The sequence below is a fragment of the Sphingomonas mollis genome, from assembly GCF_016427505.1.
In the GTDB taxonomy this organism is placed as follows: Bacteria; Pseudomonadota; Alphaproteobacteria; order Sphingomonadales; family Sphingomonadaceae; genus Sphingomonas; species Sphingomonas mollis.
Window position 1 is genome coordinate 1 of sequence record NZ_JAELXS010000006.1, and the last position, 54,307, is coordinate 54,307.

62 protein-coding genes and 1 pseudogene (1 of these 63 cut by a window edge) are annotated in these 54,307 nt (G+C 66.6%); 35 read left to right on the forward strand and 28 right to left on the reverse strand.

The annotated features are described in order from the left end of the window. Positions 1-230: electron transfer flavoprotein subunit beta/FixA family protein (locus JAO74_RS11300; RefSeq protein WP_416194308.1), on the reverse strand; the 230-nt coding region annotated here is incomplete at its 3' end. Between the two features lie 197 nt (positions 231-427). After that, entirely contained in the window at positions 428-1,639 is a 1,212-nt protein-coding gene (gene sucC, locus JAO74_RS11305; protein WP_199038008.1) for an ADP-forming succinate--CoA ligase subunit beta, read from the reverse strand. Positions 1,640-1,822: 183 nt separating this feature from the next. Between sucC and JAO74_RS11310 the strand changes: the two genes are divergently transcribed. Then, positions 1,823-2,167: a pilus assembly protein PilZ gene (locus JAO74_RS11310; RefSeq protein ID WP_199038010.1), complete on the forward strand. Its 345-nt coding sequence runs from the start codon at positions 1,823-1,825 to the stop codon at positions 2,165-2,167. Positions 2,168-2,295: 128 nt separating this feature from the next. On the opposite strand, the gene JAO74_RS11315 is transcribed toward JAO74_RS11310, so the two are convergent. Further along, positions 2,296-3,231, reverse strand: a complete 936-nt coding sequence (locus JAO74_RS11315; protein WP_199038012.1) for a ribose-phosphate pyrophosphokinase — start codon at positions 3,229-3,231, stop codon at positions 2,296-2,298. Between the two features lie 122 nt (positions 3,232-3,353). On the opposite strand from JAO74_RS11315, the gene gltX reads away from it, so the two are divergent. The 8 genes and pseudogenes from gltX to JAO74_RS11355 all read left to right on the forward strand — a co-directional run bounded on the left by gltX (position 3,354) and on the right by JAO74_RS11355 (position 9,901). Beyond that, positions 3,354-4,676 carry a glutamate--tRNA ligase gene (gene gltX, locus JAO74_RS11320; protein ID WP_199038014.1) on the forward strand — a complete coding sequence of 441 codons (1,323 nt, stop codon included), beginning with the start codon at positions 3,354-3,356 and terminating at the stop codon, positions 4,674-4,676. 355 nt (positions 4,677-5,031) lie between these two features. Further along, a complete protein-coding gene (locus tag JAO74_RS11325) occupies positions 5,032-5,700 on the forward strand; it encodes an energy transducer TonB (protein ID WP_199038016.1) in 669 nt (222 codons plus the stop codon). After that, positions 5,661-6,113 (forward strand): hypothetical protein, encoded by a 453-nt coding sequence (locus tag JAO74_RS11330; RefSeq protein WP_233150923.1) that lies wholly within the window; start codon positions 5,661-5,663, stop codon positions 6,111-6,113. The genes JAO74_RS11325 and JAO74_RS11330 overlap by 40 nt, the downstream gene beginning before the upstream one ends. A gap of 20 nt (positions 6,114-6,133) precedes the next feature. Next, the gene (gene ribD, locus JAO74_RS11335; protein WP_199038509.1) at positions 6,134-7,105 is read left to right on the forward strand and encodes a bifunctional diaminohydroxyphosphoribosylaminopyrimidine deaminase/5-amino-6-(5-phosphoribosylamino)uracil reductase RibD; all 972 of its coding nucleotides are present in this window, start codon (positions 6,134-6,136) and stop codon (positions 7,103-7,105) included. After that, positions 7,078-7,683, forward strand: a complete 606-nt coding sequence (locus JAO74_RS11340) for a riboflavin synthase (RefSeq protein ID WP_199038018.1) — start codon at positions 7,078-7,080, stop codon at positions 7,681-7,683. The genes ribD and JAO74_RS11340 overlap by 28 nt, the downstream gene beginning before the upstream one ends. Further along, positions 7,673-8,806, forward strand: a complete 1,134-nt coding sequence (gene ribB, locus JAO74_RS11345) for a 3,4-dihydroxy-2-butanone-4-phosphate synthase (RefSeq protein WP_199038019.1) — start codon at positions 7,673-7,675, stop codon at positions 8,804-8,806. The genes JAO74_RS11340 and ribB overlap by 11 nt, the downstream gene beginning before the upstream one ends. Positions 8,807-8,944: 138 nt before the next feature. After that, positions 8,945-9,358 carry a 6,7-dimethyl-8-ribityllumazine synthase gene (gene ribH, locus JAO74_RS11350; RefSeq protein WP_199038020.1) on the forward strand — a complete coding sequence of 138 codons (414 nt, stop codon included), beginning with the start codon at positions 8,945-8,947 and terminating at the stop codon, positions 9,356-9,358. Between the two features lies 1 nt (position 9,359). Continuing rightward, positions 9,360-9,901: pseudogene (locus JAO74_RS11355) on the forward strand (GNAT family N-acetyltransferase). 134 nt (positions 9,902-10,035) lie between these two features. Here the strand turns inward: JAO74_RS11355 and JAO74_RS11360 are convergent. Next, the gene (locus tag JAO74_RS11360) at positions 10,036-11,124 is read right to left on the reverse strand and encodes an alkene reductase (RefSeq protein WP_199038021.1); all 1,089 of its coding nucleotides are present in this window, start codon (positions 11,122-11,124) and stop codon (positions 10,036-10,038) included. Positions 11,125-11,193: 69 nt separating this feature from the next. On the opposite strand from JAO74_RS11360, the gene JAO74_RS11365 reads away from it, so the two are divergent. The 6 genes from JAO74_RS11365 (at position 11,194) to JAO74_RS11390 (ending at position 17,349) form a co-directional block, all read left to right on the forward strand. Next, the gene (locus JAO74_RS11365) at positions 11,194-12,129 is read left to right on the forward strand and encodes a DMT family transporter (protein WP_199038022.1); all 936 of its coding nucleotides are present in this window, start codon (positions 11,194-11,196) and stop codon (positions 12,127-12,129) included. 23 nt (positions 12,130-12,152) lie between these two features. Continuing rightward, entirely contained in the window at positions 12,153-12,818 is a 666-nt protein-coding gene (locus JAO74_RS11370; protein ID WP_332908791.1) for a COQ9 family protein, read from the forward strand. A 155-nt stretch (positions 12,819-12,973) separates the two neighbouring features. Then, entirely contained in the window at positions 12,974-13,225 is a 252-nt protein-coding gene (locus tag JAO74_RS11375) for a FeoA family protein (RefSeq protein WP_199038024.1), read from the forward strand. 1 nt (position 13,226) lies between these two features. Then, positions 13,227-15,089, forward strand: coding sequence for a ferrous iron transporter B (gene feoB, locus JAO74_RS11380; protein ID WP_199038026.1), 1,863 nt, complete (start codon positions 13,227-13,229; stop codon positions 15,087-15,089). A gap of 170 nt (positions 15,090-15,259) precedes the next feature. Next, positions 15,260-15,817, forward strand: coding sequence for a single-stranded DNA-binding protein (gene ssb, locus JAO74_RS11385; RefSeq protein ID WP_332908792.1), 558 nt, complete (start codon positions 15,260-15,262; stop codon positions 15,815-15,817). Next, positions 15,817-17,349, forward strand: coding sequence for a sensor histidine kinase (locus JAO74_RS11390; RefSeq protein WP_199038030.1), 1,533 nt, complete (start codon positions 15,817-15,819; stop codon positions 17,347-17,349). The genes ssb and JAO74_RS11390 overlap by 1 nt, the downstream gene beginning before the upstream one ends. A gap of 3 nt (positions 17,350-17,352) precedes the next feature. Here the strand turns inward: JAO74_RS11390 and JAO74_RS11395 are convergent, their stop codons facing one another. Genes JAO74_RS11395 through metX form a run of 4 tightly spaced genes read right to left on the reverse strand, consistent with a single transcriptional unit; the run spans position 17,353 to position 19,967 of the window. After that, on the reverse strand, positions 17,353-17,754 hold the full coding sequence (locus tag JAO74_RS11395; RefSeq protein WP_199038032.1) for a response regulator: 402 nt from the start codon (positions 17,752-17,754) through the stop codon (positions 17,353-17,355). A 58-nt stretch (positions 17,755-17,812) separates the two neighbouring features. Continuing rightward, positions 17,813-18,400 carry a methionine biosynthesis protein MetW gene (gene metW / locus JAO74_RS11400; protein ID WP_199038034.1) on the reverse strand — a complete coding sequence of 196 codons (588 nt, stop codon included), beginning with the start codon at positions 18,398-18,400 and terminating at the stop codon, positions 17,813-17,815. Further along, positions 18,397-18,846, reverse strand: a complete 450-nt coding sequence (locus JAO74_RS11405) for a GNAT family N-acetyltransferase (protein WP_233150924.1) — start codon at positions 18,844-18,846, stop codon at positions 18,397-18,399. The genes metW and JAO74_RS11405 overlap by 4 nt, the downstream gene beginning before the upstream one ends. Continuing rightward, the gene (metX, locus tag JAO74_RS11410) at positions 18,843-19,967 is read right to left on the reverse strand and encodes a homoserine O-acetyltransferase MetX (RefSeq protein WP_199038036.1); all 1,125 of its coding nucleotides are present in this window, start codon (positions 19,965-19,967) and stop codon (positions 18,843-18,845) included. The genes JAO74_RS11405 and metX overlap by 4 nt, the downstream gene beginning before the upstream one ends. 145 nt (positions 19,968-20,112) lie before the next feature. Here metX and hisC point away from each other — a divergent pair, with 145 nt between their 5' ends. Together hisC and JAO74_RS11420 are read left to right on the forward strand one after the other, a co-directional pair. Next, positions 20,113-21,183, forward strand: a complete 1,071-nt coding sequence (gene hisC / locus JAO74_RS11415) for a histidinol-phosphate transaminase (protein WP_233150953.1) — start codon at positions 20,113-20,115, stop codon at positions 21,181-21,183. Beyond that, positions 21,183-22,100: a prephenate/arogenate dehydrogenase family protein gene (locus JAO74_RS11420; RefSeq protein WP_199038040.1), complete on the forward strand. Its 918-nt coding sequence runs from the start codon at positions 21,183-21,185 to the stop codon at positions 22,098-22,100. Before hisC ends, JAO74_RS11420 begins: the two co-directional genes overlap by 1 nt. Positions 22,101-22,111: 11 nt before the next feature. Here JAO74_RS11420 and JAO74_RS11425 read toward each other — a convergent pair whose 3' ends face one another. Next, positions 22,112-22,567, reverse strand: coding sequence for a hypothetical protein (locus tag JAO74_RS11425; protein WP_199038041.1), 456 nt, complete (start codon positions 22,565-22,567; stop codon positions 22,112-22,114). A 317-nt stretch (positions 22,568-22,884) separates the two neighbouring features. Between JAO74_RS11425 and JAO74_RS11430 the strand changes: the two genes are divergently transcribed. From JAO74_RS11430 to JAO74_RS11455, 6 genes are all read left to right on the forward strand, one after another. Continuing rightward, a complete protein-coding gene (locus tag JAO74_RS11430; protein ID WP_199038042.1) occupies positions 22,885-23,043 on the forward strand; it encodes a hypothetical protein in 159 nt (52 codons plus the stop codon). 56 nt (positions 23,044-23,099) lie between these two features. Next, positions 23,100-24,161, forward strand: coding sequence for a type III polyketide synthase (locus tag JAO74_RS11435; protein WP_199038043.1), 1,062 nt, complete (start codon positions 23,100-23,102; stop codon positions 24,159-24,161). Beyond that, on the forward strand, positions 24,158-24,841 hold the full coding sequence (locus JAO74_RS11440) for a methyltransferase domain-containing protein (protein WP_199038044.1): 684 nt from the start codon (positions 24,158-24,160) through the stop codon (positions 24,839-24,841). The genes JAO74_RS11435 and JAO74_RS11440 overlap by 4 nt, the downstream gene beginning before the upstream one ends. After that, positions 24,820-25,923: an NAD(P)/FAD-dependent oxidoreductase gene (locus JAO74_RS11445; RefSeq protein ID WP_199038045.1), complete on the forward strand. Its 1,104-nt coding sequence runs from the start codon at positions 24,820-24,822 to the stop codon at positions 25,921-25,923. Before JAO74_RS11440 ends, JAO74_RS11445 begins: the two co-directional genes overlap by 22 nt. Positions 25,924-25,929: 6 nt before the next feature. Further along, entirely contained in the window at positions 25,930-26,331 is a 402-nt protein-coding gene (gene msrB, locus JAO74_RS11450) for a peptide-methionine (R)-S-oxide reductase MsrB (RefSeq protein WP_199038046.1), read from the forward strand. Positions 26,332-26,411: 80 nt separating this feature from the next. Continuing rightward, positions 26,412-28,553, forward strand: coding sequence for a transglycosylase domain-containing protein (locus tag JAO74_RS11455; protein ID WP_199038048.1), 2,142 nt, complete (start codon positions 26,412-26,414; stop codon positions 28,551-28,553). Here JAO74_RS11455 and JAO74_RS11460 read toward each other — a convergent pair. The 3 genes from JAO74_RS11460 to JAO74_RS11470 are packed head-to-tail and all read right to left on the reverse strand — an operon-like array spanning position 28,523 to position 30,248. Continuing rightward, positions 28,523-29,236 (reverse strand): M48 family metallopeptidase, encoded by a 714-nt coding sequence (locus tag JAO74_RS11460; RefSeq protein WP_332908793.1) that lies wholly within the window; start codon positions 29,234-29,236, stop codon positions 28,523-28,525. The genes JAO74_RS11455 and JAO74_RS11460 overlap by 31 nt on opposite strands. Then, entirely contained in the window at positions 29,233-29,667 is a 435-nt protein-coding gene (locus JAO74_RS11465) for a YcgN family cysteine cluster protein (RefSeq protein ID WP_416194306.1), read from the reverse strand. The genes JAO74_RS11460 and JAO74_RS11465 overlap by 4 nt, the downstream gene beginning before the upstream one ends. Further along, a complete protein-coding gene (locus tag JAO74_RS11470; protein ID WP_199038052.1) occupies positions 29,664-30,248 on the reverse strand; it encodes an SCO family protein in 585 nt (194 codons plus the stop codon). The genes JAO74_RS11465 and JAO74_RS11470 overlap by 4 nt, the downstream gene beginning before the upstream one ends. Before the next feature lie 67 nt (positions 30,249-30,315). On the opposite strand from JAO74_RS11470, the gene JAO74_RS11475 reads away from it, so the two are divergent. Further along, positions 30,316-30,918, forward strand: coding sequence for an ankyrin repeat domain-containing protein (locus JAO74_RS11475; RefSeq protein ID WP_199038054.1), 603 nt, complete (start codon positions 30,316-30,318; stop codon positions 30,916-30,918). A gap of 244 nt (positions 30,919-31,162) precedes the next feature. Here the strand turns inward: JAO74_RS11475 and JAO74_RS11480 are convergent, their stop codons facing one another. The 11 genes from JAO74_RS11480 to JAO74_RS11530 all read right to left on the reverse strand — a co-directional run bounded on the left by JAO74_RS11480 (position 31,163) and on the right by JAO74_RS11530 (position 38,151). Then, positions 31,163-31,657: an MmcB family DNA repair protein gene (locus tag JAO74_RS11480; RefSeq protein WP_199038056.1), complete on the reverse strand. Its 495-nt coding sequence runs from the start codon at positions 31,655-31,657 to the stop codon at positions 31,163-31,165. Between the two features lie 63 nt (positions 31,658-31,720). Further along, on the reverse strand, positions 31,721-32,383 hold the full coding sequence (locus JAO74_RS11485; RefSeq protein ID WP_199038058.1) for a cell wall hydrolase: 663 nt from the start codon (positions 32,381-32,383) through the stop codon (positions 31,721-31,723). Positions 32,384-32,535: 152 nt separating this feature from the next. Continuing rightward, a complete protein-coding gene (locus JAO74_RS11490; protein ID WP_199038060.1) occupies positions 32,536-32,862 on the reverse strand; it encodes a DUF1491 family protein in 327 nt (108 codons plus the stop codon). Then, positions 32,859-33,341, reverse strand: a complete 483-nt coding sequence (locus JAO74_RS11495; protein ID WP_199038062.1) for a PaaI family thioesterase — start codon at positions 33,339-33,341, stop codon at positions 32,859-32,861. Before JAO74_RS11495 ends, JAO74_RS11490 begins: the two co-directional genes overlap by 4 nt. Beyond that, positions 33,331-33,798 carry a PTS sugar transporter subunit IIA gene (locus tag JAO74_RS11500; RefSeq protein ID WP_199038064.1) on the reverse strand — a complete coding sequence of 156 codons (468 nt, stop codon included), beginning with the start codon at positions 33,796-33,798 and terminating at the stop codon, positions 33,331-33,333. Before JAO74_RS11500 ends, JAO74_RS11495 begins: the two co-directional genes overlap by 11 nt. 62 nt (positions 33,799-33,860) lie before the next feature. After that, the gene (hpf, locus tag JAO74_RS11505) at positions 33,861-34,472 is read right to left on the reverse strand and encodes a ribosome hibernation-promoting factor, HPF/YfiA family (RefSeq protein WP_199038066.1); all 612 of its coding nucleotides are present in this window, start codon (positions 34,470-34,472) and stop codon (positions 33,861-33,863) included. 50 nt (positions 34,473-34,522) lie between these two features. Next, entirely contained in the window at positions 34,523-35,230 is a 708-nt protein-coding gene (gene dnaQ, locus JAO74_RS11510) for a DNA polymerase III subunit epsilon (protein WP_199038068.1), read from the reverse strand. Between the two features lie 16 nt (positions 35,231-35,246). Beyond that, on the reverse strand, positions 35,247-35,831 hold the full coding sequence (gene coaE / locus JAO74_RS11515; protein ID WP_199038070.1) for a dephospho-CoA kinase: 585 nt from the start codon (positions 35,829-35,831) through the stop codon (positions 35,247-35,249). Continuing rightward, positions 35,828-36,664, reverse strand: a complete 837-nt coding sequence (locus tag JAO74_RS11520) for a shikimate dehydrogenase family protein (RefSeq protein ID WP_199038072.1) — start codon at positions 36,662-36,664, stop codon at positions 35,828-35,830. Before JAO74_RS11520 ends, coaE begins: the two co-directional genes overlap by 4 nt. A 21-nt stretch (positions 36,665-36,685) precedes the next feature. Then, positions 36,686-37,309 (reverse strand): Maf family protein, encoded by a 624-nt coding sequence (locus tag JAO74_RS11525; protein ID WP_199038073.1) that lies wholly within the window; start codon positions 37,307-37,309, stop codon positions 36,686-36,688. After that, entirely contained in the window at positions 37,306-38,151 is an 846-nt protein-coding gene (locus tag JAO74_RS11530) for a pyruvate, water dikinase regulatory protein (RefSeq protein ID WP_199038074.1), read from the reverse strand. Before JAO74_RS11530 ends, JAO74_RS11525 begins: the two co-directional genes overlap by 4 nt. Positions 38,152-38,465: 314 nt before the next feature. Here JAO74_RS11530 and hemE point away from each other — a divergent pair, with 314 nt between their 5' ends. From hemE to JAO74_RS11550, 4 genes are all read left to right on the forward strand, one after another. After that, the gene (gene hemE, locus JAO74_RS11535) at positions 38,466-39,539 is read left to right on the forward strand and encodes a uroporphyrinogen decarboxylase (protein ID WP_199038522.1); all 1,074 of its coding nucleotides are present in this window, start codon (positions 38,466-38,468) and stop codon (positions 39,537-39,539) included. Then, complete coding sequence (locus tag JAO74_RS11540; protein ID WP_199038075.1) at positions 39,536-39,994, forward strand: CopD family protein; 459 nt, start codon at positions 39,536-39,538, stop codon at positions 39,992-39,994. The genes hemE and JAO74_RS11540 overlap by 4 nt, the downstream gene beginning before the upstream one ends. 399 nt (positions 39,995-40,393) lie before the next feature. Continuing rightward, positions 40,394-41,650 carry a transcription termination factor Rho gene (gene rho, locus JAO74_RS11545; protein ID WP_056529704.1) on the forward strand — a complete coding sequence of 419 codons (1,257 nt, stop codon included), beginning with the start codon at positions 40,394-40,396 and terminating at the stop codon, positions 41,648-41,650. A gap of 187 nt (positions 41,651-41,837) precedes the next feature. Beyond that, positions 41,838-42,533: a TerC family protein gene (locus JAO74_RS11550; RefSeq protein WP_199038525.1), complete on the forward strand. Its 696-nt coding sequence runs from the start codon at positions 41,838-41,840 to the stop codon at positions 42,531-42,533. 39 nt (positions 42,534-42,572) lie between these two features. Here JAO74_RS11550 and JAO74_RS11555 read toward each other — a convergent pair whose 3' ends face one another. Next, on the reverse strand, positions 42,573-43,268 hold the full coding sequence (locus tag JAO74_RS11555; protein ID WP_199038076.1) for a dienelactone hydrolase family protein: 696 nt from the start codon (positions 43,266-43,268) through the stop codon (positions 42,573-42,575). Between the two features lie 96 nt (positions 43,269-43,364). Between JAO74_RS11555 and JAO74_RS11560 the strand changes: the two genes are divergently transcribed. Genes JAO74_RS11560 through JAO74_RS11585 form a run of 6 tightly spaced genes read left to right on the forward strand, consistent with a single transcriptional unit; the run spans position 43,365 to position 49,052 of the window. Next, complete coding sequence (locus tag JAO74_RS11560; RefSeq protein ID WP_056529698.1) at positions 43,365-43,601, forward strand: DUF6489 family protein; 237 nt, start codon at positions 43,365-43,367, stop codon at positions 43,599-43,601. Further along, positions 43,598-44,878: a tRNA uridine-5-carboxymethylaminomethyl(34) synthesis GTPase MnmE gene (mnmE, locus tag JAO74_RS11565; protein WP_199038077.1), complete on the forward strand. Its 1,281-nt coding sequence runs from the start codon at positions 43,598-43,600 to the stop codon at positions 44,876-44,878. Before JAO74_RS11560 ends, mnmE begins: the two co-directional genes overlap by 4 nt. A gap of 55 nt (positions 44,879-44,933) precedes the next feature. Continuing rightward, a complete protein-coding gene (mnmG, locus tag JAO74_RS11570) occupies positions 44,934-46,769 on the forward strand; it encodes a tRNA uridine-5-carboxymethylaminomethyl(34) synthesis enzyme MnmG (protein ID WP_199038079.1) in 1,836 nt (611 codons plus the stop codon). After that, the gene (rsmG, locus tag JAO74_RS11575; RefSeq protein ID WP_332908794.1) at positions 46,766-47,371 is read left to right on the forward strand and encodes a 16S rRNA (guanine(527)-N(7))-methyltransferase RsmG; all 606 of its coding nucleotides are present in this window, start codon (positions 46,766-46,768) and stop codon (positions 47,369-47,371) included. The genes mnmG and rsmG overlap by 4 nt, the downstream gene beginning before the upstream one ends. Continuing rightward, positions 47,368-48,150, forward strand: a complete 783-nt coding sequence (locus JAO74_RS11580; RefSeq protein ID WP_199038081.1) for a ParA family protein — start codon at positions 47,368-47,370, stop codon at positions 48,148-48,150. Before rsmG ends, JAO74_RS11580 begins: the two co-directional genes overlap by 4 nt. Further along, positions 48,147-49,052, forward strand: coding sequence for a ParB/RepB/Spo0J family partition protein (locus JAO74_RS11585; RefSeq protein ID WP_199038083.1), 906 nt, complete (start codon positions 48,147-48,149; stop codon positions 49,050-49,052). The genes JAO74_RS11580 and JAO74_RS11585 overlap by 4 nt, the downstream gene beginning before the upstream one ends. Here the strand turns inward: JAO74_RS11585 and holA are convergent. The 4 genes from holA to JAO74_RS11605 form a co-directional block, all read right to left on the reverse strand. Then, on the reverse strand, positions 49,049-50,062 hold the full coding sequence (gene holA / locus JAO74_RS11590) for a DNA polymerase III subunit delta (RefSeq protein ID WP_199038085.1): 1,014 nt from the start codon (positions 50,060-50,062) through the stop codon (positions 49,049-49,051). The two genes, JAO74_RS11585 and holA, sit on opposite strands and share 4 nt — an antisense overlap. Then, the gene (gene lptE, locus JAO74_RS11595; protein ID WP_199038087.1) at positions 50,059-50,601 is read right to left on the reverse strand and encodes an LPS assembly lipoprotein LptE; all 543 of its coding nucleotides are present in this window, start codon (positions 50,599-50,601) and stop codon (positions 50,059-50,061) included. Before lptE ends, holA begins: the two co-directional genes overlap by 4 nt. Beyond that, a complete protein-coding gene (gene leuS, locus JAO74_RS11600) occupies positions 50,601-53,189 on the reverse strand; it encodes a leucine--tRNA ligase (protein ID WP_199038089.1) in 2,589 nt (862 codons plus the stop codon). Before leuS ends, lptE begins: the two co-directional genes overlap by 1 nt. Positions 53,190-53,253: 64 nt before the next feature. After that, complete coding sequence (locus tag JAO74_RS11605; protein WP_056529673.1) at positions 53,254-53,688, reverse strand: DUF3576 domain-containing protein; 435 nt, start codon at positions 53,686-53,688, stop codon at positions 53,254-53,256. Between the two features lie 181 nt (positions 53,689-53,869). Here JAO74_RS11605 and JAO74_RS11610 point away from each other — a divergent pair, with 181 nt between their 5' ends. Continuing rightward, on the forward strand, positions 53,870-54,307 hold the 5' portion of the coding sequence (locus tag JAO74_RS11610) for a hypothetical protein (RefSeq protein WP_199038091.1). Its footprint extends 264 nt past the window's final position; only the first 438 of its 702 coding nucleotides appear in the window; the start codon lies at positions 53,870-53,872; the stop codon falls past the right edge of the window.

The following is a 54,307-nucleotide window of genomic DNA, read 5'->3' on the forward strand; positions in this document are numbered from 1 at the left end:
GCGAGCGCGGTGCGCAGCGTTTCCTGCGACTTCTGCTCACCGATCGACACGACGACGATCTCGGTGACCGCGCCCTTTTCCTTTAGCCGGATCGCCTCTTCGACGGCGATCTCGTCGAACGGATTCATGCTCATCTTGACGTTCGCCAGATCGACGCCCGATCCGTCCGCCTTCACGCGGGGCTTCACATTATAGTCAAGCACACGCTTGACCGGCACCAGCACCTTCATCGGGGCGTCCTCCAGATTCGATCGTTCTTGCACGGTTTCATCGGCATGGCATTTGGCGGTTTTGCGTCGTTTTCGCAAGTCGGGTATGGAAATCCACGCCTGCCGCTACGGCACGGGGACTCCTCACCGACCCTTAACGAAGAAGGGCCCGGACGTTTCCGTCCGAGCCCCTTTCCATGGCCGTGAAAGGCAGCGGATCAGGCCGCCTTCTGCACCTCGGCGACGATCTTGCGGGCGGCGTCGCCCAGATCGTTGGCGGGGACGATGGCGAGACCGGAGTTGGCCAGGATTTCCTTGCCCTTCTCGACGTTGGTGCCTTCCAGACGCACGACCAGCGGCACCTGCAAATTCACTTCCTTCGCCGCCGCGACGATGCCGTCGGCGATGATGTCGCAGCGCATGATGCCGCCGAAGATGTTGACGAGGATGCCCTTCACGGCCGGATCGCTCAGGATGATCTTGAACGCCGCCGTCACCTTCTCCTTGTTGGCGCCGCCGCCGACGTCGAGGAAGTTGGCCGGGAACATGCCGTTCAGCTTGATGATGTCCATCGTCGCCATGGCGAGGCCGGCGCCGTTGACCATGCAGCCGATGTCACCGTCGAGCTTGATGTAGGCGAGGTCGTATTTCGACGCTTCCAGTTCGGCCGGGTCTTCCTCGGTCTCGTCACGCAGTTCGAAAAGGTCCTTGTGACGGAACAGCGCGTTGCCGTCGAACGCGACCTTGGCGTCGAGGACCATCAGCTTTGCCCCAGAACCGGTGTCCTCGGTCACGGCGAGCGGGTTGATCTCGATCTGCTCGGCATCGGTGCCCAGGAACGTGTCGTACAGCTTCGACGCGACATTGGCGGCCTGCTTGGCGAGGTCGCCGGTCAGTTCCAGCGCGGCGGCGACGGCGCGGCCGTGATGCGGCTGGAAGCCCGTAGCGGCGTCGATGTCGATCGAGTGGATCTTCTCGGGCGTGTCATGCGCCACGGTCTCGATGTCCATGCCACCCTCGGTCGAGGCGACCATCGAGACGCGGCCGGTCGCCCGGTTGACGAGCAGCGCGAGGTAGAATTCCTTGGCGATGTCGACGCCGTCGGTCACGTACAGACGATTGACCTGCTTGCCCGCATCACCCGTCTGGATGGTGACGAGCGTGTTGCCGAGCATGTCGGTCGCCGCCGCGCGAACCTCGTCCTCGGTCTTGGCGAGGCGGACGCCGCCCTTGGCCTCGGGGCTCAGTTCCTTGAACTTGCCCTTGCCGCGGCCGCCGGCGTGGATCTGCGCCTTCACGACGAACAGCGGTCCGGGCAGCTTCCTGGACGCCTCCACGGCTTCCTCGACGGTCAGCGCCGCAAAGCCGGCGGGTACGGGGACGCCGAACTTGGCCAGCAATTCCTTGGCCTGATATTCGTGGATGTTCATGGAGGACGCCCTCGCTCGCTATGAGAAAACCCGTCGCCTTAAGCACAGGGGGCCGGCAGAATCCAGTGCGGGCGGGTTAAATCGCATGACGATCGATAACGCATCGCAATATCGAGAAGATGATGAACGCCGGATTGATCGACGCTTAACGTCGCAGCAACCACGATTCGCTAGGGCCGCGGCATGGAACAGCCGCACTTCGCCCCGCCATTCGCACCCGCCACCGATCCGTTTGCCGCTATCGACGCGCGCGGCACGACCCGATGCCGCGTCCGCACCCGCGCCCATCTGCGCGATGACCGGCAGGGGCGCTTCGACATCGACCTGATCGAGGTATCGCCGACCGGCTTTCGTGCCGAAACCACTTTTGCGCTGTCGCCGGGGACGCCCGTGTGGCTGACGCTGCCGGGACTGGCGCCGCTGGAGGCGGTCGTCACGTGGCGCGATCCGACGCGCTATGGCTGCGAGTTCAGCCGGCCGCTGGATGCGGTGGTGTTCGACCATCTGGTGGCGTTGGGTGGCCGGTGATCGTTCCCTGCCCCGTCATTCCGGCGAAAGCCGGGATGACGGGGCAGCAGGTTAGATCAAGGCGGAACGACGGCAAAGCCACCGTCGGACGGGTTCGGCCAGCCGACCCGCCGGCCGGTCCAGTTTGTTTAGTCGAACAAACTGGACACGCTCGTCTCATCCGCGATCCGCTTGATCGCCTCGCCCAGCAGCGGTGCGATCGGCAGGTGGCGGATGCGGCTGGTGGTCGAGATCGACTCGTGGTTGCCGATCGAATCGGTGATGACCAGTTCGCGCAGTTCCGATCCGTCGACCCGCGCCACCGCGCCGCCCGACAGCACACCGTGCGTGACATAGGCGACGACATCCTCCGCCCCCGCCTCGCGCAGCGCCGCCGCCGCGTTGCACAGCGTGCCGGCCGAATCGACGATATCGTCGATCAGCACGCAGAAGCGTCCCTCGACATCGCCGATGATGTTCATCACCTCGGATTCACCCGCACGCTCGCGACGCTTGTCGACGATGGCAAGGGGGGCGTTGTCGAGCCGCTTGGCCAGTTGCCGCGCGCGCACCACGCCGCCGACGTCGGGCGACACGACCATCAGGTTCTTCGAGCTGAACCGGGCGAGGATGTCCGCCGACATCACCGGCGCGGCATAGAGATTGTCGGTCGGTATATCGAAGAAGCCCTGGATCTGCCCGGCGTGCAGATCGACCGACAGCACCCGGTCCGCACCCGCCACGGTAATCAGGTTGGCGACCAGCTTGGCCGAGATCGGCGTGCGCGGCCCCGGCTTCCGGTCCTGCCGGGCATAGCCCATATACGGGATCACCGCCGTGATGCGCCGCGCCGACGCGCGCTTCAGCGCGTCGATGATGATGAGCAGTTCCATCAGATTGTCGTTCGCGGGAAAGCCCGTGGATTGCAGGACGAACACATCCTCGCCGCGGACATTCTCCATGATCTCGACGAAGACCTCCTCGTCCGCGAACCGGCGGACCAGCGCCTCGGTCAGCGGCAGCTCGCAATAATCAGCGATCGCCTGCGCCAGCGGCAGATTGGAATTGCCGGTGATGAGTTTCATGGTCGTCCCCTTGGATTGGGCGCCCCTTACGGCGTGCAGTGCCGTAACGAAAGAGCCACATACCAAAGGGCATCGGGCAAAGGTGTTTGCCCGCCCCCGTTGCCGCCTTTAGGGACAGGCGCATGGTCGTCACCCGTTTCGCTCCCTCGCCCACCGGCCGCCTGCATGTCGGCAACATCCGCACCGCGCTCCACAACTGGCTGTGGGCGCGCAGGAACGGTGGGCGTTTCCTGTTGCGGATCGACGATACCGATGCGGAGCGTAGCGAGGAACGGTACGTCGATGCGATCCGCGCCGATCTCGCCTGGCTGGGGCTGACGCCGGATGCGGAGGTACGCCAGTCCGAACGCTTCGCGCTGTATGGCGAGCGGTTCGATGCGCTGGTCGCCGCCGGCCGCGTCTATCCGGCGTATGAGACCGCGCAGGAACTCGACCTGAAGCGCAAGATATTGCTCGGGCGCGGCCTGCCCCCCGTGTACGATCGCGCCGCGCTGTCGCTGACCGATGTCGACCGGGCGAAGCTGGAGGCCGACGGCATCCGCCCGCACTGGCGTTTCCGGCTCGACCACGACACGCCGCTGGCATGGGACGATCTGGTCCGCGGACCGCAGCGGTTCGAGGCGGCGACGATGAGCGATCCCGTGGTGCGCCGTGCCGATGGATCATGGCTGTATATGCTCCCGTCCGCGATCGACGATATCGACATGGGCGTGACGCATGTCGTGCGCGGTGAGGATCACGTCTCGAACACCGCGTTGCAGGTGCAGATGTTCGAGGCGATGGGCGTGACGCCCCCCGCCTTCGCCCATGCCGCGCTGCTGACCGGCGCGGAGGGCAAGCTGTCGAAGCGGCTTGGTTCGCTCGGCGTCGATCATTTCCGCGATGCCGGGATCGAGCCGGCCGCCGTCGTGTCGCTGCTGTCGCGGATCGGCACCAGCGATCCCGTCGAACCGTTCGCCGACCCCGCGCCGCTGATCGAGGGCGTCGATTTCGCCCGCTTCGGCCGGGCGCCGGCGCGGTTCGACGAGGCGGAGCTGGCGCAGGTGAATGCGCGCATCGTCCACCAGCTGGGTCATGACGCGGTGGCCGACCGCCTGCCCGCCGGCATGGGCGAAAGTGAGTGGTTGGCGGTGCGGCCGAACCTGACGCGTGTCGCCGAAGCCGCCGACTGGTGGCGGGTGATCGAGGGGCCGATCATGGGCGACATCGCCGACGCGGACCGCGCGTATCTGGCGCAGGCAGCGGTCGAGGCGGAGGCGATCGACTGGGCCGCCGACCCTTGGCACGCGCTGACCGCCCGGCTGAAGGCGACGACCGGCCGCACCGGCAAGGCGCTGTTCCTGCCGCTGCGGCGGGCGCTGACCGGGCTGGACCACGGCCCCGACATGGCGACGTTGTTGCCGCTGATCGGTCGCGACCGGGCGATCGCGCGGCTTTCGGCCTAGGACCGATCGGCATTCGGATGCCGGGACGAAATGTTCACGCGAAGCCGCGAAGAAGCTTGGTTTCGCGCGGAGGCGCGGAGGACGCGGAGAGTGGCGCGTGACGCAGCGGCATCCACCTCATTGAAGCAACGATGCGAGGCCGACCGATAATCTGCCCCACGCTCAGCCCGGCGCGACAACTCCGCGTTCTCCGGGCCTCCGCGCGAACCATATTTCTTTCTTCGCTTCACGGCTTCGCGCGAACATCTTGTGGGTGCCCTTCACGGGATTACTTGCGTCAGAAAAGTAATGATGTAACATTTCAAACAGCGAACGGCCGACTCGCGTCATTCAGGACACGAAAAGGAGCATGCCCATGTACGCGAACCGCTTCGCCGGCGAGAGCCGGTTCCATCCGGCTGGCCTGGCCGCCGCGATCGGCATCAACGCCGCCGTCATTGCCGCGCTGCTGATCGCCGTGCCGCACGTGACGATGCAGCCCGCCAAACCGCCGCTCCTGACCGAGAACATCCCGCTGCCGCCACCGGTGACGCCACCCCCGCCCGAACCGCTCGCGCGCACCGATGCGCGGCCGACCCCACCCCGGCTCGACAATCCCGTACCCGTCATCAAGACCGCGCCGGCGACCGACACCTTCGCCATCCCCGTCGATCCGCTGCCGCCGATCCCGGCCGGATCGGAAGCCGGCCCCGCCACCGGCAGCGGTACCGCGATCCTGCCGCCCGTCCCGCTCCCCGTGATCCTCGGTCCCGCGCTCGACCCGCGCTATGCACGCGACCTGCAACCCGCCTACCCCGCCGCCGAGCGGCGCATGGGCACCGGGGGCAAGGTGACGGTGCGCGTGCTGATCGGCACCGATGGCCGGGTGAAGCGCGTCGAGCGCGTCGCCGCCGCCAGCGACGCGTTCTTTCGCGCCACCGAGGAACAGGCGCTGCGCCGCTGGCGCTTCACCCCCGGCACTCGCGACGGAGTGCCGCAGGAGGCATGGCGGACGATGACCGTCACCTTCGTGATGACCGACTGATTCCGCCAGGGCCTGGCAAACAGCGGGGCTGGCGCGACCGGCCCCGCTGCCCTATTTTCAGACGTATGAGCTTCTTCAGCCGCATGTCGCCGTGGCGCGCCTACAAGGACCTGCGCCAGTTCCTCGCCACCCGTGAGCGCTACGAGGTGGGGTTTCTCGCGCTCGCCATGATGATCCCGGGTTTCCTGATCTACGCCTTCGTGCACGACGGCTATGTCGAGCCGGAGTACAAACGCAATATCATCTATGTGGAGCAATGGCCCGCCGACCGCACCGATGCGCAGATCAGGGCGCAACAGGCGATCGACGCGCCGATCAAGGCCAAGCGGCTGGCTGAGATCGAGGCCGCCGAAAAGGCCAGGCAGGCCAGCTTCAAGAAGGTCGATGACCAGCTGTCGCGTTGGGGCATCTGACCCCCGACGACGCGCGCTGGATGAGCGCGGCGCTGGCGCTGGCGTCGCGCGGACGGGCCCGGACCGCACCCAATCCCAATGTCGGTTGCGTGATCGTGAAGCAGGGCCGCGTAATCGGTCGTGGCTGGACGCAGGCAGGTGGCCGGCCCCATGCCGAGGCGATGGCGCTGGCCGAAGCGGGCACAGAGTCGCGCGGCGCAACTTGCTACGTCACGCTGGAACCCTGCGCGCATCGATCGATCCGCGGTCCCGCCTGTAGCGACCTGCTGGTCGCGGCCGGCGTCGGCCGCGTCGTCGGCGCGATCGAGGACCCCGACCCGCGCACCGCCGGCGCCGGCTTCGTCCGCCTGCGCGCGGCGGGGATCGCGGTGACGACCGGCGTGGAAGCAGCGGCAGCGCGCCGGTCGATGGCCGGGTTCCTGACGCGTCGGGCGCTCGGCCGGCCGCACGTGACGCTGAAACTCGCCACCTCGCTCGACGGCGCGATCGCGATGGCCTCGGGCGAGAGCCGCTGGATCACCGGCCCCGAAGCCCGCGCGCATGTGCATCTCGAACGCAGCCGGCACGACGCGATCCTCGTCGGGCGCGGCACGGTGGGGGCGGATGCGCCGGTGCTGGATGTGCGGTTGCCGGGACTGGAAGCGCGCAGCCCGATGCGGGTGATGTTGAGCGCGACGGCGGTGTCCGACGACTGGCACGTCATCCCTACCCCCGCCGCCATCGCCACCCTGCCCGCCACCGACCACCTCTTCGTCGAGGGCGGGGCGCAGACTGCCGCCGCATTCCTCGCCGCCGATCTGGTCGATCGCCTGCTGCTCTACCGCGCGCCGATCCTGATCGGGGCCGGCAAGCCCGCGCTCGGCGATATCGGCCTCGCCGCGCTCGCCGATGCGCATGGCCGCTGGCGACTGGTCGATGCGCGCGCGCTTGGCAGGGACCGGGTGGAGGTCTACGAGCGCACACCATGTTTACCGGCATCGTCACCGATATAGGCACGATCGCGCGCGTGGAGTCGCGTGGCGACACCCGCGTCGTGATCGACACCGCCTATGATACCGCCACCGTCGATCTCGGCGCCTCGATTGCCTGTTCGGGCGTCTGCCTGACCGTCGTCGATAAAGGCCCCGGCTGGTTCGCGGTCGATGTGTCGGGCGAGACGATCAGCCGCACCGCCACCGATCAATGGATCGCCGGCCGCCCGCTCAATCTGGAACGCGCGATGAAGCTGGGCGACGAGCTGGGCGGCCATATCGTCACCGGCCATGTCGATGGCGTGGCGACGTCGATGAGCGTCGATACCGTGGGCGATTCCATCCGGATCGTGTTCGCGATCGCCCCTGCACTGGCGCCCTTCCTCGCCACCAAGGGTTCGATTACCGTCGATGGCGTGTCGCTGACCGTCAACGAGGTGGACGATCGCGACGACACCACCCATTTTGCGGTCAACGTCATCCCGCACACGCAGGTCGCGACCACGATCGGCGCGATCCGGCAGGGCCAGTCGGTGAATATCGAGATCGACGTGCTGGCCCGGTACCTGCAGCGCATGGAGTATTATCGTGGCCGCTAATCCCGCACTCGCCCGCCTGCCGCACGGCTTCCTGTCCTCGCCCGAGGAGATCATCGACGAGGCCCGCAACGGCCGGATGTTCATCCTGGTCGATGACGAAGACCGCGAGAACGAGGGCGATCTGGTCATCCCCGCGCAGATGGCGACGCCGGAGAAGATCAACTTCATGGCCCGCCACGGCCGCGGCCTGATCTGTCTGGCGATGACGCGCAGCCGGACCGAGGAACTCGGCCTCGAACTCATGAGCCGCAACAACGGCACCCGCCACGAAACCGCCTTCACCGTGTCGATCGAGGCGCGCGAGGGCGTGACGACGGGCATTTCTGCCGCCGACCGCGCCTGCACGATCGCCACCGCGATCGATGCGGGCAAGGGTGCGGCAGAGATCGTGACGCCGGGCCATGTCTTCCCGCTGGTGGCCCGCGACGGCGGCGTGCTGGTGCGCGCCGGCCATACCGAGGCGGCGGTCGACGTGTCGCGCCTCGCCGGCCTCAACCCCTCTGGCGTGATCTGCGAGATCATGAACGAGGACGGCACGATGGCGCGGATGGACGACCTCGTCACCTTCGCGCAGTTCCACAATCTGAAGATCGGCACGATCCGCGACCTGATCGCCTATCGCCGCCGCTACGACCATCTGGTCGAAAAGATGTCGGAGGCGACTTTCGTCAGCCGCTGGGGCGGCGAGTGGAAGACGGTCGCGTATCGCAACACCGCCACCGGCACCGAACAGGTCGCGCTGGTGAGGGGCCGGATCGATCCGTCGCAGCCGGTGCTGGTGCGGATGCACGCGCTGTCGCCGTTCGGCGATCTGTTCGGCGAGGATAATGATCGCGGTGCCCTGCTGTCGCGTGCAATGGAAGCGATCGCCCGCCATGGGTCGGGCGTCATCGTGCTCATCAACCGCCAGCGCGCCGATGCCTTCACCACCGCCGTCCGCCGTCAGGCCGGCGAGCAGGTCGAGGTGCCGATGGAGGAACTGCGCGATTACGGCGTCGGCGCGATGATCCTGGCCGAACTGGGCGTCCACGACATGATCCTGCTCACCAACACGCATCATACGCTCGTGGGCCTCGACGGGTACGGCCTGTCGATCGTCGGCGAACGGCGCATCGAGGAATAGCGGTTCCCATCACGTCTGTTCCCCGGCGGAGGCCGGGGTCCAGTTGGGGAGGCCGTCGTGAGCGCTTACACACCTTCACCCACCTGGACCCCGGCCTCTGCCGGGGAACGGCAATCATCCGATCGAGGAAGAACAAGCATGGCCACCATCCTGATCGTGGAAGCACGCTTCTACGACCATCTGAACGACCTGCTGCTGGCGGGTGCGCGGGCGGCGATCGAGGCCGCCGGGCATAGCCATGAGACGATTACCGTCCCCGGCGCGCTGGAGGTTCCCGGCGCGATCGCACTGGCGGCGGAATCGTTCGACGCGTTCGTCGCGCTCGGCGTCGTGATCCGGGGCGAGACCTATCATTTCGAAATCGTCGCGGGCGAAAGCGCGCGCGGGATCATGGCGCTGACCATGGACGGCCTCGCCATCGGCAACGGCATCCTGACGACCGAAAACGAGGCGCAGGCCCTCACCCGCGCCCGGCCGGACGAAAAGGACAAGGGCGGCGAGGCGGCGAAGGCGGCGATCGCGATGCTCGACCTGCAGACCCGGTTCGGCTGAGATGACCGGCCCGATCCTCTTCACCCCCCGGCTGATCCTCAGGCCGCTGGCGGCGGAGGATTGGGAGCCTTGGGCGGCGTTCCATGCCGAGGAGGAGACGATGCGCTTCCTCGGCGGCGTCCAGCCGCGTGGCGTCGCGTGGCGCAGCCTGTGCGGCATGGCGGGCGCGTGGACGATCCGCGGCTTTTCGATGTTCTCGGTAATCCTGCGCGACAGCGGCGAATGGATCGGCCGCATTGGCCCGCATCAGCCCGATGGCTGGCCCGGCACCGAGGTCGGCTGGGCATCGCCCGTGCGTTTGCCGGCAAGGGTTACGCGCATGAAGCGGCAGTGGCAGCGATGGATTACGCGGTGGACGTGCTCGGCTGGACCGGCGTGATCCACACCATCGATCCCGACAATGCCGGCTCGATCGCGCTGGCGAACCGGCTGGGCAGCGTCAACCGGGGCCCGGTAACGCTGCCCCCGCCGCTCCACGAGTTCCGCGTCGATGCCTGGGGGCAGAGCGCGGCGGAATGGCGGGCGCGGCGCCAACATCGCTGACCACTACAGACCAACTACCGTCATCCCCGCGAAGGCGGGGATCCATATAGGCGGACTTCACGGATCGAACCGCACCGTCAGAGTATATGGATTCCCGCCTTCGCGGGAATGACGGAAGCAGAGTCAGTCAGTGCTTACGCGGCCACCGTTTCCAGCGCCGGATAATCGATATATCCCTCCGGCCCCTGGCTGTACCACGTCTTCATATTGTCCGCGTTCAGCGGCGCACCCGTCCGCAACCGCTCCGGCAGGTCCGGATTGGCGAGGAACGTCCGGCCGAAGCTGATCGCATCTGCCACGCCTTCGTCCAGCGCCGCCTGCGCATCGTCGGCGTTATAGTAGTCCGAATTCAGCACCAGCACGCCGTCGAACACCTTGCGGATTTCGGGGCTGAGCTTGGGCACATCGGTCTTGCCGAACGTGCCGTCCGGACCCGGCTCGCGCAGTTCGAGGAAGGCGATCTTCAGGTCGGACAGCGCCTTGGCCGCCGGCACGAACACCGCCGCCGGATTGCTGTCATCGACGCCCTGAGAGTCGCCGTTGGGCGACAGGCGCACCGATACGCGGTCGGCACCGGCGACCGAGATCACCCGCTCGGCGACTTCGCGGAGCAGGCGGATGCGGTTTTCCGGGCTGCCGCCATAGCGGTCGTCGCGGAAATTGGCGTTGTCGCGCAGGAATTCGTCGATCAGATAGCCGTTGGCGGCGTGGATCTGGACCCCGTCGAACCCGGCGGCCAGCGCATTGCGCGTCGCCAGTTCATAATCGTCGAGCAGCCGCGGGATTTCATGGAGTTCGAGCGGCCGTGCCGTCTCGAAATCCTGCTTGCCCTCGTACGTGTGCGCCTGACCCTTGGTCGCGGTCGCCGAGGACGACACCGGCTGGCCACCGATCACCGACGAATGGACCTGCCGGCCCATATGCCACAACTGCGCAACGATCCGGCCGCCGGCATCGTGCACCGCCTTCGTCACCGGCTTCCACGCCTCGACCTGCGCCTCCGACCACAGGCCCGGCGCGAACGGCCAGCCCAGCCCTTCGCGGCTGATCCCGGTCGCTTCCGAGATGATGAGGCCGGCACTGGCCCGCTGCGCATAATATTCCGCCATCATCGCCGTCGGCACGGCTTCCTTGTCGGCGCGGCCGCGCGTCAGCGGCGCCATCAGGATACGGTTGGGCGCCTCGATCGCGCCGATGGTCAGGGGGTCGAAAAGATTGGGCATGGATGATCCTTCAGGAAACTCGAAGTTGGTGTAACTGTCGGGAAGCAAAATAGGCCGCTACAGGGCGCCATGCATCCGGCCCGGCCCCCAAGAAAAACTGCTGTCTCCCCAAGTAGCCCCCGTCTGGGTGTCGCCTTCGCGGTCCTGATCGTCGCCAATATCGCGCTCGCCTTTGGCCCCTGGTTCGTCCGCGCCGCCGATACCGGCCCGGTCGCTTCCGCCTTCTGGCGGATCACGCTAGCGACGCCGATGCTGGCGGCGCTGGCGCTGGCGGGTGGCGCCCGGCCGCAGCGGTTGCCGGGCGGCCTGTGGGCGTTGCTGGTCGTCGCCGGCGTCGCCTTCGCCGCCGATCTCGGCACGTGGCATCTGGGCATCCTGCGCACCACGCTCGCCAACGCCACGCTGTTCGGCAATTGCGCGACTTTGTTCTTCCCCATCTATGGCTTCCTGATCGCACGGGCATGGCCGACGCGAACGCAGGGGAGCGCGCTGGTGCTGGCCGGGGTCGGCGCGGCGCTCCTGATGGGCCGGTCCTATCAGCTCGATCCGCGCAATCTGGCCGGCGACCTTATGTGTCTGGGTGCCGGCATCATGTACACCGGCTATTTCATCGTGATGGCGCGCGTCCGCGACACGATGGCGCCGCTGTCGGCGCTGGCGCTGTCGTCCTTCGCCAGCATCGCGCCGCTCTACGTCTTCGCGACGATCCTCGGCGAGTCGCTGTGGCCGACGCAGTGGGGGCCGCTGATCGGTGTCGCGCTGGTCAGTCAGGTGCTGGGTCAGGGCTGCATGATCTATGCGCTGGGCAAGCTGTCGCCGCTGGTCGTCGGCATCACCCTGCTGGTGCAGCCGGTGGTGGCCGGCGCGGTCGGCTGGATCGTGTATGGCGAACGGCTGGGCCTGCCCGATCTCGTAGGCGCAGCGATGGTCGCGGTGGCGCTGGTGCTCGTTCGCCGCACCCCACGGGTTGCGCCCGCGCCCGCGACACCGCATCTGACGGATTGAGGAGCGTTCCGCCGATGTCCCCCATGACTGCCTTCGACCCCGCCGACCTGACCCTCGACGAAGCCCGCGCGCTGCTGGCCCCCGGCATCGCCGCCAATGCCGCCTTCGACGGCTGGGGCGACGCCGCGCGCGACATGGCCGCCGAGTCGGCCGGCGTCGATCCCGACATCGCCCGGCTGGCGTTCGAGGGCGGGCCGATCGCGATGATCGACGCGTGGTTCGCGCATATCGACACGGCGATGCTGGACGCCTGCCCGCCCGATCGCATGGCGACGATGAAGATCCGCGAACGCATCACCGCGCTGGTCGAGGCCCGGCTGGACGCGGTCGCCCCCGAGCGCGAGGCGCTCCGCCGCGCACTGGCGATCCTGGCGCTGCCGCAGAATCTGGTGCGCAGCGGCAAGCTGGGCTGGCGGACGGTCGATCTGATCTGGCGACGCGCGGGTGACACGGCGGTCGATTACAATCACTACACCAAGCGCGGCATCCTGTTCGGCGTCTATGGATCGACGATGACCGTCGCGCTGGACGACGAGAGCGAGGGGCTGGCCGACACCCGTGCCTTCCTGTCGCGCCGCATCGACGGCATCATGCGGTTCGAAAAGGCCAAGGCCGGCTTCCTCAAGCGCACAGAGCACCGCCCCAGCCTCTCGCGGTTCATCGGCCGGCTGCGTTACCCGGCGGTTTAAGCGATCGTCATTGCGAGCGCAGCGAAGCAATCCAGTGTTCCTTGCGCTGCCCTGGGTTGCTTCGCTTCGCTCGCAATGACGGTGCATTGAAACGATCTGCATCATCGCACCCGCCGCTAATTGATAATCAATCGCAGTGTCGCTATGTGACCCGTATGGCGACGACCTTCGACAGCCTTGCGACTTTTCCCCGTCAGACCCGCGCGACCGTCGCGTCGATCGACTGGGAGCGGCTGGCGGTGCCGGAAGCGCGCCGCCTGCGCGAACTCGGCTTCGACGAGGGCGTCGGGATCGAGGTATTGCACCGCTCGCGCTTCGGCAGCGGCCCGATCGCCTGCCGGATCGGCCGGATGACGGTGGCGCTGCGCCGGACCGTCGCCGCCGCGATCAGCGTTTCCCACGGATAGGATGAACGTCGCACCTCTGGTGGCGCTTGTCGGCAATCCCAATGCCGGCAAGAGCGCGCTGTTCAATGCCCTGACCGGCGCCCGGCAGAAAGTCGGCAATTACCCCGGCGTCACGGTCGAGCGCCATTCGGGCCGCCTGTCGCTGGATGACGGTCGCCCGGTCGAACTGGTCGACCTGCCCGGCACCTACAGCCTCGACCCCGCCTCCGCCGACGAACGCGTGACCCGCGACGTCGTGACCGGGCGTGGCGGTTTCGAACGGTTGCCCGATGCCCTTGTCGTGGTGGTCGATGCCGCCAATCTCGACAATCACCTGCGCTTCACGCTGCAATTGCTGGCGCTCGGGCTGCCGGTGGTGGTCGCGCTCAACATGGTCGATCTGGCCGAGCGCGACGGCCTGACGCTCGATCCCGCCGTCCTCGCGCGCGAACTGGGCGTGCCGGTCATCCCGACCGTCGCGGTGCGCAAGCGCGGCCTCGACGACCTGCGCGCCGCCCTGACGCAGATCGTGGGCGCCGGATCGGTGCGGCCATTGCCGGCATCGGCCGGCGTGGTCGAGGATATCGTCGTCCTGCAACGCCGCGCCCGCACCATCGCCCATGCCGCCGTGATCGCCGAGACGCCGGGCCGCCGCTGGAACCACTGGATCGACGCGGTCGCGCTGCATCCGGTGGCGGGGCCGATCCTGCTGCTCACGCTGCTGTTCGTCATGTTTCAGGCGGTCTTCGCCTGGTCGGAAGCGCCGATCGGGTGGATCGAACAGGGCTTCGTCCTGCTGGAATCGGCGGTGCGCGATCTGTTGCCCGACGGTTTCGTCCGGTCGCTCATCACCGATGGCCTGATCGCGGGTGTCGGTGCCGTCCTTGTCTTCCTGCCGCAGATCCTGATCCTGTTCCTTTTCATCCTCGTGCTGGAGGCGACCGGCTACATGGTCCGCGCCGCCTTCCTGATGGACCGGGTGATGGCGCGGGTCGGCCTGTCGGGGCGGGCGTTCATCCCGTTGCTGTCCAGCTTCGCCTGCGCGGTGCCCGGCATCATGGCGACGCGGACGATCGATGACGAAAAGGACCGGCTGACGACGATCCTGATCGCGCCGCTGATGACCTGTTCGGCGCGGTTGCCGGTCTACACGATCATCATCGCCGCCTTCATCCCGAACCGGACGGTGGGTGGCTGGATGGGGTTGCAGGGACTGGTGCTGCTCGGCCTCTATGTCCTCGGCATCTTCGGCGCGTTCGTCGCGGCGCTGGTGCTGCGGCGGACCGTGACCAAGGGTGCGTCGTCCGGCTTCATGATGGAGATGCCGAAATACCAGTTGCCGCAATGGCGCGACGTCGCGCTCGGCCTCTGGAGCCGCGTCGAGATTTTCCTGAAGCGCGCCGGCACCACCATTGCGCTCACCACCGTCATCCTGTGGGCGTTGCTGTCCTATCCCAAGCCGCCGGAGGGCAGCGGCATCAGCCAGGTCAATTATTCGATCGCCGGCCGCATCGCCAACGGGCTGGAGGTCGTCGTCCGCCCGATCGGCTTCAACCGCGACATCGCGCTCGCGCTGATCCCGGCGATGGCCGCGCGCGAGGTGGCGGTGGCGGCGATCGGCACCGTCTATGCGATCGACGATCCGGAGGCGGAGGGCGGGCAGAAGGCGATCACCGACAATCTCCGCGCCCGCTGGAGCCTTCCGACCGCACTCGCGTTCCTGATGTGGTTCGTGTTCGCGCCGCAGTGCATTTCCACCATCGCCGTGACCCGGCGCGAGACGAATGGGTGGAAGTGGCCGGCGTTCATGGTTGGCTATTTGTTCGCTGCAGCGTACATTATGGCAGGCATCACATACTGGCTGGCGGTTTCCATCGGCCTTTGATGTGATGCAACGAGCGAAGTCCAAATTCGCTTGAAGGCGTAGGGCCTGATCCTTCTCCCCAGAAGCGATTGCCCATTCCATCGGGTAATCTGTATCCAGGTCCTACGCCACTTCGTTATATTCGCTTAAGCTCGATCGAGCAATTGTGCCTTCAAATGGAGTTCTGGTTCGTGGCAGGCAGTGTCAATAAGGTCATTCTGGTCGGCAATCTGGGTCGCGACCCGGAGAGCAAGTCGTTCCAGAACGGCGGCAAGGTCGTCAATCTGCGCATCGCGACGTCGGAGTCGTGGAAGGACAAGATGTCCGGCGAGCGCAAGGAAAAGACCGAATGGCACTCGGTCGCCATCTTCAACGAAGGCCTGGCCAACGTCGCCGAGAAGTTCCTGCGCAAGGGATCGAAGGTGTACATCGAGGGCGCGCTCCAGACGCGTAAGTGGCAGGATCAGTCCGGCGCCGACAAATATTCGACCGAGATCGTGTTGCAGGGCTTCAACAGCGTCCTGACCATGCTCGATGGACCCGGTGGCGGTCAGGGCGGCGGTGGTGGCCGCAGCGGCGGCGGTGACGACTGGGAGGGCGGTGGTCAGTCCGGTGGCGGATCGGGCGGCGGTTATGGCGGCGGTCGCGGCGGTGCGCCGTCCGGCGGCGGCGGCAATCGTGGCGGCGGTGGTGGCTTCGGTCAGGGTGGTGGCTTCGCGGACGATCTCGACGACGACGTTCCGTTCTGATGGCCGACATCGAGGCGCCCGACCCCATCCTTTGCGACGATCCGCATACGCGGGTGCTGTCGATGTACGACGCCCACTCGTTGAAGACGACGGGGGCGTTGGACGACATCACCCGGTTCGCGGCGGCGCTGTGCGATGCGCCGGTCGCGCTGGTGACGCTGCTCGAGGATGAATATCAGCATTTCCTCGGCCGCACCGGTACCGAGATGGCGGGCACGCCGCGCGATATCTCGTTCTGCACGCATGCGCTGGCATCGCCCGGTATCATGGTGGTGGCGGACACGCATCGCGATCCGCGCTTCGTCGATAATCCGCTGGTCACGGCGGAGCCGTTCGTTCGTTTCTATGCCGGCGCGCCCTTGCTGGCATCGGACGGCAGTGCGCTCGGCACCTTGTGCATCCTCGACACGGTACCGCGCGATGGCCTGACGCCGTTGCAGCAGGAGGGGCTGACCGTCCTCGCCCGTGCGGCGATGGCGCGGCTGGATGATCGTCGCTCGTCGCGCGAACAGGGGATCGCCGAGGCGGAACAGCGCCATGCACTGGAACAGAGCGAGCTGCGGTTTCGCACGCTGGCCGACACCATGCCGCAGATGGTCTGGTCGACCCTGCCCGATGGCTTCCACGATTATTACAATGCGCGCTGGTATGATTTCACCGGCACCGCCGTCGGATCGACCGATGGCGAGGGCTGGAACGATATTTTCCACCCCGACGATCAGGATCGTGCCTGGGCGGTGTGGCGGCATAGTCTGGAAACCGGCGATCCGTACCAGATCGAATACCGCCTGCGCCATTTCGACGGCACCTATCGCTGGGTGTTGGGTCGTGCCCTGCCGATCCGCGACGACGCCGGTAAAATCATTCGCTGGTTCGGTACCTGCACCGACATCCACGAACAGAAACTGGCGCTGGAAGAGCGTGAGATCATCAGCCAGGAACTGTCGCACCGGATCAAGAACATCTTCGCGGTGGTCGCTGGCCTGATCCAGTTCGCCGCCCGCAACCGTCCGGAATTCGCGCCCGCCGCCACCGACCTGCGCCAGCGCATCACCGCGCTGGGCCGCGCGCATGATTTCGTCCGGCCGCACAGCGCGCAGTCGCGGCCGTCCGCGCAGCAGGACAGTCTGAAGGGGCTGCTCGACAGCCTGTTCGAACCGTACCAGTTGCTCGACGATCCGCGCATTCAGGTGAATGGCGAGGACGTGTTGATCGACGATCGCTCCGCGACGCCGCTTGCCCTGCTGTTCCATGAACTGGCGACCAACGCGACCAAATATGGGTCGTTATCGACCAACAGCGGCAGCGTGGATGTGTCGATCGAACAGAGCGACGATGTCGTCACGCTGGTCTGGACGGAGCGGAACGGCCCGCCGGTGGCGGTGCCGGCATCGGCGATGAATGGTTTCGGCAGCCAATTGATCGAACTGAGCGCCGTGCGCCAGTTGGGCGGTCAGGTGCAGCGCGATTGGCAACCGGCGGGATTGGTCGCGACGATCAGGGTGCCGCGCCCGTCCTTCAACCGGACCTGATATTCAGCCGAGCGAGACGACGCCGCCGATCGGCATCAGATCGTCATTCGCCACATGGGTGTCACCGGAAGCCAGCGCGGCCGCAGCGAGTATCTCGCGCTCGTTGAACGGCTTGCGAATATAACCCAGCGCACCTTCGCCGGTGCCGATCTGCGTGGGGTTGGCAGTTACGAATACCACCTTGATGCCATGATCGGCCGCGATGCGGCGCGCGATCTCGGGACCGGTCGGGCCATCCCGCAGATTAACATCCACAAAGGCAAAGCCACACGATGGCGCTGCTTCCAGCGCGCTGTCCCGATCGGCGGCGATCGCCGCGACCGTGTAACCGGCGTCGATCAAAATCCGCTCCAGATCAAGCGCAACGAAGATCTCGTCTTCCACGATGAGGGCGGTTTTCAGCATTAAGCGTTCCGATGTTGACGTATGATAACCGAAACCCGCACGATTTGTTCCACGTGGATCATCGGCGCAACAGGAACACGGCATGTTCCGCCAGCAGATTGGCCCCCGCGTCCGTCCGCCGCGTCCCCCGCGACAGGAACCACGCCCCCTCTACCGCCACGTCGCGACGGGACAGAAACGCACGGAAATCGTCGATCGTCACATGGTGGATGTTGGGCGTGTCATACCATTGCTCGGGCAGCAACGGCGTCACCGGCATCCGACCGCCCCACAACAAAGACAGCCGCACCCGCCAATGGGCGAAATTGGGAAAAGAGACGAACGCCCGCCGCCCGATCCGCAATAGCTCGTCCAGCACCCGGTCGGGTGCGTGGCACGTCTGCAACGTCTGGCTGAGGATCGCGTAATCGAAACTGTCGTCGGGGTATCCCGCCAGATCGCTGTCGGCATCCCCCTGCACCACCGGCAGTCCCCGCGCGACGCCGCGCGCGACATTGGCGGCATCCAGTTCCAGCCCCCGCGCATCGACATCGCGCGTATCGCGCAGCGCCGCCATCAGCGCGCCATCGCCACAGCCGACGTCCAGCACCCGCGCCCCGCGCGCGACATGGTCGGCGATGATCGCCAGATCGGGCCGCAGGGTCATGCCGCCGTCGCTCCCCGCGACGCATCCGCGTCGAATCGTTGCATGAAAATGCCGGTGATCCGCTCCCAGCCATGGCGTTCGTACAGCGAATGCGCGTCGCGCGTATTCAGCGTCCACCGCCGCAGCCGCTGGAGATCGGGATGCGCGTCGAAATACCGCAGCAATGCGGAGGCAAGCCCCCGCCCCTGATGCTCCTCCAGCACATAGACATCCGCCAGATGCGCGAACGTCGCATGATCCGTCACCACCCGCGCGAAGGCGACTTGTTCGTTGCCATGATAGATACCGACGCAGTGCGATCCCGCCATCGCGCGTTCGACCAGTGCCCGGTCGATGCCGGGGCACCAGTAGCTACGCATCAGATAGGCATGGATCGCCGCCGGTTGCAGCCGGGCGGCGTCGTCCGAAAGCTCATATCCCTCGGCCGGCACCATCTCGATCGTCATGCCACCGCCTTCAGGAAACCATCGACCACCCGGTTCATCTCCGGCGCATCGAGCAGGAACGCGTCATGACCATAGGGGCTGTGCAGTTCGACGAAGCTCACCGCCCGCCCGGCGGCGTTCAGCGCATGGACGACATGCCGCGACTCGATCGTCGGATACAGCCAGTCGGTATCGAAACTGACCAGGCAGAACCGCGCCGCCGTCGCGCGGAACGCATTGGCGAGCAGCCCGCCATGCTCCTCCGCCAGATCGAAATAATCCATCGCGCGCGTGATATAGAGGTACGAATTCGCATCGAACCGGTCGACGAAGCTCAATCCCTGATGCCGCAGATAGCTTTCGACCTGGAAATCCGCGTCGAAGCCGAAACTCTTGGCCCCCTCGATCCCGTTCGCCCGCGCCTGCAGCTTGCGCCCGAACTTCTCGGTCAGCCCGGCCTCCGACAGATAGGTGATGTGCGCCGCCATCCGCGCCACCGACAGGCCGGCGGCCGGCGGATCGTCGCGATAATCGCCACCGCGCCATTTGGGATCGGCCATCACCGCCTGCCGCCCGACTTCGTGAAAGGCGATGTTCTGCGCGGTGTGGCGCGCGGTCGATGCGATCACCACCGCCGCGCGTACCCGGTCGGGGAAGGTCGCGGGCCAGCTCAGCGCCTGCATCCCGCCCATCGATCCGCCCACCACCGCGCGCAGCACCGACACGCCCAGATGATCGAGCAGCAGCGCCTGCGCGCGCACCATGTCGCGGATGGTGATGACCGGGAACGCCATCCCCCATGGCCGCCCCGTCACCGGATCGATCGTCGACGGCCCCAGCGACCCCATGCAACTGCCCAGCACGTTGGAACAGATGACGAAATCGCGTGCCGGATCGATCGGTTTCCCCTCGCCCACCAGTCGCGACCACCAGCCGGGCTTGCCGGTGCGCGGGTGCGGCGAGGCGACATGCTGGTCGCCGGTCAGCGCGTGGCAGATCAGGATGGCATTGCCGCCATCCGGCGCCAGCGTGCCATAGGTTTCGTACGCGATCTCGACGGGCGACAGCATACCGCCCCCGTCCAGCCCGAGCGGCCCGGGCAGCGACACGCGGCGCGAAAGCCCGAAACGCTCGTCCATCATGGCCGGCTCGCTAAGCCCCATGGTCTGGCATGGCAAGGCCGTGGCGGCTATGCGCGGGCGCATGATCGATTCAGCCGCCCCCGCTTCCCCCGCGACCGACACCGCCGCCGATACGGCCGACGCCCCCGTCGCCAAGCCCTGGATCATGGGCATCGCGCCCTATGTGCCGGGCCGCGCCACCGCCGATGACGGTCGCCGGATCGTGAAGCTGTCGTCGAACGAGAACCCGTTCGGCACCTCGCCCGCCGCCCGCGACGCCTATCGGTCGGCCGCCGATCATCTCGAACGCTATCCCGATGCCGCCGCCGCCGATCTGCGCGCGGCGATCGCGGCGCATTACGGGATCGAGGCGGAACGGATCGTCTATGGCACCGGATCGGACGAGGTTCTGCATCTCGCCGCCGGCACCTTCGCCGGGGTCGGCGACGAGATCATCTATGTCCGCTACGGCTTCGCAGTCTATGACATCGCCACCCGCCGCGTCGGCGCGACCCCCGTGGTAGCCGACGATCGCGACTATGCCACCGATGTCGACGCGATCCTGGCGGCGGTGACGCCGCGGACGCGGGTCGTGTTCGTCGCCAATCCCAACAACCCCACCGGCACCTATACCGACCGGGGCGAAATCGCGCGCCTCCATGCCGGTCTGCCGCGCGACGTGCTGCTGGTGCTGGATCAGGCGTACACCGAATATCTCGACGCCGACGACGATGACGGCGGCCTCGACCTCGCCCGCACCCAGCCCAATGTGCTGGTCACGCGCACCTTCTCGAAGATCTTCGGGCTGGCGTCGGAGCGGGTCGGCTGGGGCTATGGCGCGCCCGCGCTGATCGACGCTATGCACCGCATCCGCGCGCCCTTCGCGTTCGGGATCGGTGCCGGGCTGGCGGCGATCGCCGCGCTGGGCGACGATGATTTTGTCGAGCAGAGCCGCGATCACAACCGCAAATGGCGCGACTGGTTCGCCGCCGAGATCGCGCAGCTGGGCAATGCCGGCCTGCGCGTCGTGCCCAGCAAGGCGAACTTCTCGCTCGTCCTGTTCGAGGGAGAGGTGACCGCCGAATCGGCCTATCAGGCATTGATGGCCGCCGGCTACGCCACCCGCTGGCTGCCCAATCAGGGCCTGCCGCATGCGCTGCGCATCACCATCGGTGCAGAGGCGGACATGCGGGGCGTCGTCGCGGTATTGCGCGATCTGGCCGGTGCAGCGATCTGATGCTGCCTTTCGCGCGCGTCTCGATTCTGGGTCTGGGCCTCATCGGCTCGTCGGTGGCGCGCGCGGTGCGTCAGGCGATGCCGACGGTGCGGCTGACCGGCTACGACGCCGATCCGGACGTGCGCGCCACCGCATTGCGCATCGACCTGACCGATGACGTCGCCGACAGTGCCGGCGCGGCGGTGACCGATGCCGACCTCGTCGTCCTGTGCGTCCCCGTCGGCGCGATCGGCACCGTCGCGGGCGAGATCGCCGCCGACCTGCCCGCCGAGGCGGTCGTCACCGATGTCGGCAGTTGCAAGACCGATGTCGCCCGCGCGCTGGCGCTGGCGCTGCCCGGCATCGCCGTGGTGCCCGCCCACCCCGTCGCCGGCACCGAGCGCAGCGGGCCGGAAGCAGGCTTCGCCACGTTGTTCGCCGGCCGCTGGTGCATCCTGACCCCCGCCGCCGATGCCGACCCAGTCGCGGTGGAGCGCGTCGCCAGCTTCTGGCGGCGGCTGGGTGCCGATGTCGAGACGATGACGCCCGAGCACCACGACCGCGTGCTGGCCGTCACCAGCCACCTGCCGCATCTGATCGCCTATTCGATCGTCGGCACCGCCAGCGATCTGGAAGCGGTGACCGAGAGCGAGGTCATCAAATATTCCGCCGGCGGTTTCCGCGACTTCACCCGCATCGCCGCGTCGGACCCGACGATGTGGCGCGACGTGTTCCTGTCCAACCGCGAAGCGGTGCTGGAAATGCTCGGTCGATTCTCGGAAGACCTCGCCCAGCTTCAGCGCGCGATCCGCTGGGGCGATGGCGATGCGCTGTTCGACCTGTTCACCCGCACCCGCGCGATCCGGCGGTCGATCGTCGAACAGGGACAGGACGACGCGCGCGAGGATTTCGGCCGCGCGCACGGCCCCGACGCCTGAAGAAATGCCGTTCAGCGATGGGCGGCGAGATACGCCTCGATCGCCTCGATCCCGGTCTGGCTGAGCGACACCTCGACCCGGCGACGATCGACGGTATCGACGACGCGCGTCACCAGCCGCAGTTTCGCCAGATGCTCGATCCACCGCTGCGACGTGGTGACGGGCGCGTCGGCACAGGCCACCAGGCTCTTCACGTTCATCGCCTGCGACTCCTCGTTCGCCACATACAGCGCGAGCAGCATGTCCCAGGCGGGTTCGTGGAAAAGTTCGGCCGGCAGGAACCGGCGCCGCGATCGCCGCTCGGCGATCAGCCGTTTCACCCGTGACAGATTATCCGGGACGGCGACCGCCGGTGCAGCGGGATCGTCGGCCTCTACCCGATCGACCCGGCCGCTGAACTCCTCCGCCACCGCCGACAGCTTGGCGGTCAGATCCTTGATCAGCGAAACGACGGCTTCCTCGTTCACGATCCCTCCCGTTCAGTTCCCAACGCCTTACCCCCTGGCAGCGACGGCAACACTGGCGTTGATGAGACCGCATGTCCCGTTCATCCGCCCGAGCCGAGTGTATGCGATACGACAACAACAAGTAACAACCTGAATTAATGTATCCGCAATAAGTTCATATCGAACCATCATGGTTTCTTTTTATCGCGTGACCTTTTTTGTGAGCATAGATTTACCTAACCGAAGTGGCAGTCAAAAATAGTGAAGCGGATCGTTGGTCGTCGGCTGGCATTGCTATAAAGTCTTGGCAACGTGCCGAACCCTGGCAGGAGATGATCATGGACGCTGAGCGGGTATATCGATTGTTACACGAAGCCTGCTGCCTGCTCGACGACGCCGACGAGCATGTGATCGCGGCCTATGTCAATCACGGCATGTCGATGATCCAGACACGTTTTCAACTCGATACGGAACAGCGGGTTCTCGAAGACGATTGACTTACGGCACACGGAGCGCGACCGCGCGTTCAGGCGACTTGCTCCGAAGGAACGTCGTGCCCGCCCATCTGAATGCCATCGGCGTCGCCACGCCGACCCATGACGTCCATCATGCCTTTATCGACTGGGCGCAGGCGCGTCTCGCACCGGCACCCGCCCGCTTGTTCGCCCGCATGGCCCGGCGCGCCGGCATCGGCCATCGCTGGTCCGTACTGCCCCCCACCGCCGCCGGCGCCTCCCCCGTCGGCGCGGGCGGGTTCTATGCCGATACGATGCCCGGCACCGCCGCCCGGATGGCGATCTATGCCACCGCCGCGCCGGCGCTGTCGCTGCTGGCGGTCGAGGCGCTGGCGGCGCGTGTGCCGATCGACGGCATCACCCATCTGGTGGTCGCCAGCTGCACCGGCTTTGTCGCCCCCGGTCTCGACCAGATCGTCGCGCGCCGATTGGGGCTGGCACCGTCGGTCGAGCGACTCCTGATCGGCTTCATGGGTTGCTACGCCGCCGTCGCCGCGTTGCGCAGCGCGCGTCATATCGTCCGCTCCGAACCCGCCGCGCGCGTGCTGGTCATCACCTGCGAACTGTCGACATTGCATCTGCAGGACAGCGACGCGCCTGAAATCCTGCTGGCCCAGTTGCAGTTCGGCGATGGCGCGGCGGCGGCGCTGGTGACGGCGGACCCGGTGGGCTTCATGCTCGACCAGCCCTTCGCCGCGACGCTGCCCGACAGCCATGACCTGATCCGCTGGGCGATCACCGATCGCGGCTTCGCGATGCACCTGTCGGGCGAGGTCCCCCGCCGCATCGCCGAGGGCCTCGCCGACGCCGATTTCCGCGACATCGTCACCGCCGGGCGCGGCCCCGCCGGGATCGACGGCTGGGCGGTCCATGCCGGCGGCCGGTCGATCCTCGATGCCGTGGCGGGGGCGCTGGCCCTGCCGGACGATGCACTGGATGCCGCGCGCGGCGTGCTGGCGGACAATGGCAACATGTCGTCGGCCACGCTGATGTTCACGCTCGAACGATTGCTCGCCGGCCCCCGCATCGATCACGGCGTCGCGCTCGCCTTTGGTCCCGGTCTCGCCGCCGAGGGCTTCGGCTTCCGGAGCGCGGCATGAACCTCACGGCACGCGCGCCCGGCCCCGAGCTGATGGATGCCGACGACCTCGATCCCGACGATTATGCCGCCGTCGTCGCCGACCTCGCCCGCGTGAACACCGTCACGCTGGCACCGCGACCCACGCTGGCGTTCCTCGCCCGCGCCGCCGCCGGCCATCGCACGCTGCGCATCCTCGACGTCGGCTTCGGCGACGGCGACATGCTGCGTCGGATCGAGCGTTGGGCCACCCGCCAAAGCATCGCCGTCGATCTGGTCGGCGTCGACCTGAACCCCCGCAGCGAGCGCGCCGCGCGCCTTCATACCCTCGCAGGGTCGGGCATAACCTATGTCACCGGCGATTATGCCGACAGGGGCGGCGGCTGGGACGCGGTCATCAGCAGCCTCGTCGCGCATCACATGACCCATGACGAACTGGTCGCCTTTCTCCGCTGGATGGAGGCGAACGCCCGTTGCTGGTTCGTCAACGACTTGCATCGCCACCGTTTCGCCCATGCCGGCTTCCCGCTCCTCGCCCGGATCGCACGCTGGCATCCGATCGTGCGTCATGACGGCACGTTGTCGGTCGCGCGGTCGTTCCGCCCGGCGGAGTGGCTGCCCTTGCTGGCCGAGGCCGGCATCGATGATGCACGCGTGTTCCGCGTCTTTCCGTTTCGGCTATGCGTCGAACGCCTGCGCTGATCCTGGGCGGCGGCCCTGCCGGCACCGCCGCCGCCATCGCGCTTGCCCAGTTCGGAGGCGAGCGCCCGCTGTTGCTGGAGCGATCGCGCGAAACCGGCAACGCGCTGTGCGGCGGTTTCCTCAGCTGGCGCAGCCTCGATACGCTGGCGACATTGGGCATCGCGGCGGACGACCTCAACCGCGCCCGCATCACCCGCACCCGCCTATTCGCCGGTAGCGCCATGGCGGAGGCGCCCCTGCCCCGCCCGGCCTTGGCCGTATCCCGCCACCGCCTCGACACGCTGCTGATGGCCCGCGCCGCCACCGTCGCCGCGGTCGAGCGCGGCGTCGCGGTGCGCGCGATCGAGGACGACACGATCCGCCTCGCCGATGGCGGCACGCTGACCACCGATGCGCTGTTCCTCGCCACCGGCAAGCACGACCTGCGCGGCCTCGCCCGCCCGGAAGACGCGCGCGGTGCCGACCCGACACTGGGCCTGCGCGTCCGCCTCACCCCGCATCCCGCGCTGGGTGCGCTGGTCGGCGACGCGATCGAGCTTCACCTGTTCGACCGTGGCTATGCCGGTCTTGCCGTCCAAGAGGATGGCAGCGCCAATCTCTGCCTCGCCGTCCGCCGATCGCGCCTGACCGAAGCCGGCAGCCCCGCCGCGCTGCTGACCGCGCTGGCCGACCGCTCCCCCGCGCTGGCCGACCGGCTCGCCTATATGGCACCGGGCGAGCCGATCGATGCCATCGCCAACGTTCCCTATGGCTGGCGGCAGCGTGACGGTGTCGCCGGCCTGTTCCGGCTGGGCGATCAGGCCGGCGTCATCCCCTCGCTGGCGGGTGAGGGCATGGGCATCGCCCTGGCGAGCGGCATCGCCGCCGCGCGCGCCCATGCCGGCGGCGGTCCGGCTGCCGCTGCCCGGTGGCAGACCCGCTTTGCCCGCACCCTCGCCCGCCCGATCGGCGTGGCCGACTGGCTGCGCACCCTGGCGGAGGGACGCGCCGCGCCATGGATGGTCCGCGCCAGCCACCCCGCGCTGATCCGCCTGATCGCCCATGCCACCCGCTTGAAGACAGGCGTAATCCCAACCACATGAGGAGGCATGGAAACCCTGACCCTCTCGGAAGCCGAATGGCGCAAGCGGCTGACCCCCGAACAATATCATGTCCTGCGTGAAGCCGGCACCGAACGCGCCTTCGCCGGTGCGCTGAACGACAACAAGGCGGACGGCATCTACCGCTGTGGCGCCTGCGCCAACGAGCTGTTCGACAGCGCCGACAAATATGACAGCGGCTCGGGCTGGCCCAGCTTCACCCAGCCGATCGCGGCCGATGCCGTCGTCGATCACACCGATCGCAGCCATGGCATGGTCCGCACCGAAACCCGCTGCGCCCGGTGCGACAGCCATCTCGGCCATGTCTTCCCGGATGGTCCGCCGCCCACCGGCCTGCGGTACTGCATGAACTCGCTCGCGCTCGATTTCCGTCCCCGCGCGAAAGCGTGATCGCCTCCCCGCCCCCACCCGCGTTCCCGTCATCGAACGCTTGTGGGGGCGTCGGTTAACGCGTATCTCGCGGACCGCACATGGCCCGTAAGCGTCCCGCCCCCCGCTCGCCCTGGCGTCGCCGGTTCGGCATCACCCTGAAGATCCTCATCGCGCTCGGCCTGCTCGGCCTCGGCGCGCTCGCCGTCGCGGTCTATGTCGCGCGCGCGCAGCTACCGAGTTTCGAGGAGCTGAAATCCTCCCCCAACGGCCAGATGATCCGCGTCCACGCCTCGGACGGGTCGATCATCGTTTCCTTGGGGCCGAGTTACGGCGAATGGCTGTCCTATCGTGCCATCCCCGCGGTGATGCGCGACGCCACCATCGCGGTCGAGGACCGCCGGTTCCGCAGCCATCCCGGCGTCGATCCGATCGGCATCGCCCGCTCGGTGATGATCCGCTACGAACGCGGCCGCTGGATTCAGGGCGGCTCGACCATCACGCAGCAGATCACCCGGACGATCTTCCTGAACAACCAGAAGAAATTCGGTCGCAAGTTCCGCGAGTGGATTCTCTCACTGGCGATGGAACGCAAATTCTCGAAGGACCAGATCCTCGAACTGTACCTGAACAAGGTCTATTACGGCGGCGGCGCGTACGGCATCGATGCCGCCGCGCGTAAATTCTTCGGCCACGGCGCCGGCGACCTCAGCCTGGCCGAGGCGGCGGTGATCGCCGGACTGGTGAAGGCACCGTCCAACTATTCGCCCACCGCCGATGCCGACGCCGCGGTCGGCCGCGCCGGCGTCGTCATCCAGCAGATGGTGCGCAACGGCTATATCTCGCAAGGGCAAGCGGCCGCCGCCGACCCCGAGGGGCTGAAGCTCGCCCCCACCCCGCCGCAGAACAGCGCCCGCTACTTCACCGACTGGGCCTTGCCGCAACTCGATACGCTGATCGACGAGACGCAGGCGCCGCTGGAGGTGTGGACGACGATCGATCCCGCCATGCAGCGTCAGGCCGACGAGGCGATCCGCGCCAACGCCCCCGCCGGCGCGCAGGGCGCGCTGGTGTCGCTCGACCGCGACGGCGCGGTGCGCGCGATGGTCGGCGGCAAGGATTACGTCACCTCGATCTACAACCGTGCCACGCAGGCGGTCCGCCAGCCGGGCTCCTCGTTCAAGCTGTTCGTCTATCTCGCCGCGCTGGAGGCGGGTCACAAGCCCGAGGATACCGTCGTCGACGAGCCCGTCACGATCGACGGCTGGAGCCCACGCAACGATTCGCGTCGCAATTCCGGCAACGTGACGCTGCGCACCGCCTTCGCCTATTCGCTGAACACCGTGGCGGCCAAGCTGGGGCAGGAGGTCGGCTTCACCACCATCGCCGACATGGCCCGCCGGTTCGGCATCTCGACGCCGGTCAACACCCACCCGTCGATGGTGCTGGGCACGTCCGACGTCCGCCTGATCGACATGACCCGCGCCTTCGCCAGCGTGGCGGCCAAGGGCGTCGCCGTCGTCCCCTATGGCATCGTCCGCGTCACCGCCAACGGCGAGACGATCTACACGCACGAGGTCGATCGCAGTCGCGTTCTCGTCGCCCCCTATGTCGCCGCCGAGATGACCGACCTGCTCCAGACCGCGGTCAACACCGGCACCGGCCGTCAGGCGCAGATCGGCCGCCCCGTCGCGGGCAAGACCGGCACGACCTCGTCATCCAAGGATGGCTGGTTCCTCGGCTTCTCCAGCGGCCTCACCACCGGCGTCTGGATGGGTCGCGACGATGCCCGCCCGATCAGCGGCCTGCACGGCGGCACCGCCCCGGCGCGCGCCTTCGCCGCCTTCATGAAGCCGGCCACCGCGTCGCGCCCGATCGAACAGTTCGACACGCAGGTCACCTTGCCCGAATGGCAGCTTGAACCCGACGAGGAGAGCTATTTTGGCACCCCCGACAATGGCGGCGGCGCTGGCGGTACCCCGCTGGTGGACGAGAACGGCAACCCAATCGAACAGCCGGTCGCCCCCGCCCCCGTCGATCCAGCAACCCAGCCGGAGGGCGACCGCCCCGTCGCGCCGGAACGGACGCCGCAACAGCAGCTCGACGACCTGATCGACAGCGTCACCAACCCCGACGACCGCCGCCAGCCCGCGCCACCCGTCCGCCAGCAACCACCACGCAATACGCCACCCACGGTCCAGCCCGTGCCGCGTCAGCCCTCGGACGACCGCCCGACCCAGTGAAGCGCCGCGCCGTGCGTGCGCAGCCATGCGCGCGCCGGCGTCGGGTCCTCGCCGAGCAAATTCGCGACCAGCGCGTGGAAATCGGGGCCATGGTTCATATGCACCCGGTGCGCCACCTCATGCGCGACGGTGGCGCGGCGGACCCAGCCCGGCGCCAGCAACAGCCGCCAGCTATACCGGATCGCGCCCGAATACGCGCAACTGCCCCAGCGCCGCTTGGGATCGCCGATCGCCACCTGCGTCACCACCACCCCCGCCTTGGCGGCGAACTCCGCCGTTTCCACGCTCAGCAGGTCGAGCGCCCGCGCGCGCAGCCACGCCTCCACCCGCCGCCCGATCGTCTCCGCCGGCCCGGCCAGCAGCAACCGGTCGCCATCGCGCAGCACGCTGCGCCGGCGGCCCTCGTCCCGCACGATCGTCAGCATCTCGTCCGCCACCTCGATCGTCGCGCCGACCACGAACGGCCGCGCCCGGGGCAGGCGCGCGCGCTGCTCGGCCAGCCAGTCCGCCTTGCCCTTGGCCCACAGGATCGCCGGTTTCAGCGCCGCCCGCCGCGGCAGCACCAGCCGTGCCCGCCCGCTGGCGGGATCGAGCGACAGCGTCAGGCGACGCGCGCTGGGATGACGGACGATCTCGAACCCGTCGACCGTCTCCGCCCCCGCAGCCGCCGCCCCTGCCTTCACAGGATGCGCTCGACGATATGGTCCTCCAGATCGCCGACATCGTCCTCGCTGACCGTCCAGCCGCGTACCGACTGTTTGGCCGCGTGCACCGCCTCACGGTCGCCGCACACCAGATAATGCCATTCGGGCAGTTGCTCGCCCGCCGCGCGCAGGCGGTACGCGCAGGTCGATGGCAGCCATTCGATATCGCGGACGTTGCCCGCGGTCAGCCGCACGCATTCCGGCACATAGGCGCGACGATGCTTGTAATCCGAACAGAAGCCGGATCGCCGGTCGAGCAGGCGGCAGGCGACGTTGGTCGGCAGCACCTCACCCGTCTCCTCGTCCTCCAGCTTGTGGACGCAGCATTTGCCGCACCCGTCGCACAGCGATTCCCACTGGCCGCGGTCCAGCCGTTCGATGGGCGTGTCTTCCCAATAGCGTGTCGTCATCTGGCCCATTTCCCGATCTCGGCGGCGACCGCCTCGGCACCCTGATCCTGCGGCACCAGCGCCAGCGGACGGTTGGCCGGGTCCATCAGATAGGCCTGCCGGCTGTGATTGACGAGGTATCCGCCACCCGCAGATGCATCGCCCTTCGCCGAATAGACGCCGTACGCCTTCTTGATCGCATCGATCGCCGCCTGATCGCCGGTCAGCCCGACCAGCCGGGGGTGGAATGCGCTCACGAACTGTTTGAGCACCGCCGGCGTATCGCGCGCCGGATCGAGCGTGACGAAGATCGGTACCACCCGCGCCGCCAGCGCCGGGTTGCGCTGCTCCAGCAGCTTCATGGCCTGCGCGATCGTCTGCACATCGGTCGGGCAGACATCGGGGCAAAAGGTGTAGCCGAAATACATGACCCGGTATCGGCCCGCAAAGCTGCGGTCGGTCGTCGGCTTGCCGTTCTGGTCCACCAGCGCGAACGGCCCGCCGATCCTCGCCCCCGCCAGCGGCGCGGCGGCATCATCGGCGGGCGACGCGGGATGACAGGCGGCAAGCGCCAGCGGCAGCGATATCCAGCATCTGTTCATGGGTTCCGACCCTTGATCTCTTCGCCACGCCCGCGCAAGCAGGACCCGACAAGCCAAGGATCACGCCATGAATGCCAAGCTCCTGATGTGGGCCGCACCCGCTCTTTTTCTGGCCATCGCGACACCGGTCGCGGCGCAGCAGCAGTCGGAAAGCTACAAGTTCCTTCAGGCGGTGAAGGATGCCAAGGGCAACGACGTGATCGCCATGCTCGACAAGCCGGGCAGCAGCATCGTCAACGCCCGCGATATCAATTCCGGTGAGGGCGCGCTGCACATCGTCGTCAAGCGCGGCGACGAAACCTATCTGCGCTATCTGTTGCAGAAGGGCGCCGACGCCAACATCCGTGACAGGAACGGCAACACCCCGCTGATCCTCGCCGTGCAGGGCGGCCAGCGCGACATGATCCCGATCCTCGCCGCGGCAAAGGCCAATCCGAACCTCGGCAACCAGTCCGGCGTCACGCCGCTGATCCTGGCGGTGCAGGGCCGCAGCATCGACATGGTCCGCCTGTTGCTGGCGGCCAAGGCCGATCCCGATCAGGCCGACGTCATGGCCGGCCTGTCCGCGCGCGAATACGCCGCGCAGGACACCCGCAACACCGCCATCGCCAAACTGTTCGACGAAACCCCGAAACGCACCCGCGCCGCCGTCTCCGGCCCGCGGCTGTAGGTGCTTTCCCTCTCCCACCGGGAGAGGGAGGGAGCGGCACAGCAGCGGAAGGGTGAGGGTGGATATCGGCCGTCATCGCCGAAATCATCCCACTCCAGAGCGACCTGTTCCCCGGCGGAGGCCGGGGTCCAGTTGGGAAAGCTGTGGCGGTCGATAATCGACCTTCGCCCAATTGGACCCCGGCCTCCGCCGGGGAACAGGTTGATAATTTTACTTTCGTATCACCGCCCGTCGCGGAGATGCCCTACCCCGCCAACCCCACCCCTTCGGGATCGACCAGCGCGGTCAGTCGCCGCGCCGCGCGCCGGGCGAAGGCCAGTGTGCACCGCTTGCGGACATGCGCCGGCAGCGGCGTCGTATGCGCCTCGCGCACGATCGCGGCGTCATAACGGTCGGCGACGATGATCCCCGTCCGTTCGGGCAGGAAGGCGGCGCCCATCAGTGGTTGCAGGTCGAACCCCGCCGGCACCGCCCAGAAATAGCGGTCGCAATGGTCGAGATAATCCGGCCACTTCCCGTCGCCGAGCAGATCGGCGCGCGATACCTTGATCTCGACGACTACGATCCGCCCGCGCGCATCGATCGCCATCAGGTCGGCGCGGCGACCGCCTTCCAGCGGCACCTCGGTCATCGCGGTCAGGTCGTGGCGCAGCAGCAGGCGGATGACGCCGCGCGCGACATCGGCCGCACACAATTGGGGATCGCCATCAACACAGGAAGCCGGGGCCATGTCGAGCATGGTCCCGGCATAAGAACGTTTCACGAACGGATCAAGGCCGTTCCCGACCCCTCACCGATCAGTTCACCGATAGAAGGTATGACCACCGATCGCGGCGACGCGCTGCATCCGCGCACCGGGCGAACGGCCATGCGCGTTGAAGTACAATGCTTCGCTGGCAACGCTGTCCCAGGCATCGCTCAGCGCGACACGGGCCACCGCCACGGCGGTCTGCCAGCTGCGGCGGGCCTCGTCGATCGACGGGATACGACCGCCGCGCACGAAGCTGAACTGCCCGCGCTGCTTGACGACGGCGCAGACGTCGGTGGGGAAACGACCCGATTTCGCGCGGTTGATGATGACCTGCGCCACCGCGAGCTGGCCGGACAGCGGCTCGCCCTTGGATTCGAAATAGATCGCGCCGGCCAGGCAGCGCATCGTGTCGTCGGCGGCGACGGTGTCCTGATCGGCGACCGCTTCGGCCAGGCTGTCATAGGAATTGTCGTCATCGTCCTGAACGACGGACTGATCGACATCGGGGATGGAAACTTCGGGCTCTACCGTCGCGCCGGGGGCGATCTGATCGGGAACCACATGGGGGGCCAGCGTGTTGAGCGTGGCGAGAGTCGGAGTCGCGATCAGGCTACGGTCCAGGCCGTTTGCCCAACCCGGCGTGCTGGTTCCAATCAGCGCGACGAGCGAGAAAGACATGGCCGCGAAGCTGGCGACCCGGGAAGCAAACGACATTCATTCAAACGTACATGCGGTTGGACCACGGACCCGATCGACATAATCGATCGTCCGGGCGTCCCCCCGACTGCGTCACCGGCCCGGATCGCACCCCGGCAAGCACAACGCTGATTTCGATGGAACCGCGCTCGCCGTTTCGGGTTAACGAGTCAAATACACAGGATCGTTTCAGCGACGAGTCGTTCCGCCCCCGGGACGTTCAGTTCGATCACCCACAAATCCGGGTCGCGCGATCGCCGCTTTTGCCAGTATCCGATCAGGTCGTCGGCGGGTGTGGACTCGATCAGGGCGGGGTTGCCATCCGGCCCGATGCCACGCTCCACCAGCCGCTCCGGGCCGCCCGGTTCGACCACCACGGCCAGTATGCCGCCGGCTTGCGCATCGCCCTTGGCCAGCACCGCGCCGAAGCCACCGGAATCGTTGGCCCGCCGCAGCATCGCCGATACCAGCAGGCCGCTCGGCAGGCGTCCGCTCATGCCGAAATATAGCCCGGCAGACCCGCCAGCGCGATCCGCGAACGCATGAAGGTGCCGGTGCCGCGGGCGACCTCCTCCCCCTCCGCATCGATCAACCGCGCCTCGCCCACGAATACGCGACGGCGACCGCTGATCCAGCGTCCTTCCGCCACCACCGGACCGGCGAGCAGCGGCTTGGTCAGCAACAGGTTGAACGCCGTCGTCAGCAGGAAACGATCGCTGACCAGACTATTGCAGGCATAGAATGCCGCATCGTCGAGCATCTTGAAATAGCTCGTCCCATGCGCCGCGCCGCCGGCGTGGAAATGCCGCTCGTCCAGCGTGAAGCGGATGCGCGCGACGCCGCGTTCGACGATCTCCAGCGACGAATCGAAGAATCGGTTGATCGGCGCCTGCGCGTACAGCGTTTCCAGCGCCCGGAAATGCGCCGCCTCGCCGCCTTGCTCCACCGCCCGTTCGCCCGTTCGTTCAGGCGGCATGTCGGGCGTCGCTCGCGATGAAGAGCGCATACAGCGCATCCTTCGATCCCGCCCCGCGCAGCTTGGCGAGGAACGCCCGGTCGCGCATCCGCCGCGACACGCGGGCCAGCGCCTTCAAATGTTCGGACCCCGCCGCCATCGGCGACAGCAACGCAAAGACCAGATCGACCGGCAGATCGTCGACCGCCTGGAATTCCAGCGGCTGCCCCAGCCGCACGAACAGCCCGATCGGGGCGATAAGGCCGGGAAACTTGCCATGGGGAATGGCGACGCCGCCGCCGAACCCCGTCGACCCCAGCCGCTCCCGCTCGCCCAGCCGCTCGGCGATCACCCGCGCGTCGATATCGGCCAGCGCCGTACCCATCGTGCCAAGCTGCTGGAACAGCGCCTTTTTCGACGCCGCGGTCACCCCTGTCGACACGGCATCCGCGCGCAACAGGTCGCTGAAATCATTCATCACGCTGTCTCAAGCAAACCGCCCCCGTACGGGCGCATAGCGGCTCGTACGGGGGTGGCAAGTCAGGCGGCGTTGGCGCTGGTCAGCGCTTCGCCCATCCGCTGGGGCTCGACCCAGCCGATCGTCCCGTCGCCGCGGCGATAGACCATGTTGTACGCGCCCGTCCCCGAATTGCGGAACAGCAGGGCGGCGGTATTCCGCAGGTCGAGCATCATCACCGCGTCGCCCACGCTGGCGTCGGGCACGTCGACCCGCGTTTCGGCGATGATGAGCGGCGCGTCGTTCTCCACCTCCTCGGCGGTCGATTCGGCGAACAGGGTATAGCCTGCATTGTCATAAGCGCCGGCTTCGGCAACCTCGATCGCCTGCGCGGTGTGTCGATCCTTCAGGCGACGCATATAGCGGCGCAACTGCTTTTCGATCTTCTCGGCCGCGCCATCGAAGGCGGGATGCGCCTCCTGTGCCTCGTGCCGGCCTTTCAGCACCAGTCCCTTCATCACGTGCGCCACGATGTCGCAGGTGAAACCGACATCGTGCGGCCCGCGTCCGAACGTTACTTCGGCAGAGATGGCACGGCTGAAATATTTGTCGGCGATACCCTGGAGTCGGTCTTGGACATGGGTCTTGAGCGCGTCGCCCGTATCGACCTGATGACCTGAAATCCGGATATCCATCTTACTCTCCATCTATCGGGCGGTCCTGTTGGCTCCACCCGAATTCGGCGTCATCCGGACGCCGCGGCCCCCCGTGATGGTCCCCACAACGAATTGGGGATCCCGTTCATGAACGCGGCATGGGCCGCAAGTTCTCCCTCGGGAATGGCGAAAATACGTGGCGGGCGCAGGGTGCGGGGCGTGACCGCGACGACCGGCCCCGCCGCTGCGACGGGCAGATCGTCGGCCAGGCCCAGCCCGATCTGCCGGCCGCCCATCAGCTCGACATACACCTGCGCCAGCAACTGCGCGTCGAGCAGCGCGCCGTGCAGCACGCGATGCGACCGGTCGACGCCGAAACGCGAACACAGCGCGTCGAGCGTGTGCTTGGCGCCGGGATGGCGGCTGCGCGCGATCTGCAGCGTGTCGATCATCCGCGTCCGATGGCAGACCGGCGGAAAGCCGCATGCCGCCAGCTCGCCGTTGATGAAGCCGAAATCGAAACTGGCATTGTGCGCGATCAACGGCGCATCGCCGATGAAGTCGAGAAAGTCGGCGACCCCTGCCGCGAACACCGGCTTGTCGCGCAGGAACGCATCCGACAGGCCGTGGACGTTGAACGCCTCGACCGGCATCGACCGTTCGGGATTGTAATAGGCGTGGAAGGTACGACCGGTCTCGACCCGGTTGACCATCTCGACACAGCCGATCTCGACCAGCCGGTCGCCTTCGGAGAATTTGAAGCCGGTGGTCTCGGTATCGAACACGATCTCGCGCATCGCCATCGTATCGGCCTTATCGCGCGGTCAGGCAAGCGACGACCCGCCGCACCGCCGCCCTTGTTTCGTCCAGCGATACGTCCGTCGCGATGACGAAATCGGCCCGCGCGCGCTTGTCGGCATCGGGCATCTGCCGGGTGAGAATCGCCGCCAGCCGCGCCGCCGTCATGCCGTCACGCGCCAGCACCCGCGCCTGCTGCACGGCGGCGGCGGCGGAGACCACCACCACCCTGTCGCAATATCGCTCGCCCCCCGTCTCGAACAGCAACGGCACGTCGAGCAGCACGATCGCCGCAGCGGCCTGAGCGGTCAGGAACGCCGCCCGCTCCTCGCCCACCGCCGGATGCACGATCGCCTCCAGCCGCGACAGCGCCGCGGCATCGCCCAGCACCGCCTGCCCCAGCGCCGCCCGATCGACGCCCCCTGCCCCCGTCGTCCCCGGAAACGCCGCCTCGATCGCGGGAACCAGCCGCCCGCCCGGCCCCTGCAGGCCATGCACCACGGCATCGGCATCGAACACCGGCACGCCCTCGTCCGCGAACATCGCCGCGACCGTCGATTTGCCCATGCCGATCGACCCGGTCAGGCCGAGGACGATCATGCCGTCAGCAGCGCCCGCAGCTCCGCATCGCGGTCGCGCGGCGGGTCCTGGCCGAACAGGATCGCAAAGGCGACCGCCGCCTGCCCGATCAGCATCTCCAGCCCGTCGACGGTGTCCAGCCCCCGTGCCCGCGCCGCCGCCAGCAGTGGCGTCTCCAGCGGCGCATAGACGATGTCGTACACCACCGCGTCCTTCGGCAACGCCGACAGGTCGAGTGTCAGCGGCGGCTGCCCGACCATCCCCAGGCTGGTGGCATTGACGAGCAGCGCGGCGGCCGGCGCGGCGGGACCGAGCGGCAAGGCCTGCCCTTTCAGCCCGAACGACGACAGCAGCGCCGCCGCCTTCAGCGGATTGCGGTTCAGCACCGTCACCGGCCCCACCCCGACCCGCGACAGCGCCCACAGGATCGCGCGTGCCGCGCCCCCTGCCCCGATCACCGTCACCGGCCGGTCGGCCAGTTCCATATCGGCGATCGGCGCCCAGAAGCCGGCGGCATCGGTATTGGTGCCGGCCAGCGTCCGATCCTCCTGCCGGAACACGGTGTTGATCGCACCGATCGATCCGCGGACATTGCCGGGATCGCCGACATGCGCCATCGCCTCCACCTTGTGCGGCACGGTGATGTTGCACCCGCGCCAGTGCGGGTCCTCCACCCGCTGCGCGAAGAACGCGGCAAGGTCGTCGGGCGTGACATGGGTGGCGCGATACTCGGCATCGATGCCGAGCGCCTCCAGCCAGAAACCGTGGATGACCGGCGATTTCGAATGGGCGATCGGATCGCCGATCACCTCCGCATAGGGGCGCGTGCCACCCGGAAACGTCTCAACAGTCATGGCGCACCCTATCTTTGCCGATCAGCCGGCGATCACCCCCCGGATGCGGCAATAATCGAGCACGGGCAACAGCGGCAGGCCGAGCACGGTGAACTGGCTGCCCTCGATCCGGCCGAACAGCTGCACCCCCCTGCCCTCGATCCTAAAACAGCCGACGCAGCCGGCGATCGCCGGCCATTCATGGTCCAGATACGCCTCGATGAACGCCGCCGACAACGGCCGGACATGCAGCTCCGCGCGATCGACATGGCGCCACACTGCATTACCCTGTTCGGCGACGACGGCGGCACTCCACAGGTCGTGAACGCCCCCGCTCATCCGCGCCAGATGCTCGGCTGCCTCCTCGCGGCTCTCCGGCTTGTCGAGCCGGCTGCCATCGGCCAGCGCGACCAGCGAATCCGATCCCAGCACCAGCGCGCCCGGCACCTGCCGCGATATCTTCACCGCCTTCAACTCGGCCAGCGCATCGGCCAGATCGCGCGCCGACAGGTGCGCCAGCGACGCCTTGGCGGCGTCCTCGTCCACCCGCGCCGGCAGCGCCTCGTACGGCACGCCCGCCGCATCCAGCATCGCCCGGCGCGACGCGCTCTGCGAGGCGAGCACCAGAATCTTGCGGTCGCTCCCCCCGGTTACTTCAGGAGTCATTCGTCCATCTCGCTCTGATGCTGGCGGTCCGCGCGGCGCTGGTTGACCAGCGAGACGACGGCGGCCGCGGTTTCCTCGATCGACCGCCTCGTGACGTCGATCACCGGCCAGCCATTATCCGCGAACATCCGCCGCGCAAACGCTATCTCGCGCGCCACGGCATCCTCTTCGACATAGGGCGTGTCGGGTTGCTGGTTGAGCGACAACAGCCGGTTGCGGCGTACCGCGATCAGCCGGTCGGCGCTGGTCGTCAGGCCGACTACCAGCGGATTCCTCAGGCTGTACAACGACTTCGGTGGCGGGCTCTCGACCACGATCGGGATGTTGGCGGTCTTGAACCCGCGATTGGCGAGATAGATCGACGTCGGCGTCTTCGACGACCGGCTGACCCCGGCGAGCAGGATATCCGCCTCCTCCCATTCCTCATGGGCAATGCCGTCGTCATGCGCGATCGTCCACTGAATCGCATCGACCCGCGCGAAATAGGCGGCGTCAAGCACGTGCTGGCGTCCCGGCCGCGCCTTGGCCTGCTGGCCCAGCATCGCCGACAGCGCGTCGTTGACCGGGTCGAGCGGCGCCACCGCCGGCAGACCGAGCGCGACGCACCGCCCCTCCAATATCCGCCGGGTCGCCGGATTGACCAGCGTGAACACCACAAGTCCCGGATTCTGCGCGATTTCCTGAAGGATGCGCTCGAGGTGAGCTTCGGTCCGGACCATCGGCCAGAAATGCCGCACCGTCTCGACATCGTCGAACTGGGCAAGCGCGGCCTTGGCGATGTTCTCCAGCGTCTCGCCGGTCGAATCCGACAGCAGATGCAGGTGGAGGCGGGTGAGGGCCACGGCGCTCAGGCGCCCGTGGCGGGGGTTGTGGACAAGGCTGTGGATAACATCGGGATGGAACCTAGGATAACTCTGGCGAGACGCCAAGCCGCTGTCGACCGGTGGACAACCCGAAACTTATCCACAGGCGCGTCCACAGGCCCGATTTTTATCCACAGGCTGTGGATAACGGGGATCGTTGAATCGAATCACCGGATTCCTGCGATTCCGGCGCAGTCAACCTGTTGGCAATTCGGGGATGGCCGCCTAATCCCCGTTGCCCACGTGCCTACCACTTCAACATCTTTCTCGAATCTACTGTTAGGAAGAAGGCGCTGACCGACTCTCTCCCTTCCGTCGCCCCCGGCGATTCCGTCCCCGCCCCCCGGGACAAGCCATTACTGGCGGTGCTGCGGGGCGAACGCCGCCCGGTGCCGCCGTTGTGGCTGATGCGGCAGGCGGGTCGTTACCTGCCCGAATACCGCGCGCTCCGGGCGGAGAAGGGCGGCTTCCTCGCCCTCGCCACCGACCCTGCCGCCGCGGCCGAGGTGACGATTCAACCGATCCGCCGGTTCGGCTTCGACGGCGCGATCCTCTTCTCGGACATCCTGATGGTCCCCTGGGCGCTGGGTCAGGATCTCAGCTTCGGCGTGGGGGAGGGGCCGCGGCTGGAACCGCCGCTGGTCGATCACGCCCTGGCGGCGCTGGACCGTGTCCCGGCGCGCCTGGAGCCGGTCTACGAGACCGTTCGGCAGGTCGCGGCCATGCTACCTCCGGAAACCGGCTTTCTGGGCTTTGCGGGCAGTCCCTGGACGGTGGCGACCTATATGGTGGCGGGGAAGGGATCGAAGGATCAGGGCGAGACGCGGCGTTACGCCTATCGCGACCCGGAAGGATTCGGCGCGATCATCGATGCGATCGTCGCAATGACCATCGACTATCTGGTCGCACAGGCGGATGCCGGGGTGGAGGCGGTGCAGCTGTTCGACAGCTGGGCCGGATCGCTCAGCCCCGCCCAGTTCGAACGCTGGGTCATCGCCCCCAATGCCGCGATCGTCGCCGGCCTGCGGGCGCGGCGGCCCGACCTGACGATCATCGGTTTTCCCAAGGGGGCAGGGGGCAAGCTGCCCGCCTATGCCCGCGAGACGGGGGTCGATGCGCTGGGACTGGACGAAACCGTCGATCCCGTCTGGGCGCATGCCATGCTGCCCGAAGGGATGCCGGTGCAGGGTAATCTCGATCCGCTGGCGCTGATCGCCGGCGGTGAGGAACTGGACCGCGCGATCGACCGTATCATCGGCGCGCTGGCCGATCGGCCGCATGTCTTCAACCTGGGGCACGGCATCCTGCCCGACACCCCGATTTCGCATGTCGAGCGGCTGATCGCTCGCATCAGGAGGACGGCATGAGCGGCTGGCTGGGCGCGGCCTATGACTGGGTGAAGGCGGCGCACCTGATCTTCGTGATCTTCTGGATGGCCGGGCTGTTCATGCTGCCGCGCTATCTGGTCTATCATCAGGAAGCGCTGGCCGCCGGTCGCAGCGACGAGGCGGCGCTCTGGGTCGAGCGCGAGGGCAAGATCCGCAGCATCATCCTGACGCCGGCGATGATCGTCGTCTGGGTGCTGGGACTGGCGCTGTCGGCCAATATCGGCCTGTTCGACGGGGCAGGGGGGCTGGGCTGGCTTCACGCCAAGCTGCTGCTGGTGCTGCTCCTGTCGGGCTATCACGGCTGGGCCGTCGGCTATGCCAAGAAACTGGCCGCGAACCGCCCGACCTTGCAGGGCAAGCAGTTGCGGATGCTGAACGAGATCCCGGCGCTGGCCGTCACGCTGATCGTCGTGCTGGTGATCGTAAAACCGTAGAAAAATTCCCTCTCCCCTTGGGAGAGGGAGGGAGCGGCGCAGCCACGGAAGGGTGAGGGTGGCCGAGGAGTAAGTGGGGCGATGTCCTACACCCCCGAAAACCACTATCCCCTTCCAATGACGTGCATTTCCTTCACTCCAATCGGCCCCTCACGCGGGCGCGCCTACGCGCGTACGTGCGTGAGTGTGACTTTCGAGACTTTCCGCGATCGACCGCCTCTCGATCCCCGTCTGCTGAATCAGCGCTTTCGCTTGACGGATGCCCAACCGCCGCTTACGCCCTGATCGACCGTAGAGAGCGACGTCCTGTCGTTCCACGTTTCTTGCCCAGCCCCGTTGCGCTGCGTTCCCGACGCCGACCCGGCTATCTTTCCCGACTATCTGCATCCGGATATATCCATGCATCTCAAAGACTTGAAGAAAAAGACACCGGCCGAACTGGTGCAACTGGCCGAAGAGCTGGGCGTCGAGGGCGCCTCCACGCTCCGCAAGCAGGACCTGCTGTTCGCCATCCTGAAGGAACAGGCCGAACGCGGCGACCAGATCATGGGTCTCGGCACCATCGAGGTGCTGCAGGACGGCTTCGGCTTCCTGCGCTCACCCGAGGCGAATTACCTTGCCGGTCCAGACGACATCTACGTCTCTCCCAACCAGGTCCGCAAACACGGCCTGCGCACCGGTGACACGGTCGAGGGCGAGATCCGCGGTCCCAAGGACGGCGAGCGCTATTTCGCGCTGGTACGCCTGACCACGGTCAATTTCGATGATCCCGACGCGGTCCGTCACCGCGTCAATTTCGACAATTTGACGCCGCTCTATCCGGAATCGAAGCTGACGCTCGACCCCGAGGACCCGACGCAGAAGGACAAGTCGGCGCGCGTCATCGACATCGTCAGCCCGCAGGGCAAGGGCCAGCGCACGCTGATCGTCGCCCCGCCGCGCGTCGGCAAGACGGTGATGCTCCAGAACATCGCCCGCGCGATCTCGGAGAACCATCCTGAGGTCTTCCTGATCGTCCTGCTGATCGACGAGCGGCCGGAAGAAGTCACCGACATGCAGCGCAGCGTGAAGGGCGAGGTCGTATCCTCCACCTTCGACGAACCCGCGCAGCGCCACGTCCAGGTCGCCGAAATGGTGATCGAAAAGGCCAAGCGGCTGGTCGAGCACAAGAAGGACGTCGTGATCCTGCTCGACAGCATCACCCGCCTCGGCCGTGCCTACAACACCGTCGTGCCGTCTTCGGGCAAGGTATTGACCGGCGGCGTCGATGCCAACGCGCTCCAGCGGCCGAAGCGCTTCTTCGGTGCGGCGCGTAACATCGAGGAGGGCGGCTCGCTCTCGATCATCGCCACCGCGCTGATCGACACCGGCAGCCGCATGGACGAGGTGATCTTCGAAGAGTTCAAGGGCACCGGCAACTCCGAAATCGTCCTCGATCGCAAGGTCGCCGACAAGCGCATCTTCCCGGCGCTCGACGTCGGCAAGAGCGGCACCCGCAAGGAAGAGCTGCTCGTCGCCAAGGACAAGCTGTCGAAGATGTGGGTCCTGCGCCGTATCCTGATGCAGATGGGCACGATCGACTCGATGGAATTCCTGCTCGACAAGATGAAGAATTCCAAGACCAACGAAGATTTCTTCGACAGCATGAACCAGTAACCGAGTGCGGCCCGCGCCATGTTGGCGTGGGACTCGCACCGGTTCGGCCGGCGGGGCAAAGCCCCGACCGACGACGCGGGCTTTGCCCGTGGCGGGGCTGGCGATGAAGAACGACTGAAACTGGCGGGGCAGGGCGATCGTTTCTCTCCGTACGATACCGGGAGCCCGACCTTTGACTATCCTATCCATGCTGGCGGCCGCGGCGACGGCCGGACCGGGTTCGCCCGCCGAAATCTGGCAACATATCGTCGCCGACTTTTCCAACATCACCGAACCGGCGGCGCTTGCCGCATTCGGATCGGTGCTGATGATCGACCTCGTCCTGGCGGGCGACAACGCCATCGTCGTCGGCGCCTTGGCGGCCGGATTGCCAGCCGACCAGCGCAAGAAGGTCATCCTGATCGGCATCGGCGCGGCACTGGTGCTGCGCATCTTCTTCGCGCTGATCGTAACGTGGCTGATGGGCATCGTCGGCCTGATCTTCGCCGGCGGCCTCTTGCTGCTCTGGGTCAGCTGGAAGTTCTGGCGCGAGATCCGCGAAGGCGGCAATCACGAGGCGAACGTCGAACAGGGCGTCAAGCCGATGAAGAGCTTCGCCGGCGCCGCCTGGGCGGTCGCGGTGGCGGATGTGTCGATGAGCCTCGACAACGTGCTGGCGGTGGCCGGCGCGGCGCGCGAGCATCCCGGCATCCTCGTCGTCGGCCTGTTGCTGTCGGTGGCGCTGATGGGTCTGGCGGCGAACTTCATCGCCCGGATCATCGATCGCTATCGCTGGATCGCTTATATCGGACTGGGCGTCATCCTGCTCGTCGCGATCAAGATGATCTACGAGGGCTGGAAGGGGACCACCGATACGCTGGGGCTGGTCAGCCTCTTCACCTGATGATGAAAGGCCCGCCCGGAAAGGCGGGCCTTTTTCCTGTCAGCCAAGATGTTCGGCAAAGAACGCGGCGGTGCGCTTATCGGCCAGTTCGGCGGACGCATCGGATCGGCGAGTACCGAATTCGGTGGCGAAGCCGTGATCCTCACCGGGGTAATCATGCAACGTAACCTTGGCATGCCCATCCAGACCATCATGCATCCGTTGCTGTGCGGCCTTGTCGACGAAGTGATCTTCCTCGGGAATATGCAGCAGAACAGGGTGAGCGATCGCCTGCGCTTCCCCCAGCAGGCCATCGATCCCGACGCCGTAATAGCCGACGCTGGCGTCCACATCGGTCCGTACCGCCGCCATGAAGGCGAGCCGGCCGCCCAAGCAGTAACCGACGACGCCGACCTTGCCGCCCTCGGGCAACAGGCGGCGTGCGGTGCGGATCGTGGTTTCGATATCCCGGATCGCCGCATCCTGATCGAGTTGCCCCATCAGTTCCAGCGCGCGGTCGAATTCGGGCTTCACATCGGGATCGAGTTCGACCCCCGCCGCGAACCGCCAGAACAGGTCGGGCGCGATGGCGAGATAGCCGGCCTCGGCCAGCGTATCGCATTTGCGCCGGATGCCGGCATTGACGCCGAAAATCTCCTGGATCACGACGATGGCCGCGCGGGGCGTATCGGCGGGTTCGGCGCGATAGGCGGCGAAACTGCCCTGATCGGTGTCGATGGTGATGGTGCCGGTCATGCTCGTCTCCTGTGACGGGTGAGGGACGGCGTTGACGCCGCCCCATCGCTCTGGCGCTATGACGATCCGTCTCTGCCTCCTCAAGGAAACTAGATCATGAAAGTGACGATCGAGATCGACTGCACACCGGAAGAAGCGCGTCGGGCCATGGGCTTGCCCGACCTGACGGCGTTGCACGATCGCTATCTGACGGTGATGGGCGAGGCGATGGAGGGCAATATGCGACCCGAGGCGATGGAGGCGATGATGCGCAGCTGGGCGCCGATGGGCGAAGCGGGGATGACATTCTGGCGCCGTCTGATGGAGGGGGCGACGAAGCCCGCTGGCGGATGATCGACACGATCTTCGCCATATCCAGCGGGCGGCCACCGGCGGGGATCGCGGTGATCCGGGTCAGCGGACCGATGGCGATGGCGGCGGCAACGTCGTTGGCTGGTACATTGCCTTCGCCGCGCCAAGCTACGCTGCGGCCGCTGCGCAATGCGGATAGGATGTTGCTGGACCGCGCGCTGGTGATCGTCTTTCCGGGGCCGCGGACCGCGACCGGTGAGGATGTGGTGGAGTTGCACTGCCATGGCGGTCGCGCTGTCGTGGCCGCCGTAGAACGCGCTTTGGGCGAGACACCCGGCTGCCGGATCGCGGAGCCGGGCGAATTTACCAGACGGGCGCTGATGCACGGACGGATCGATCTGGCGGAAGCGGAGGGTCTGGCCGATTTGCTGGAGGCCGAAACCGAGACGCAACGGATCGCGGCGCTGGCGGCGGCGGAGGGCCGGATCAGTCGACAGATCACACGCTGGCTGGATGGGATCGCGATATTGTCAGCTCGGATCGAAGCGGTTCTCGATCATGCGGACGAGGATGACGTCGATGCGGGCGATCATGAGGTAGCGCGCATCATCCGTGAGATGCACGATCTGGCGGCAGAGATCGGGGCAGTGGCGGCTGCACCACCGGTAGAACGACTGCGGGACGGGATCAGGGTCGTGATCGGCGGATCGCCCAATGCCGGCAAGTCCACGCTGCTCAATCTGCTGGCGGAGCGGGATGCGGCGATCGTTTCGCCGATCGCGGGGACGACGCGTGACCGGATCGAGGCGACGGTGATGCGGCGGGGCATCGCTTATATTCTGCTGGATACCGCCGGTCTGACCGAAACCGATGACGCGGTCGAGGCAATAGGGGTCGAGCGCGCCAATCAGGCGATCCAGTCCGCCGATATCCTCTTGTGGCTCGACGACATCCGACCACCACGAACAGATGCGCTGTGGGTGTATCCTCGCGCTGATTTGCCGGAGCGGCATGGCATGCCGGAAGGGCCGACCATGGCCGTGCGTCAGGATCGGTCGGAAAGTATCGATCGGCTATGGCAGGAGATCGAACAGCGCGCCGTATCGCTGTTGCCTCAAGCTGATACGTTGCCCTTGCGCGAGCGTCATCGAATGCTTTGCCGAGACGCGGTCGCAGGGATGAAAACCTCCACCAATGACCCGCTTTTGATAGGTGAGCACCTACGTTGCGCGCGCGTAGCGCTTGCCGGTATCGTAGGTACGGATGCGACAGAAATAATGCTCGACGCGCTGTTCTCGCGTTTTTGCCTCGGAAAGTGATGTTCCACGTGGAACGTTTTTGACGGCACCCGGCCGTTGGCGATAAGGCAATGCCATGTTTGACGTGATCGTGATCGGCGCCGGCCATGCCGGCGTGGAGGCCGCCATGACTGCCGCCCGGCGAGGGGCGATGGTGGCTCTTGTTACCTTCGACCGCAATAATCTTGGCGTGATGTCGTGCAATCCATCGATCGGCGGGTTGGGCAAGGGGCATATCGTTCGAGAGATTGACGCCTTTGACGGCATCATGGCGAGAGCGGCGGATGCATCCGCCATCCATCATCGGATGCTCAATCGGAGCAAGGGGGCGGCTGTACAGGGTCCGCGGATTCAGGCTGATCGTGCGCTCTATGCTTCTGCCGTTCGGGCGATGGTGACCGCTGAAGAACGCGTCGATGTGATCGCTGGTGACGTGATCGATATCGATTTTGCGGGCGGCAAGATTGCAGGTGTCACGCTGGCGGGGGGTGCAAAGCTACCCGCAAGAGCGGTGGTCATTGCCACGGGCACGTTTCTGGGCGGGCGCCTGTTTCGCGGCAGCGAGCGAGGCGAAGGTGGTCGGGTCGATGAGCGGGGGGCGGGGCCGCTGGCTGACCGGTTGCGCGCTTTGAACTTGCCGATGGCTCGGCTGAAAACGGGGACACCGCCACGGTTGGATGGCCGAACGATCGACTGGGCACGGTTGGAAGAACAGCCATCGGATAATGATGGCTGGACGATGTCTGCGCTGACGCACGGTCGTTCCGTGCCGCAGATTGCCTGTGCGATCACAAGAACGACGGCCGCGACCCATGCGATCATCCGCGATGCGATCCCTGAATCGCCGCTATTCTCGGGGGCGATCGAGGGTGCGGGACCGCGTTATTGTCCGTCGATCGAGGACAAGATTCACCGCTTCGGCGATCGTGATGGTCACCAGATATTCCTTGAGCCGGAGGGGCTGAATGACCCCATGGTCTATCCCAACGGCCTGTCGACATCGATCGGGGCAACGGCGCAGGCGGCCATGCTGGCAACCATTCCGGGGTTGGAACAGGCTCGTATTACTACGGCCGGCTATGCCGTAGAATATGACCATATCGACCCGCGGGCGCTGGAGCCTACATTGGCACTACGTACCATGCCCGGTTTGTTTTTTGCCGGGCAGATCAACGGAACCACCGGGTACGAAGAGGCGGCGGGGCAGGGACTTGTTGCAGGACTGAACGCGGCGGCTCATGCAATAAATCTCGATCCTGTCCGCCTGGACCGTGCCTCGTCCTATATAGGTGTCATGATCGACGACCTGGTATTGCAGGGTGTCACCGAGCCTTACCGGATGCTGACCGCGCGGGCTGAATATCGTCTGGCGTTGAGGGCGGACAATGCGGAAACCCGGCTGGGCTGCATCGCTCAGGCAGCGGGGTGCGTTAGCGAGCAACGGCGAGAGCATCAGCACCAGCGTGAAGCGGAACGTTCGACGTTTCGCCAACGCCTTGCGACGGTTCACTCGGCCAGCGAGGTGGCCGATCAGGGTGGTGGTGTCAGCCGTGATGGAGCCAAGCGGACGGCATGGGAATGGCTGCGGTTCGAAGGCGTAACTCTCGACCAGATCGCGCCACAGGCTTGCGAGGGGGTCGAGCCTGCGATCGTCAGCGAGATCGTGGAGGATGCGCGCTACGCACCGTATCTCGAACGACAGGCGGAAGAGGTACGCCGCCTTCGCGCGGATGAGGATGTGCTGTTGCCGGACGTGATCGACTACGCGGCGGTGCCGGGGCTCTCTTTGGAGATGGTCGCCCGGTTGGGCGCGAGCCGCCCACGGTCTCTCGCAGCTGCTGCCCGTGTTCGAGGGGTGACGCCAGCGGCGCTGTCGGCGGTGTTGCTTCATGCCAAGAAGGTAGCGGCGTGACGGAGATCGAAGCGCAGGATTGGGTGCGGCAGCGGGTCGATGCACTTGCGTTCGACAGGATGATATCGTTCGTCGATATGGTAGTGACGGAGAATAGCCGGCAAAACCTGATCTCGCCGGCGACGATACCGGCGATCTGGGACCGCCATGTTGTCGACTCGTTGCAGCTGATCGAGATGGCCGGAGGTGCTGCCGGGCGTTGGTTGGATATCGGAACGGGTGGGGGATTTCCCGGAATGGTGTTGGCCATCGCCGGTTGCAGCCCGATCATGATGGTCGAGCCGCGGCGCAAGCGGGCTGATTTTCTGGCTGAAAGTATCGAGCGATTGAGCCTGACGGATGCGAAGATCGCTGCCAGCAAAGTCGAAAATATCGAGTGGACTGCGGATGTCATCACGGCGCGCGCAGTCGCTTCCGTGGAAAAGCTTTTGATTGCCGCAGCGCATTGCGCCACAAAGACGACGCGATGGCTACTACCGCGAGGGACGGTGGATGCCTCATCGCTTCCGGCGTTATGCGCCCGTCATCAGCTGGTGTTTCACGTGGAACAAAGCCTCACTCGTTCCGACTCGTTTATTTTGGTGCTGGAGCCTCGCGCATGACGACCGTGATCGCGATCGCGAACCAGAAGGGCGGGGTCGGCAAGACCACCAGTGCGATCAATCTGGGTACGGCATTGGCAGCTACGGGCAGCCGTGTCCTGCTGATCGATCTTGATCCCCAGGGGAACGCATCGACGGGTCTGGGCATCGGCCATTCTCAACGGCAGCGGTCGAGCTATGATGTCCTGATCGGGTCGTCCACCGTCTCTCAGGCGACCGTGCCGACCAAGGTGCCACGGCTCGATCTGATGCCTGCCACCGTCGATCTGTCAGGCGCAGAGATCGAGTTGGTCGATTTCGACGCACGGACGCATCGGCTCGATCTCGCGTTGAAGGGATCGACGGGCAGTTGGGATATCATCCTGATCGATTGTCCCCCTTCGTTGGGGTTGCTGACGATAAATGCCATGGTCGCGGCCGATGCTCTGCTGGTGCCGCTACAATGTGAGTTCTTCGCATTGGAGGGGCTGTCTCAGTTGCTGAGCACGGTCGAGCGTATCCGTAGCCGCTTCAATCCCGGTCTTTCGATACTGGGCGTGGCGTTGACGATGTACGACCGCCGCAATCGACTGACGGAGCAGGTATCGACCGACGTCCGCGCCGTCTTGGGATCGGTCGTGTTTCAGACGGTGATCCCGCGCAACGTCCGCTTGTCGGAGGCCCCCAGTCATGGCTTGCCGGCGCTGATCTACGACCATCGGTGTTCGGGATCGGAAGCCTATATGGCGTTGGCGCGTGAGATGATCCAGCGCTTGCCGCGTGCGGCGGCAGCGGCATGAGCGAGGCTGCGCGTCGGCCGCGAGGCGGTCTGGGTCGGGGACTCGATGCCTTGCTGGGCGAAATGGCCCGTGAGGCGCCGGTGGCCTCGGATACGGAAACGCCGAGCGGGTTGCGGATGCTGCCGGTCAATTCGCTGGCGCCGCACCCGGATCAGCCACGTCGTCGGTTCGACGAGGCGTTGCTGGACGAACTCGCCGCCTCGATTGCGGCACGCGGATTGATCCAGCCGATCGTCGTGCGGCCACATGGCCATCAATTCCAGATCGTCGCGGGCGAACGCCGCTGGCGGGCAGCGCAGCGCGCACGGCTCCATGAAGTACCCGTCGTGGTGCGTGATCTCGACGACGCCGAGACGCTGGAAATCGCGCTTATCGAGAATATCCAGCGGCAGGATCTGAACGCGATCGAGGAAGCGCAGGCCTATCAGCGGCTCGCCGGTGAGTACGGCCATACGCAGGATGCACTGGCCAAAATCGTTCACAAGTCGCGTAGCCACGTCGCCAACCTGTTGCGGCTGCTGGAGTTACCCGACGAGGTTCAGGCGCAGGTCGTCGACGGATCGCTGTCGATGGGTCATGCCAGGGCGTTGCTCGGCGCACCGGATGTCGAGGGGCTGGCATCGCAAGTCGTCGCCCGCGGCATGTCGGTGCGCGAAACCGAGAAGCTGGCGCGTGAGAGCAAGGCACCGCGCGATCGGGCAGGGGCCAATCGACCGTCGTCACAGGGCGGCATGGACGCCGGCAACGCGGACATCGCGGCACTGGAACGGCAGCTGGCCGACCTGCTGGGGGTGGCGGTATCCGTGACCCATGGTGAGAAGGGTGGCTCGCTGACGCTGGGATACTCGACGCTCGATCAGCTCGACATGATCTGTCAGCGGCTCACGGGCGAGACGATCTAGCCCCGCCGCGCCAGCGCGCGGGCGAGTTGTAACACCGCTTCATCCGCCAAGACGCCGCCCGCGTTACCGGGGCTCATCACCGCACGCTCGGCGGCACGGGTTCGGGCGAGTGCCGTCGATAACATCATCGGCGTCCACCGGCGTAGCGCCCTTGCCGTCGCGTCCTCATCGCGAAAGAACACCCGGTGACGCTTCATCACGGCATCGACGGGTTCGCCGTTCGCCACATCGGCGCGCATATCGATCAGGGCGACGAGCCGGCGGGCGATCTGCCGCAACCAGGGAATGGGCGAGGTGCCGGCCTCGCTCAGCCGGTTGAGTTCCTCGGCCAGATGATCGGGTCGCCCTTCGACCAGAGCCTCCACCGCGCGTGTCGCCTCCGCTTCATCAAGGTCGGCACCGACGAGATCGAGCGCCTGATGATCGAGTTCCTGGGGTCGATCGGGCGCCGCATCGAGGAACAGCGCGAACTTCTCGATCTCCTGCGCCATCACCGAGCGATCGCCGCTGCTGGCGGTGACCAGCCGGGCCGCGACGCCGGTCGCCAGCCGCATCCCCCGTTCACCGGCCAGCGTCGTCGCCAGCCGTTCGGCGTCCTGCGCCGTCGGGGGATAGCACGCGAAGGCGAGGGCGTGGGGGGAGTCGATGGCCATCTTCACGATCTTCGCGGTCGAACGAACGCCGGGTGCAATCGCGACCACCGGATTGCCGGCTGCTTCAGCGGTCAGCAGCGCGGTGACGGCGGTGACGCTTTCGTCACCCATGCCGGTCACGCGAATATGGCGGGCATCGCCGAACAGCGACATCGACGCAGCTTCGTCGGCCAGCCGGGCCGGATCGGAACGAAGCGTGGCGCCATCCAGATCGACGCGTTCCGCCCGATCGCCCATCGCCTGCGCCAGCACCGCCGCGAGTGCGCCGGCGCCGGCCTCATCGGGGCCGTGGAGCAGGTAAAAGCGGAGACGTGGCGCGGCGAGCGCCTGACGGATCTGGTTGGCGCTCGCCTTCACGGGACCGGCGTGGGGGCGGGCGTAACGGCGGGCGGCGCTTCAGTCCCGCTTCTCCGCTGCTGGGCATACAGGGCGATCCGGGCGACGATCTTGTCGGCCACGATGCCTGAGAGGCGCTCCAGCGCGGTGTTTTCGGCCGCGATGGTCGCATATTCGGACTGGACGACATCGATCCCCGCATCCGAGCCAGCCGTAGCATCGACCACGACGGTGCTGTCCGTCATATCGACCAGCTGGAACCGCGCGCGCAGCGTTCGCCGTTCCCGCGTGACGCTGTCGTCCTGACGAACGCCAAGACCAATAATCTGATCGTCCAGCCGGATATCGAGCCGATAACGGGGTGCACCGCTGGCACCGAGTCGGTCGCGCAGCGAGGTGGCGATAAGCCATCCCGCCTTGCCCTCGATCGGCGATACCTCGACCTGCGTCAGCGCCGACGCGACGCTACCGCTCGAACCGCCGCCATACAGCGGTCTCAGTCCGCAACCCGACAGGATCGGCGCCGAGGCGATCGCTGCGACGAGGAGCCAGCGGGCCATCATGCGACGATATTCACGAGACGGTCGGGCACGACGATCACCTTGCGCGGGGACTGGCCTTCGAGCAGCCGGATGACCTTGTCGCTGGCCAGCGCCGTCGTTTCCAGCACATCTTTCGGCGTCCCCTTGGCGACGACCAGCGTGTCGCGCAGCTTGCCGTTGACCTGCACCGCAATCGTCACCTCGTCATCGACCAGCAAGGCCGGATCGACGGTGGGCCAGGGAGCATCGGCGATCAGGCCCTCACGTCCGGCCATGCCCCACGCCTCCTCTGCCAGATGCGGCACCATCGGCGATGCCAGGCGCAGCAGCGTGTCGATGGCGGTGCGACGGTCGGCGGAGGCAGGCGCTTTCTCGATCGCATTGGCGAGCGTGTAGAGCAGCGCCACCGCCTTGTTGAACTGCAGTCCCTCGATCGCTTCGGCAACGCCGGTGGTGCTACGGTGGGCCAGCTTGCGCAGCGGCAGATCGTCACCCGTGACATCGTCGATATCCGCGCCGAACAGCCGCCAGAGGCGCTGGACGAAACGCCACGATCCTTCGATACCGGCTTCGGACCAGGGCAGGTCGCGTTCGGGCGGACTGTCCGACAGCATGAACCAGCGGACGGCGTCGGCGCCATATTGATCGACGATCGGTTCTGGATCGATCGTGTTCTTCTTGGACTTCGACATCTTCTCGACGCGGCCGACCGTGATCGGATGGCCGGTCGCGATCTCGGTGCCGTCGCGAACGTCATCCGGGGCGAGCCAGCGGCCATCGGAGGACTTGTATGTCTCGTGCGTCACCATGCCCTGCGTGAACAGGCCGGCGAACGGCTCGGCGATATCGAGCTTGCCGATATGGCGCAGCGCCCGCGTCCAGAACCGGGCGTAGAGCAGATGCAGGATCGCATGCTCTACGCCGCCGATATACTGCGCGACGGGCAGCCAGCGTTCCGCCTCGGCGCGGTCGAACGGCTGGTCGTCCGGCTGGCTCGCGAAACGGATGAAATACCAGGACGAATCGACGAAGGTGTCGAGCGTGTCGGTTTCGCGAACTGCATCCGCGCCGCAGGACGGGCAGGCGACGTGTTTCCACGTCGGATGCCGGTCGAGCGGGTTGCCGGGGATCGCGAACGATACGTCATCGGGCAGGATGACGGGCAGTTGATCCTGCGGTACCGGCACAACGCCGCATGCGCCGCAGTGGATGATCGGGATCGGCGTGCCCCAGTAACGCTGGCGGCTGACGCCCCAGTCGCGCAGGCGGAACACGGTGGTGCCGGTACCCCAGCCTTCAACCTCGGCCCGGTCAATCACCGCGCGCTTGGCGTCCTCGATCGTCATCCCATCGAGGAAGTGCGAGTTCACGATGGTGCCGGCGCCGGTATAGGCCTCGTCATCGGTGAATGCCGGTTCGTCGGTAGCGCCGTCGGACACGACGCGCTTGATCGTCAGGCCGTATTTGCGGGCGAAATCGAAATCGCGCTGGTCGTGCGCCGGCACGCCGAACACCGCGCCGGTGCCATATTCCATCAGCACGAAGTTCGCGATGTAGATCGGCAACTGCCAACTTGAGTCGAGCGGATGCTGCGCGGTCAGGCCGGTGTCGAAGCCGAGCTTTTCCTGCGTTTCCAGTTCGGCTGCGGTGGTGCCGCCCTGCTTGCAGCGTTCGATGAAGGCGGCGGCAGCCGGATTGCCTTCGGCCAGCGCACGCGCGATCGGGTGATCGGCCGCGACCGCGACGAAGCTGGCGCCGAAGATCGTGTCCGGTCGGGTGGTGAAGACCTCGACGCTGTCTTCTCCCCTCCCGCTTGCGGGAGGGGCTGGGGGAGGGGATGTGTCCGGGTCGGTCGCGACAGGCCCTCCCCCGACCCCTCCCGCGAGCGGGAGGGGAGAAGAAAGGACAAAGCTGAACTTCAGCCCCTGACTCTTGCCGATCCAGTTTTCCTGCATCAGCCGGACCTTGTCGGGCCAATGTTCCAGCTTGCCGAGGCCATCTAGCAGTTCGTCGGCGAAGTCGGTGATCTTCAGGAACCACTGGCTCAGCTTGCGCTTCTCGACCACCGCGCCCGAACGCCAGCCGCGGCCGTCGATCACCTGCTCGTTGGCGAGCACGGTCATGTCGACCGGGTCCCAGTTGACCGAGGATTCCTTGCGATAGACCAGCCCGCCTGCAAACAGGTCGAGGAACAGCGCCTGTTCGTGGCCGTAGTAATTCGGCTCGCACGTCGCTAGTTCGCGCGTCCAGTCGAGCGCGAAGCCCAGCCGCTTCAGCTGCGCCTTCATCGCGGCGATGTTGGCGCGGGTCCAGGTGCCGGGATGCACGCCCTTTTCCATCGCGGCATTCTCGGCCGGCATGCCGAACGCGTCCCAGCCCATCGGGTGGAGCACTTCATGCCCGGTCATCCGCCGATAACGGGCCAGCACGTCGCCCATCGTATAGTTGCGGACGTGGCCCATATGGATCTTCCCCGATGGATAGGGAAACATCTCAAGCACATAGGCGCGGGGCTTCGTGCTGGCGTCGTCGGCGGCGAAGGTGCGGCGCTCGTCCCATACACGCTGCCAATGCGCATCGGCCTTGAGCGCGTTGAAGCGCGACATTCTTGGTGAACTCCGTATCTAACGTGCCGCCCGGCCGCAGATCGGCACGGGCGGAAGGGCGATATCAGCCGGCGATCGACGAGCGGCGCAGGTCGCGGGCGCGGGTGAGGATCAGATCCTCAAGCTTCTGCGTGGTGGCGGCCTGCACCGGCGAGGCGACCCACTGGCCACCGCGATTGATCTCACGCAGCGCCGCGACGCGAACCGCATCGGCGCGCAGATCCTGGTCGAGAATCGTCACCGTCACCTTCATCCGTTCGGTCGGCGTCTGCGGATTGACGTACCAGTCGGTAACGATGACACCGCCGTTCGAGTCTGTCTGGACCAGCGGCATGAACGACAGCGTGTCGAGGCTGGCCCGCCACAGATAGCTGTTCACGCCGATGGTGGTGACGCGCGACGCGGCGAGATCGCTCTTCGGGCGATCACCCTTGCTGGCACAGGCGGAAAGCGACAGCGCGGCGACGAGCCCGAGCGCGAGGGCGGAACGACGATGCATGGGCGTGAATCCTGCGGGAAAAATCAATCTTGGCCTCTACAGGGGGGCGCCCGCGCCCGCAAGCAGCGCGCCCGACTGTGTGCGCCGTGCAACAGGTAGTATAAATCGCTGTGGGCCAATGGCGACGGCGGATCGAATCATGGTACGTGCGGTTCGGGACGGGGACCAATTGGAGACATTAATGATCGCGGGGCGCATCATCGTCGGGATAGTTGCCGGGGCACTTGCTGCCGCGGGCACTCTCGTCGCGCCTGCGTTCGGGGCCACCGACAAGCAGTCGCTGCGTGCACCGACTCGTCAGACGGTGCGCACCGTCGGTGGTTTCACGCCGGCGGCGGGCGATCCTCGTCTGGCCGCGCTGTTGGCCCGTGGTAATTTCGGCGGCGATTTCCGCTTCACCCCGGCCGAGTCGCGCCATGATACGCGAGCCATGACCGTGGCCGTTCGTGCGCGGACGAATCGCGGTGTATCGGATCGCAGCGTCGCGGCGGCCGATACGACGATCGGTCTGGCCCCAATCGCGTATAACCTGGGTGTCGCCGTCGGTTGGAAGCGGTTCGTGATCGCCAGTGACGTGACCCGTGTCGATCTTGCCAGCCAGCCGGGCGGTCGCGAGGCG

Excerpts from the sequence above, each read along its gene's own strand:
- sucC (WP_199038008.1), bottom strand. The coding sequence starts at position 1,639 with ATGAACATCCACGAATATCAGGCCAAGGAATTGCTGGCCAAGTTCGGC.
- JAO74_RS11310 (WP_199038010.1), top strand. The coding sequence starts at position 1,823 with ATGGAACAGCCGCACTTCGCCCCGCCATTCGCACCCGCCACCGATCCG.
- JAO74_RS11315 (WP_199038012.1), bottom strand. The coding sequence starts at position 3,231 with ATGAAACTCATCACCGGCAATTCCAATCTGCCGCTGGCGCAGGCGATC.
- gltX (WP_199038014.1), top strand. The coding sequence starts at position 3,354 with ATGGTCGTCACCCGTTTCGCTCCCTCGCCCACCGGCCGCCTGCATGTC.
- JAO74_RS11325 (WP_199038016.1), top strand. The coding sequence starts at position 5,032 with ATGTACGCGAACCGCTTCGCCGGCGAGAGCCGGTTCCATCCGGCTGGC.
- JAO74_RS11330 (WP_233150923.1), top strand. The coding sequence starts at position 5,661 with ATGGCGGACGATGACCGTCACCTTCGTGATGACCGACTGATTCCGCCA.
- ribD (WP_199038509.1), top strand. The coding sequence starts at position 6,134 with ATGAGCGCGGCGCTGGCGCTGGCGTCGCGCGGACGGGCCCGGACCGCA.
- JAO74_RS11340 (WP_199038018.1), top strand. The coding sequence starts at position 7,078 with ATGTTTACCGGCATCGTCACCGATATAGGCACGATCGCGCGCGTGGAG.
- ribH (WP_199038020.1), top strand. The coding sequence starts at position 8,945 with ATGGCCACCATCCTGATCGTGGAAGCACGCTTCTACGACCATCTGAAC.
- JAO74_RS11360 (WP_199038021.1), bottom strand. The coding sequence starts at position 11,124 with ATGCCCAATCTTTTCGACCCCCTGACCATCGGCGCGATCGAGGCGCCC.
- JAO74_RS11365 (WP_199038022.1), top strand. The coding sequence starts at position 11,194 with ATGCATCCGGCCCGGCCCCCAAGAAAAACTGCTGTCTCCCCAAGTAGC.
- JAO74_RS11370 (WP_332908791.1), top strand. The coding sequence starts at position 12,153 with ATGACTGCCTTCGACCCCGCCGACCTGACCCTCGACGAAGCCCGCGCG.
- JAO74_RS11375 (WP_199038024.1), top strand. The coding sequence starts at position 12,974 with ATGGCGACGACCTTCGACAGCCTTGCGACTTTTCCCCGTCAGACCCGC.
- feoB (WP_199038026.1), top strand. The coding sequence starts at position 13,227 with ATGAACGTCGCACCTCTGGTGGCGCTTGTCGGCAATCCCAATGCCGGC.
- JAO74_RS11390 (WP_199038030.1), top strand. The coding sequence starts at position 15,817 with ATGGCCGACATCGAGGCGCCCGACCCCATCCTTTGCGACGATCCGCAT.
- JAO74_RS11395 (WP_199038032.1), bottom strand. The coding sequence starts at position 17,754 with ATGCTGAAAACCGCCCTCATCGTGGAAGACGAGATCTTCGTTGCGCTT.
- metW (WP_199038034.1), bottom strand. The coding sequence starts at position 18,400 with ATGACCCTGCGGCCCGATCTGGCGATCATCGCCGACCATGTCGCGCGC.
- JAO74_RS11405 (WP_233150924.1), bottom strand. The coding sequence starts at position 18,846 with ATGACGATCGAGATGGTGCCGGCCGAGGGATATGAGCTTTCGGACGAC.
- metX (WP_199038036.1), bottom strand. The coding sequence starts at position 19,967 with ATGATGGACGAGCGTTTCGGGCTTTCGCGCCGCGTGTCGCTGCCCGGG.
- hisC (WP_233150953.1), top strand. The coding sequence starts at position 20,113 with ATGGGCATCGCGCCCTATGTGCCGGGCCGCGCCACCGCCGATGACGGT.
- JAO74_RS11420 (WP_199038040.1), top strand. The coding sequence starts at position 21,183 with ATGCTGCCTTTCGCGCGCGTCTCGATTCTGGGTCTGGGCCTCATCGGC.
- JAO74_RS11430 (WP_199038042.1), top strand. The coding sequence starts at position 22,885 with ATGGACGCTGAGCGGGTATATCGATTGTTACACGAAGCCTGCTGCCTG.
- JAO74_RS11440 (WP_199038044.1), top strand. The coding sequence starts at position 24,158 with ATGAACCTCACGGCACGCGCGCCCGGCCCCGAGCTGATGGATGCCGAC.
- JAO74_RS11445 (WP_199038045.1), top strand. The coding sequence starts at position 24,820 with ATGCGTCGAACGCCTGCGCTGATCCTGGGCGGCGGCCCTGCCGGCACC.
- msrB (WP_199038046.1), top strand. The coding sequence starts at position 25,930 with ATGGAAACCCTGACCCTCTCGGAAGCCGAATGGCGCAAGCGGCTGACC.
- JAO74_RS11455 (WP_199038048.1), top strand. The coding sequence starts at position 26,412 with ATGGCCCGTAAGCGTCCCGCCCCCCGCTCGCCCTGGCGTCGCCGGTTC.
- JAO74_RS11465 (WP_416194306.1), bottom strand. The coding sequence starts at position 29,667 with ATGACGACACGCTATTGGGAAGACACGCCCATCGAACGGCTGGACCGC.
- JAO74_RS11470 (WP_199038052.1), bottom strand. The coding sequence starts at position 30,248 with ATGAACAGATGCTGGATATCGCTGCCGCTGGCGCTTGCCGCCTGTCAT.
- JAO74_RS11475 (WP_199038054.1), top strand. The coding sequence starts at position 30,316 with ATGAATGCCAAGCTCCTGATGTGGGCCGCACCCGCTCTTTTTCTGGCC.
- JAO74_RS11480 (WP_199038056.1), bottom strand. The coding sequence starts at position 31,657 with ATGCTCGACATGGCCCCGGCTTCCTGTGTTGATGGCGATCCCCAATTG.
- JAO74_RS11485 (WP_199038058.1), bottom strand. The coding sequence starts at position 32,383 with ATGTCGTTTGCTTCCCGGGTCGCCAGCTTCGCGGCCATGTCTTTCTCG.
- JAO74_RS11490 (WP_199038060.1), bottom strand. The coding sequence starts at position 32,862 with ATGAGCGGACGCCTGCCGAGCGGCCTGCTGGTATCGGCGATGCTGCGG.
- JAO74_RS11495 (WP_199038062.1), bottom strand. The coding sequence starts at position 33,341 with ATGCCGCCTGAACGAACGGGCGAACGGGCGGTGGAGCAAGGCGGCGAG.
- JAO74_RS11500 (WP_199038064.1), bottom strand. The coding sequence starts at position 33,798 with ATGAATGATTTCAGCGACCTGTTGCGCGCGGATGCCGTGTCGACAGGG.
- hpf (WP_199038066.1), bottom strand. The coding sequence starts at position 34,472 with ATGGATATCCGGATTTCAGGTCATCAGGTCGATACGGGCGACGCGCTC.
- dnaQ (WP_199038068.1), bottom strand. The coding sequence starts at position 35,230 with ATGCGCGAGATCGTGTTCGATACCGAGACCACCGGCTTCAAATTCTCC.
- coaE (WP_199038070.1), bottom strand. The coding sequence starts at position 35,831 with ATGATCGTCCTCGGCCTGACCGGGTCGATCGGCATGGGCAAATCGACG.
- JAO74_RS11520 (WP_199038072.1), bottom strand. The coding sequence starts at position 36,664 with ATGACTGTTGAGACGTTTCCGGGTGGCACGCGCCCCTATGCGGAGGTG.
- JAO74_RS11525 (WP_199038073.1), bottom strand. The coding sequence starts at position 37,309 with ATGACTCCTGAAGTAACCGGGGGGAGCGACCGCAAGATTCTGGTGCTC.
- JAO74_RS11540 (WP_199038075.1), top strand. The coding sequence starts at position 39,536 with ATGAGCGGCTGGCTGGGCGCGGCCTATGACTGGGTGAAGGCGGCGCAC.
- rho (WP_056529704.1), top strand. The coding sequence starts at position 40,394 with ATGCATCTCAAAGACTTGAAGAAAAAGACACCGGCCGAACTGGTGCAA.
- JAO74_RS11550 (WP_199038525.1), top strand. The coding sequence starts at position 41,838 with ATGCTGGCGGCCGCGGCGACGGCCGGACCGGGTTCGCCCGCCGAAATC.
- JAO74_RS11555 (WP_199038076.1), bottom strand. The coding sequence starts at position 43,268 with ATGACCGGCACCATCACCATCGACACCGATCAGGGCAGTTTCGCCGCC.
- JAO74_RS11560 (WP_056529698.1), top strand. The coding sequence starts at position 43,365 with ATGAAAGTGACGATCGAGATCGACTGCACACCGGAAGAAGCGCGTCGG.
- mnmE (WP_199038077.1), top strand. The coding sequence starts at position 43,598 with ATGATCGACACGATCTTCGCCATATCCAGCGGGCGGCCACCGGCGGGG.
- mnmG (WP_199038079.1), top strand. The coding sequence starts at position 44,934 with ATGTTTGACGTGATCGTGATCGGCGCCGGCCATGCCGGCGTGGAGGCC.
- JAO74_RS11580 (WP_199038081.1), top strand. The coding sequence starts at position 47,368 with ATGACGACCGTGATCGCGATCGCGAACCAGAAGGGCGGGGTCGGCAAG.
- JAO74_RS11585 (WP_199038083.1), top strand. The coding sequence starts at position 48,147 with ATGAGCGAGGCTGCGCGTCGGCCGCGAGGCGGTCTGGGTCGGGGACTC.
- lptE (WP_199038087.1), bottom strand. The coding sequence starts at position 50,601 with ATGGCCCGCTGGCTCCTCGTCGCAGCGATCGCCTCGGCGCCGATCCTG.
- leuS (WP_199038089.1), bottom strand. The coding sequence starts at position 53,189 with ATGTCGCGCTTCAACGCGCTCAAGGCCGATGCGCATTGGCAGCGTGTA.
- JAO74_RS11605 (WP_056529673.1), bottom strand. The coding sequence starts at position 53,688 with ATGCATCGTCGTTCCGCCCTCGCGCTCGGGCTCGTCGCCGCGCTGTCG.